Source organism: Amycolatopsis sp. NPDC026612, assembly GCF_040638285.1.
Taxonomy (GTDB): Bacteria; Actinomycetota; Actinomycetes; order Mycobacteriales; family Pseudonocardiaceae; genus Amycolatopsis.
Map to the genome: position 1 here is coordinate 56,138 of NZ_JBEZYB010000012.1, position 54,942 is coordinate 111,079.

Below are 54,942 nucleotides of genomic sequence, written 5' to 3' on the forward strand. Positions count from 1 at the left end.
GGCCGGTCAGCAGCGGCCCGATCGCCGCCCGCACCACGCGGACCTTCGCCACGACCAGGCCGAGCGGGGTGCCGATGAGCACGCCCGCGAAGAAGCCGAGCGCGGCGCGGTGCACCGACGTCCAGACGAAGCCGAACACCTGGCCGTCGGCGACGATGCTCCAGAACTCGCCCCACACCGCGGCCGGTGACGGCAGCTGCGCCTCCGGCCAGAAGGCGGCGGCCCAGAGGATCTGCCAGACGACGACCAGCACGGCGAGCGCGCCCAGCGGCGGCAGGAAGCCCCAGGCGAAGCGTTTCCAGAACCCCGGGCGGCGGTCGCCCACGGGAGCGTCGAGCGAATCCAGTCCCGCGCCGACCGCGTCCAAATCGGCACTGGCCTGGGGGGTCCCCAGGGGGGCGGAGCCCCCTTGGGCGGGGGGCTGGGGGTTCGACCCCCAGGCAGCCGAATCAAGCTGCGGCATGGGTGCTGATCACCTCACGCAGGTGCCCGGTGATTTCCTCGGTCAGTTCCGCGGCGTCGGCCAGCGGCACGTCCGTCCACTCGCGCACGACCCGGCCGGGCCGCGACGACAGCAGCACCACGCGCTGTCCGAGCCGGACCGCCTCGCGCACGTCGTGGGTCACGAACAGCACCGACGTGCCCGTGCTGCGGTAGACGCGCAGCAGTTCGCCCTGCAGGACGTCGCGGGTGATGGCGTCGAGCGCGGCGAACGGCTCGTCCATCAGCAGGAGCGACTGTTCCGGGTCGCCGCCGACGCGCAGCGTCGCGGCCAGGGCGCGGGCCAGCGCGACGCGCTGCCGCATCCCGCCGGACAGCTCGTGCGGCCGCTTGCCGCCCGCGCCGTTCAGCCGGACGAGCTCCAGCAGCTCGGCGGCCTTCGCACGGCGCTCGGCCCGGCCGAACCCGGCCAGCCGCAGCGGCAGCTCGACGTTGCGGGCCGCGGTCAGCCACGGCATCAGCGCGGCTTCCTGGAACATCACCGCCGGCCGGGAGGTGTTCAGCGTGATCTCGCCCGCGGACGGCGCGTCCAGCCCGGCGACCAGGTTCAGCAGCGTGCTCTTGCCGCAGCCGGACGCGCCGAGCAGGCAGACGAACTCGCCGGGCGCAACCGTCAGGTCCACTCCGTCGAGCGCGACGACGGCACGGCCGGCGGTGCCGAACGTCTTGCGCACGCCGTCGAGACGCACCGCGGTCGCGCCGGTGACACTGCCGCGGCCGGTCGGGAGGGTGGTGGTCATCGCTGGTCGCCTCTCCGGATCACTCTCTTGTGCGGGGGTTCCCGGTGGCGGAGCCCCGGGTTCACTTGGTCAGTTCGGGGGCTTCGACGGCGGGCAGGTTCTGTGCCTTCAGCACCTCGTTCAGCGGGCCGAAGTCGGCGAAGCCCTTCAGCGCCACCGCCGACTTCACCACACCAGCCGTCACCGAGTCCTGCGCGAGCTGCGGGAATTCGGCGGCGATGGGGTCGGTGGTCAACTCGATGCCGGAGAACGCGCGATCCAGGACCGCTGCGCTCAGGGTACTGCCGGCCAGCTCCTTGAGCGCGCCGTTGACCACGGTCTTCGCGTCCGCCGGGTTGGCCTTCGCCCAGTCGATCGCGGCCAGCTCGCCCTTGAGGATCGCGCGGACGGTGTCCGGGTGCTGCTGCAGGAACTCGCTGCGCACGATGACGACGGTGGTCGGGAAGCGGCCGCCCGGCCACAGCGTCTTCTCGTCGACCAGCACCTTCGCGCCGGCGTCGAGGACCAGCCGGGACGCCCACGGCTCGGGCAGCCAGCCGCCGTCGACCTCGCCCTTCTTGAACGCGTCGAGCGTCTTCGGGTTGTCGAGGTTGGTGATCTTGACCTGGCCGGTCAGCTGCTTGCCCGCCAGGAACTTCTTCAGTGCAACGTCCTGGGTGTTGGCCAGCTGCGGCGTCGCGATGTTCTTGCCCTTGAGCTGCTCGACGCTCGTGATGTCGGGCTTGACGACCAGCTGGGCGCCGCCCGAGACGGCGCCGGAGATCAGCTGGATGGCGCCCTTGGACTTGGTGAAGGCGTTGATCGCCGGGCCGGAGCCGAGGAACGCGACGTCGAGGGAGCCGCCGAGCAGGGCGTTGACCTCTTCGGGGCCCGCGTTGAAAGTCTGGGTGGTGAGCTTGGTCGAGCCGAGCTCGTTCTTGAAGAAGTCCTTCTTCACGCCGATCAGCGCGGGCGCGTGCGTGACGTTCGGGAAGTACCCGACCCGGACCTCGCCGGCGGCTCCCTGGTTGGCGGCCGGGGCGGCGGCGCTGTCCGCACGCGAACAGCCCGCGAGCACGCCCACGACCGTCAGGGCGGCCAGCGCCGAGGCCAGGGTTCTCCGTTGGGTGCGCACGTCAGCATCGCCTTTCGTCGGTGTCGGGGCGAGGTTCGCACGGTCACCCACTCAGGCGCATAGCCATCCGCATCCCGGGAATTCTGGTGAGATTTCTTGACATCGACGGCCTGCTGCGCTTAGGCCGCCGGAGAAAGTCGCCAAATCGGGCAACCACTCGCGTCACCCGGACGTGGTACAGGGTGGACCACGGATTTCGGGAGGAAGTCATGACGAGCAGGAGCCAGGGAGCCGTCGGCGTCCGCGTGGCGCTGGTCGTGTTGTTCATCGGGCTGGGCCAGGCGTCGTTCGAGTGGCTCCGGTCACTGGGGATGGATGCGGTGACCAGCATGGTGGTGTGGGCGATCCCGGTCGTCACGGCGGCGGCGGTGACGCTGGTGCTGTGGGTGGCCTCGGACCGCGCGTTCACGCTGCGCAACTGGCTGCCGGTGGCGCTGTCCATCCCGGTGTACCTCGGCGGGGCGTTCGGCCTGGCGACGGGCACGGCGAGCTTGGTGGCGTCGATCGTCAGCGGGGTCGGGCTGGGGGTCGCGGCGGTGGCGCTCTTCGGGGTGCTCCGGTCGCGCCGGCGGGCCGAAGCCCCGCAGTAGGGTCGAGTTGTCCACAGGGTGAGTGCGCTGTGGACAACCCCACCCGTCAGTGGCGCAGCAGCAGCGACACGTCGCCGAACTCGTGCCACAAGTACCGCTCCGCCACCGCCGCCTCATACGCCCGCTGCACGACCTCCGCCCCGGCCACCGCCTCGAGCAGCAGCAGGTGCGATGCCTCCGGGGCGTGCAGGCCCGTGACGATGCCGTCCACCACCCGGGCCGGGCGGTCCGGGCCCAGCACCAAGTCCGTCCAGCCCTCGGCCGCGCGGAGGTCGCCTTCGGAGGCCGCCGACTCCAGCGCCCGGGCCGCTGTCGTGCCCACCGCTATCACCCGGCCGCCGCGCGAACGGACCCACGACGCCAAGGCCGCCGTCGTCCCGGGCACCCGGAAGCGCTCCGCCTGGGGTGGCTCGGCCGCTTCCGGCGACGACACTCCCGTGTGGAGCAGCAGCGGGGCGACCAGCACCCCGTCCGTCACCAGCCGGGTCACCAGCTCCGCCGTGAACGGCCGGGCCGCCGAGGGCATCTCCGCGCTGCCCGGTTCGCGGGCGAACGCCGTCTGGTAGTCCGCCAGCGGCCACGCCCGCGGGACGTACCCGTAGCGGATCGGCCTGCCGGTCGCCGCGAGGAGCTCCGGCACCTCGACCGAGACCGCCGCCCGCCACAGGCGGGCCGCGCCCGGGACCATCGGGGCCAGCAACGTCAGCGACGCGTCCCCGGCCAGGGAAAGGCGCTCCCCCGGCCGGCCGTCGAGCAACGGGCCGCCCGGGGCGCGCAGCTCCACGACCCATGATCCGTCGTCGAGCGGTGTTGCGAAGTGGACGACGATCGGGCGGTCCGCCCGGCGCGCGTCGACCGCTGCCGGGAGCGTCCCCGACGTGTTCACCACCAGCAGGTCTCCCGGCCGGAGGTGCTCGCCCAAGGACGTGAACGCCGTGTGGTGGACGCCCGCCGGCGAAGCGACCAGCAGGCGGACCTGGTCGCGCGTCAGGCCGCGCGCCTCCGGCGGGGCCGACGCCGACAGTTCCGCGGGCAGGTCGAACCGGACGTTCATGCCGTCACCAGCAGGTCGGCGGCGCGGTACCGGCCGCTCGGCGGGCGTTCATCCAGCAGGCGCAGGAACGCCGGGACGGCCGTCTCCGGCAGCGGCCGGTCCGAGATGTCCTCGCCGGGGAACGCGCGCTGGTGCATCGCGGTGCGCAGGTCGCCCGGGTCGACCGCGTACACGGACAGGTCCGGGTGTTCCACGCCGAGGACGGCGGTCAGCTGATCGAGCGCGGCCTTCGCGGAACCGTAACCGCCCCAGCCCTCGTAGGCTTTGACAGCGGCGTCGGAACTGACATCGATCACGACGCCCCGGGCCGCGGTCAGCGCGGGCAGCAGCAGCTGGGTGAGCGCCAGGGGCGCGAAGACGTTGACGCGGTAGACGTCTTCCAGGTCCGCCAGGGGATAGCGCGCGAGCGGTGGCAGCGGGCTGACGCCGAGCGAACTCGCGTTGTTGACCAGCAGTTCGAGCGCAGGACAGGCTTCGGCGAGCGCGCCACGGTGGGCGGGATCGGTGACGTCGCCGGGAATGGCCGTGAAGCCGGCTTCCCGGGCGGCGGCCGCAAGCGCGGCCGCGTCGCGGCCGGTGCCGATGACCGTCCACTGGCGACTGACGAGAGCGGCCGCGAGCGCGCGGCCCAGGCCGGCGGAAGCCCCGGTGACGAGTGCGGTGGGCATGGTTCCTCCTTCGAGGGGTACCGCACCATCGTCAAACCTCGATATTACTCGAGGTCAACCGCGGATCGGCCGCGGAGCAGGAAATACGCTGCCAGCGAAACGACGAGCCCGACGTAGTACGCGAGGTCCGCCCCGTGCAGCGCCGCCGCGACCGGTCCGGTGTAGAGGGTCGTGTTCATGAACGGCACCGCGGCGCCGAATCCCACGAGGAAGGCCACCACCGCCGCCCACGGGCGGACGGAAACGGAAGCCAGGACGTCCACGCGCCGGCCGCCGCGGGTGCGCGCGAGCCAGTCCGGGACGACCACGCCGAGGAACGGCGGGATCCAGTAGCTCACGAACAGCAGCACGTTCTGGAACTTCGCCGACAGGTCGCCGCTGTGCATCCAGAGGATCAGCGCGAACGCGAGCACGGTGACGACCACCGCCGACACCGGGCGCCGCAGCCGGACGCCGACCGTCTGCAGGGCCAGCGAGCCGCTGTAGTCGTTCATCGCGTTAGACGAGACCGCCGCCAGCGCGATCACCGCCAGCGCCAGCGCGCCCAGGAACCCGCCGCCGAGCAGGTGGGCGACGCCCGCCGCCGTCTGGTCGCCGAGCGAGGACCCCAAGGCGAGCCCGAGACCTTCGCCGATCGCGTACGACACGACGAGCCCGAGCAGCGTCGCCCCGAAGACCGCCCGCGAAGACGTCTCCGCCGGCAGGTAGCGGCTGAAGTCCGACGCGTAGGGCGCCCAGGAGATCGCCAGCGACAACGTGATCGTCGTGAAGAGGACGACGCCGCCCGCGAGGTCGGCGCCCGAAGCCGTGTCGGCGGTGGCGATCGGGTGGCCGGAAAGGACCTTCACGGTGAGCGCGGCGAACGCGAGCACCAGCAGCACGCTCATCACCGCCTGCACGCGGTGGATCAGCGCGTAGCCGAACACGCCGAGCGCGCACTGCAGCACCAGCACGATCAGCACGGCCGCCCAGAACGGCAGCCCGGTCAGCTCGGCCAGTGCCTCGCCGCCGAACAGGCCGACCAGCGCGTCCCAGGCGATCGAGCCGAGCCACTGCACCAGACCGGGCAGCACGACACCGCCGCCGAACGGCAACCGCGCGAGCGGGAGCTGGCCGGTGCCGGTGCGCGGGCCCCAGGTGGACAGGTACGCCACCGGCAGCGAGCCGAGCACCGTCCCGGCGAGCATCGCGGCCAGGCCCGTCCAGAACCCGAGGCCGAGCGACGCCGCGAGGGTGCCGGTGAACACCGCCGTCATCGTCAGGTTCGGCGCGAACCACACGCTGAACAGCCGCCACGGGCGCCCGAACCGGTTGCCCGGGGGCACCGGCGCGATGCCGTGGGTTTCGATCGCCAGGTCCCGCCCGCCGGTGGGCATCCGCCCGCCGAAGACCTCGGCGTCCAGACCGCGTCCGCTCATGTCCCGCCTTCCGTCACGATCACCCTAAGTGGTCACCGTCGGAAGTCCTCCGGGGGTCTCGACGGCCCAGCTTCCCGCTGGACGCACGGCCGCAAGGTCCGAGTACAACCCGGTACGAGGACCTCGCGGTCGCACGCCCAGCGGAAACCTGGATCCGCCGAATGCCCCCGAAGGACTTCCGACGGCAACCACTAAGGCGCGGCCGCGTGGCGGACGCGACGGCCCGGACGCCGAAAGCCGTGAAGGCCCCCTCACCGGAGCGAGGAGGCCTTCACGGACTTCTGGACTAGACGAGCAGCAGGAACAGCAGCCCGTTGGGCACACCGAGACCGGTCACGTCGTCGTAGCCGGGGGTGGTGTGGATGGTCAGGCCCTGGTAGTCGAGCGTCCGCACCGAGTGGAGCAGACCGGCAGAGGCGTCGACCGAGTTCGCGTAGTCCACGCGAGCCACCGCGGCGTCCACGTGCTTCACGTCGGTGATGGCCGGCGTGCGGGACGTCAGCTTGTAGATCACCGGGTTGATGAAGCCGTGGTGGAAGTGGTCGAAGCTGTCGGCCACCGCCATGATGCCGGCGAACACCGGCGACGCGAGGCTCGTGCCGCCGATCCGGTACTGGTCGTAGTAGGCGCCGTCCGGGAAGGTCTGCGTCTGGCCGACCAGGAAGCCGGTGTTCGGGTCGCCGACCGCGGAGATGTCCGGCACGACGCGGCCCTTGTGGCCGGCCGTCTGGTTCTTCGTGGAGAGCGCGTCCGGCACGACACCCTTCTGGTAGAAGGGCTGCGGGAACAGCCGGCTCGTGCCGCCACCGGAACCGCTGGTGTAGTTGGCCGGGCCGTAGACGCCGTTGGTCAGCAGCGACTTGCTGGTTTCCCAGCCGGTCTCGAAGATCTTCTTGCCGTCCTTGCCGATGGCGATGGACGTGCCGCCGACCGCGGTGATCCACGGCGCGGAGGCGGAGAAGTCCGGCGACGGCGTGCCGAGGCGCGCAACCTCGTCACCGTTGTCGCCCGAGGAGAAGTAGACGCCGATGCCCTCGAGGACCGCCTGCAGCGAGATCTGGTTGAACACCTTGACCTCGTCGGCCGGGATGTCCTCGCCGGTGTCGCCGTAGGAGTTCGACACGATGTCGGCCTTGTGGCCGGCGATCACGTAGTTCAGCGCCACGTCGAGGGCGTTGTCCTCGCAGGACTCCCCGCCGACGTACAGGATGTCCGCACCCGGCGCGAGACCGTGGGCGGCTTCGACGTCGAGGGTCTCCTCGCCGTACCAGCCCGCCGCGTCGCACTGGTCCGCCGGCTCGAGGACCGGGTTCGCCGGGAAGACGTGCTGCTTGAACTGGCTCTGCTTCAGCGGGTGCTGCGGGTCGTTCTTCTTCGCGTAGGTGCTCGCGTCCGAGTAGATGGTCGGCGAGGCGAACGCGTCCACGATCGCGATCGTGGTGCCCTTGCCGTCGGCGCCGACCTTGTCGACGCCGTAGGCCGACCGCAGCTGCGCCGGGGTGTAGCCGCACGGGGCGTACGGCAGCTGCTTGCCGTTGTAGGCGGGATCGGTGGTGTCGATCTTCTCGCCGTAGTAGGCGCTGCACGGCCGGGCGTTGCGGAAGCCGGGGCCGGGCGCGACGTCCGACGGCGTGCCGGAACCGGTCTCGTGGTCCGGCTTGAACAGGTTGGTGGCCTGGTCGACACCGACGACGCCGAGCACGTCACCGGCCAGGTTGGCCGGCACCGACAGGTTCTTGTCGGCGGCGCGCAGCGTCTGGCCCTTGACCCGGTACTTGCCGAGGTCGACGGCGAACGCCTTCTCCGTCTGGTCGGCCGTGCCGGTGGCTTCGACGTAGGCGCGGTTCGACGGCACCTCGCCGATGCTGAAGCCGCTGCCGGTCAGCCACGCCTTGACGGCGTTCACCGTCGCGTCATTGGCGGCGAAGCGGTCGCGCACCTGGTCGGGGCTCAGGAACTGGCGGTAGGTCTTGCTGTCCGGGTCGGACACGGCCTGAGCCAGCGCCTCGGCGCCGGCGTTGTCGCGCTGGTTCAGGTAAACGCGGAAGCTCAGCTTCGCCGCGGGCGCCGTGTCGGCCACCTTGGCCTGCGCGTTCGCCCACAACGGGTGCGACTGCGGGATGTCCTGACGCCCCTGCGCGGACGCCGTCGCCGGCAGGGCGCCGGTCAGGCCACCCACCACCGCGAGCGAAAGGAGCAGGGTGGAGCTTCTTCGCACAGAAATCTCCCTCTTGGAAAGCGGCCCCCAGAAACGGGCCTGGAACAACGGAGTGAGACTAAGCCGGTGTTCCGCTCGCGGGGAAGTGCTTTCGGAACCGTTATCTCGCCGGGAATTGACGGCCTGTGGACCGTGGTACGGAAATCCGATTTGTCGGCCGCAATACGCGAGGAACATGCCCGGATGCACGTTAAGTCCGGTTCGGTCCGGGACCGTGGACCACGGGCGAAAGGCTCGCGCCACCTACTAAAGTCGGTCGCTCCGTCCACTCGGGACAGTCCCGGCGTGTCGGCACTTCGGCCGTCACCCGTGCGCGGCCAGCCGCCTGTCCACTTCCGCGGGGGCGAAGACGGCGTCGACGACCATTGCCACCGCGCCGCCGAGCGCGAGCCCTTCCCCACGGCCGCCGATTTCGACGCGCAGGTTCTGCGTCGCCCGCGGCAGCGCCCGCCGGTAGAGCACCTCCCGGACACCGGCGGCGAAGTGCGGCTCGGCGAGGTCGCCGGCGATCACCACCACCTCGGGGTTGACCACGCAGACCAGTGTCGCGAGCACCTCCCCCACCTGGCGGCCGGCGATCTCGGCGAGCCGGACGGCGGCCGGCTCCCCGGCCACGATCCGGTCGCGCACGCCGGAGCCCGACGCCGTCGGCAAGCCCAGCTCCGTCAGCCGGGCGGCCAGCGCGCCACCGCCGGCGACGGCCGCGAGGCAGCCGAGCGAACCGCACAGGCAGCGCGCCTCCGGGTGCCCGGGCAGCCGGATGTGCCCGATGTCGCCGGCCCCGCCGTCGACGCCCCGGTACACCTCGCCGCCGAGCACCAGCCCGGCACCGATCCCGGTGGACACCTTCACCACGACCAGCGCGGCCGAATCCGGGTACCGGGCGCGGTGCTCGCCCAGCGCCATCAGGTTCGCGTCGTTGTCGACCAGCACCGGGGCGCCGAAGCGCGCGCCGAGGTGAGTGTCGATCGGGTAGCCGTCCCAGCCGGGCATGATCGGCGGCTGCGTGACCCGGGCGCGGCCGGGCTCCACCGGGCCGGGGACGGAAACACCCACGCCGCACACCGGCCGCGCCACCTCGGCCAGCATCGCCTCGAACCACTCCGCGACCCGGCCGAGCACGGGCTCCGGGCCATCGGCGACCCGCAGCGCGCCGGCGCGGCGCGCCAGGACCCGCCCCGCCAGGTCGGTGACCGCGGTCTCGGCGTGCATCGTGTCGATGCTCGCGGCCAGGACGACGGCGTGCCGGTCGTCGAACCGCAGCTGCCGGGCCGGGCGGCCGCCGGTGGAGTCCTCCTGGTCGCCCTCGGCGAGCAGGCCCGCCGTCTGGAGCTGCTCCAGGCGCGCGGTGAGCGTCGAGCGCGACAGCCCGCTGCGTTCCAGGAGGGCCTTCCGCGTGCTGGCCTGGCCCGTCCGGACCAGCCGCAACAGCTCTCCGGCGCTGGTCGGCGCGGTCATCCCGGAGACCCCCTTCGGACTTTTGTCCATTGACAAGACACAAGTCGGAGATAGATTGGACATATGAACGTAACACGGGAGCGTGCTTCGACTGTCCTGGCGGGCAACTGGCTCGGTGCGTCGACCGTGCCTTCGCGTTCGCTCTACCCGCACCAGTGGAGCTGGGACTCCGCCTTCATCGCCTTCGGCCTGCGGCACCTGTCCCCCGAGCGCGCGCGGCGCGAGCTGCTGACGCTGTTCTCCGCCCAGTGGGCCGACGGCCGCGTGCCGCACATCGTGTTCGACCCGGACACCCCCGCCGAGGCGTACTTCCCCGGGCCGTCCTTCTGGCACGCCGGGCGGACGTCGGGCCTGGTCCAGCCACCGGTGCACGCCCGCGCCGCGTTGGCGGTGCACGAGGCCGAGCCCGACCACGCGTTCCTCGCCGCGCTCTACCCCCAGCTCGTCGCCTGGCACGACCACCTGCGGACCCACCGCGACGCGGGCGGGCGCGGACTGGTGGCGATCGTGCACCCGTGGGAGTCGGGGATGGACAACAGCCCGGTCTGGGACCGCTCGCTCGAGCGCGTCCCGCCCGCCACCGGGTTCGTCCGCCGCGACCTGGAGCACGGCGCCCCCGGCGACCGGCCGAGCGACGACGACTACGGCCGGTACGTCCGGCTCGCCGCCGAGTACCGGGACAGCGGCTACCGGGACATCGGGCGCTTCGCCGTCGAAGACCCCGGCTTCAACGCCTTGCTGGCCGACGCCGAACTGGCGCTGGCCGAGATCGCGGAGGAGCTCGGCCTGCCGTCGGCGGGCCACCGCGAGGCCGCGGCGCGCGTCGAGAAGGCGCTGCAGGAGACGCTGTGGGACGACGCCGCCGGCTTCTTCTTCGCCCGGGACGTCCACACCGGCTCGCTGACCCGCGAATACACCTGCGCGGGCCTGCTGCCGCTGGTGCTGCCGGGTCTGGCGGTCGCGCCTGCCCTGCTGGCGACCGCGACCGGCCCGCGCTTCCGGCTCGGCCGGGTGCACGGCGTCCCCAGCTACGACCTGACGGCGCCGGGCTTCGACCCGGGCCGCTACTGGCGCGGCCCGTCGTGGTTCAACGTCGGCTGGCTGGTCCGGCAAGGCCTGCTGCGCCACGGAGAGCACGTCCTCGCCGCGCGGTTGCGGGACGACCTCGTCGAAACCGCTTCCCGGACCGGCTTCGCCGAGTACGTCGACCCGCTGACCGGGGCGGGCCACGGCACCCGCTCGTTCAGCTGGACGGCAGCCTTGACCGTCGACCTGCTGTCCGAGCGGACCTGACGGGCGGGCCGGCCAGCCGCGATCGGGGGCGGCTGGGCGGCCCGCCCGTCGCCCCCTCAGTCCGCCGCGGTCGCGTAGGCCGAGCCCAGCCAGGTCTCGTCGATCCGCAGCCGCTTGTACCGCGAAGTGTCGCTCGACGCCGCGTACGTGCTCGTCACCTGCAGCCGCACGTACCGGGTCGTCACCGCGGAGAGGTCGACGAACTGGACGCCGCGGTGGCTCGGCAGCGTCCCGGACTTCACCGCGCTGCCCCAGTTCTTGCCGTCACTGGAGACGAACACCTGGTACGCCTTGATCCGCGCCGACTGCTCGGTGTCCGACCGGGCGTAGCTGACGGAGTCCTCCCGCTGGTTGATCCCGACGTACTGCACCTTCTTCGCCGCGCCGAGGTCGTAGTCCAGGTTGACCGGGAGCGTCTTGTTGTTGTCGAAGTACGTGAGGTAGCTGCTGTCGCTCGCGGACTGTCCACTGTGGCCGCTCGCCGACGCGCTCGCCTTGAGCGTCACGGTCTTCGGGTCGTAGGTGCCGGTGCGGCCCGCTGTCTCGACCTTGAACACCGTGTCGTAGGCGTCCCAGCCGGACAGGCCGCTCAGCGTCAGGCTGCCGCCGCCCTGGCTGAAGGAGATCGCCGCGCCGGTGCGGAGGTTCGTGACGCGGCCGACGCGGTAGCCGTTGTCGCGGATCTTCAGGGTCGACGTCGACGGCTTGGTCAGGACGTGCACGTACTGGTTGTCGCCCTTGATGGTGATGACGCCGTGGGCACCGTCGTTCCAGAAGCCGGGCTGCATACCGCCGTACATGTACCCCGCGCCCTCGGTGCCGTCGAGGGACTCCCGGATCGCGTCCAGGTACGTCTTCGCGAAGTTGTTGAACGCCTCCTGGTTCGACGGGAACTTCCCGTTCACCATCGCCGTTTCGGCCATCAGCGACTTGATCGACGAGCCGGAGTTCGTGATGAGCCTGCCGAGGTTGAGCATCTTGTTCACCGGCGGGTTCGACCCGCCGTACCACCACGGGCCGGTATCGGGGAGCTTGAAGCACGCCTCGGTGAGCCGGGGCATCGCCGTGTACGTCGCCTGCGGGTAGTCGTACGACGGCGTCATGCCGGTCTTCTGCTCGTTGCTGATCGTGTCCATGATCGGCGTGTCTTCGTTGTTGTTGCTGAGCAGGTAGTCCGGGCGCTGCTGGTAGATCTGCTGGTAGAGGTCGTGGGATTCCCAGTAGGCGTTGTCGTTGTCGATCCAGAAGCCGCCGAGGTCCGGGTAGTTCTTCATGACCTCGAAGAAGTTGTCGTAGCTGAACTGGCCGAAGCCGTCCTGGCTGTCGAGGTCCACGGTCTTGCCCTTGTACTTCGAGTAGCCGGCCGAGTCGAGCCACTCGTGGCCGCCTTCGTCGTGCCACTGGGCGTCGTTGGTCATGTAGAGGATGACCTTGAGCCCGCGGGCTTTCGCCGCGGCGACCAGCTCGCCGAGGAAGTCCCGCTTGGTGGTACAGCTGCCCGGGATCTTCGACGGCCAGGCCCGCGAGTAGCCGAGGCGGCTGTGGAAGGACGCGAGCACGAGGTACGACGCGTGCAGCTTCTCGGCTTCGGTGACCCAGTAGCCGGGACTCCACCCGCCGTCGGTGATCGTCTTCTCCCAGGCGCTGCAACTGGTGTAGCCGGGTGACGTGCGCATGCCCCAGTGCAGGAACAGCCCCGCCTGGCTGTCGCGCAGCCACTGCTGCGAGGGCTTCTGCAGATCGGCGGACGCCGGGGCGGTGACGAGCCCGGACACCGCCAGCATCGCCACGCACGCGACGAGCGCCCGGCGGAGGAACTTGGCTGCCATGAACGACCTCCAGTGGTCTGGTCCACCCGGTGGTGTACTCCTGGCGGCGCGGGCCGGTCAAGGTTTAGATCCGACCTTTCCGCGGAGTTTCGCTGGCCGGTACATACTTGTTGCGGCCGTTCGGGTTAAATATCTGATATATGACGCGAGAGATCCGATCTCTCTTGACTCGGCGTCCGAGAGGCGAGTAGATGTTTCCCTCGGAAGCGCTTTCGCTTCGACCATCGCTCCGGCGACACGGGCAGCACGCCGCGCCCCCCAGAGCTGGTCGGGATGCCGACGGACGGCGGATCGGCATCCCGGCCACCCTTCCCCGCGTCGCGGGGCCAGGTGAGGCTTGTTCAGCCGTCGGCCGCCGCATGACTTCGCGGCCCAGCTGCGGCGAGTGGGCGGGGCACGGCGGCCCAACCAGAACAAGCCTCAGCGCACGAAAGGGACGACGATGTCCGAACACCCCCTTCGCCCGACCCGGCGCGCGGTCCTGGCCGGCACGCTGGGCGCCCTGGGCACGCTCGCCGCGGCGGGTCCCCTCGCGCGCGCGGCGGACCGGCTCCCCCCGATCGGCGGCGCGGCGCCGCCGTCGGACTGGTCCCGCGCGGTGATCGACTCGACGATGCAGCGCTACACGCCCGACAAGATCGGCGGCTGGGGCTACACCCTGGGCCTGTACCTCTACGGGCAGTACCTGTTCTACAAGCGCACCGGCGAGAAGAAGTACCTCGACTACATCATCGCGTGGTACGACCGCTTCATCACCGACAGCGGCATCTCGAACAGCTTCACCAACCTCGACTCGATGCGCTCGTGCCAGATGCTGCCGCTGCTGTACGCGGAAACGGGCCGCAAGAAGTACAAGACGGCGGCCGACCAGCTGCGCAAGCGGTTCCCGGCCTACCCCCGGACGTCCGACGGCGGCATGTTCCACGCCACCAGCAAGGTCGGCCAGCTGTGGGGCGACGGCGTCTACATGGCCCAGCCGTTCCTCGCGCTGTACGGCGCGGCATTCGGCGACGGTGACTACTGCTTCGAAGAAGCGGCGAAGAACATCGTCGTGTACTTCAGCCACCTGCGCGAACCGGCGAAGGGCCTGCTGTACCACGCCTACGACGAGGACGGTTCCGAGTCGTGGGCGTCCGGGTCCGGGCACCACTCGAAGTACCACTGGGCGCGCGCGATCGGCTGGTTCGGCATGGCCACCATCGACATCCTCGAGGTGCTCCCGGCGAACCACCCGCGGCGGCCGGCGCTGATCGACGTCGTCAAGTTCCTGGCCGCCGGTTACCAGCGTTACCAGGACGCGGCGACCGGCCGCTGGTACCAGGTGGTCGACCGCGGCGGCGACCCGAAGAACTGGCTGGAGACGTCGGCGTCGTCGATGTACACGTTCACGATGGCCCGCGGCGTCCAGCGCGGCTACCTGCCGGCGTCCTACCAGGCGGTGGCGGATCGCGGCTACGCCGGCGTGCTCGGCAAGGTGTCACTCGGTTCGGACGGCCTGACGAACGTCACCGACATCTGCGAAGGCACCAACGTCGGCGACCTGTCCTACTACTACGGCCGGGCCCGCAAGACCAACGACTTCCACGGCCTCGGCGCGTTCCTCATCATGAACGAGCAGTACCAGCACTGACCCCTGTCCCGCCGCAGAAGGGGCCCCGGCCCCCCCCCCCGGCGCCCCCGCCGGGCCGGCCGCGCCGTCCCGGCAGCAGAGTGCCCGCCGCGCGGGTGGCCGCCAAGACGTCCCCGCCGGTGAGCAGGGCGTACGCGGTCGACGGTATCCCGCTCACCACCGCGGCGACGGCCCCGGCGCGGACCGGTTTCATCCGGCCAGGTACGCCGCCACCCGGATCCGCAGGCCGCGGACGTGGGGCAGCGCGATGGTGAACGCTCGGGCCGGCCGGTAGCCGGGCCACGGATCACGGTGGGTACAGGGCCCGGCGAAGTACACGAAGCCGTCTTCGTCGTCGTAGCGGCCGGGCGACCAGACCCGCGCGTCACCCGCGTAGCGGTCTTCGCAGGCGGCTCGCGCGAGCCAGTAGGCGTCGTTCCTCATGACGCGGCGCAGCTGCGCGGCGAACCCCGCCAGTTCCGCCTCCGGCAGGCCGAGACCGCGCCCGCTCCAGACCCGTGGAGTGCGTTCCGACGTGCGGGCGGGGCAGCCGAAGGTGACCGCGTGGCCGGCGTAGTACCGGGTCCAGCGAGGGGTTTTCGGGGCCGGCGCGGCGAAATCGGGTCCGCCGGTGAGTTCCAGCGTCATGGGAAAACGATAGTGGATCAAGCGTGAGCGGGTACCGCCGCGCGGGTGTTCACTGCTGCTCACATAGTGTATACAGTATCCAGTAGGCCGTGATTCCGTGAGCAGAGGAGGCCGCCATGGTGGACGAAATCCCGACCGCGGCCGACGAGGAGGCCGCGCCGCGGTCGACCGGGTGCACCCGCGGGTACGCGGCCTGGCGGCCCCGGCCGGTCGCCGACCTCGCCGCGATCGCGCTGCGCGCGGCGGAGCTGTTCGCCGAACGCGCCGACGAGCTCGCCGCGATCATGACGCTGGAAATGGGGAAGCGGATCAACGAAGGCCGCGGCGAAGCCGGCGTCGTCGCCACCATCTTCCGGTACTACGGCGAGCGGGGGCCGGAGCTGCTGGCGGACGAACCCTGGCGATCCGCGGCGGCGAGGCGGTGCTGTCGAAGGAGCCGATCGGGGCGCTGCTGGGCGTGATGCCGTGGAACTTCCCGTGCTACCAGGTCGCCCGGTTCGTGGCACCGGACCTGTTGCTGGGCAACACGATCCTGCTCAAGCACGCGTCGATCTGCCCGCGCTCGGCGGTGGCGATCGAGCGCCTGGGCGTGTCGCTCACCGGCAGCGAGCAGGCGGGCAGTTCCGTCGCGGCCGAAGCCGGGCGGAACCTCAAGAAGTGCGTCCTGGAGCTCGGCGGTTCCGACCCGCTGATCGTGCTGGACACCGACGACCTGGACGAAACGGTCAGGGTCACGGCAACGGCCCGGATGCGACCCGGCGAACCCGGCGACGACGTTGCCCCCCACTGGCCTCGACGGCGGCGGCGGACGAGGTGGCGGCCCAGATCGAGACGGCGATCCGCGAAGGGGCAGAACTACGCGCGGGCGGCCACCGCATCCCCGGCCCGGGCGCCTACCTGGAGGCAACGGTCCTCACCGACGTGACCCCGCAAACGGCGGCGTACCACGAGGAGATTTTCGGCCCGGTGGCCCTGCTGTTCCGCGCGGAGACGGAGGCCGAGGCACTGGCGCTGGCCAACGACACCCCCTTCGGCCTGGGCGCAAGCGTGTTCGCCACCGACCGCACCCGCGCGGCCCGCCTCGCTCGCGGCATCGAGCGGGCATGGTGTACGTCAACAAGTCGGGCGGTTCGGAGGCGGACCTGCCCTTCGGGGGAATCAAGCGGTCGGGGATGCCGCCGATTCCGGGATGCGGTTGGCCCACGCGCCCCGCTCGTACGCGCCGTCTCCGAGGACCATCGGGACCTGCGTCTTCGAGGTCAGTCGCATCGCGATCCGCCGAGGCAGCAGCTCCCGCACCGGCACCGTGTCCTTGGTCGGCTCCTGCACGTAGCCCCGCACGGTGAAGCCGAGGGCCCGGCCTTGGGTGGTCAGGATCGCGACCTTCTCCACGATGGCGTCGCGGGTCTTGCGGTCGGTGTACTTGGTCAGCGCGCCGATCTCGTCGAACTCCAGCAGCTCCACCGGGTAGTCGGTCGAGATCGGAACCTGCCGGGTGTGCCCGGCGAACTCGCGCTTGCGCTTCTCCAGCTCATCCAGGAGCGCGTCAAGGACCTGCACCGCTTCCTGCCCGCTCTGGCCGTAGCGGGCGAAGATGCCACGCCCGTAGGACAGCTCCATCGCCTTCGGATCGATCCCGGACACCCGCACCAGACCGGCCCGGATCGCCGAGGCCGCCGCAACCAGCGGGCACCACATGACCGAGTTCTTGCCCGACCCGGTGGCCCCGGCGACCAGGGTGTGAGCGCCGGTACCGACGAGCGGGAGCCGCCAGGGCTTGCCGTACTCGGTCGACCCGGCGAACACCGCCCGCAAGTCCACCCCGGTCCCGTCCACAGAGACCATCTCCGGCACCGGCAGACACGCGACAGGCGACGCGAGGAGGTCACGGCGCATGAAGTCGATCGAAACGACGTCGGGCTCGAGCTCCCGGATCTGGCAGCGGGTGACCTTCCGGGCGACCGCCAGCGCGCGGGCCCCGTCGTCGAAGTCCTCCGACTTCTGCCCCGGCACCAGCCGCACCCGGACCTCATCCCACGAGGCCCCAGAACGGACCGACAGCAGCGTGGGCACCGCGACCCCGGCGGAGCGGTCCTGACTGCGGGCAACCGTGTTCCGGCCCCGTCGACGTCCGACCAGCGACACCGTGACGTCGACCGGCACCGACGCGTCCCGGACCACCAGGCCGCAGGCGGTCAGCCAGCCGGCCAGCTTCCGGCCGTAGAGCGTCCAGCGCAGCCACCAGCCCCCGCAGCCACCGCCCGCACCACTGGTCATAGCCGACCGCGTCCAGCCGCCACCACACGAGCTGGACCAGGCCGAGCACCACGAGCGTCACCAGGAGGGAGAGCCCGCCCAGCCACCGGCACCAGGCCCACGCCGCCACGAGGGCGAGGCAGGTCCGCCAGTGCGTCACGAGTTGCCGAACAACCCAACCGACCGCCCGCGCCAGCCCCCAGAGCACCATCCCGACGACCGCGAGCGCGGCCAGCATTTCCGCCAGACCGGCCAGCGCACGGCCGATCTTCGCCAGCACCCACAGCACAACGGCCAGGCCGCCGCCGACCGCCATCAGCGTCATCACGCCGTGCGCGTCCATCAGCGACCACCCCGCACAGCGGCCGTGCGGAGCACCAGCGGCAGCATCCCCAGGCACGGGGCACACTTGGTCTCCCCGGGCAGCAGGCGCGCGAACTTCTTGCATTCCGCGCAGCGCATCCGGGTGACCCCGGTTGACTGACGTTGGTTGTCATCATTTATCGTTCGCATTGTTCACTTCTCCAGTGGACAGACGCAGAACCGGCGAAAAGGTTGGTAGCCAGGGACCCGGTTCTGCGTTCTTTAGGGTCGTTATGAAGCACGTGGGGACGCGTTTATCCGCCACGCGTCCCCACGTGCGGAATTGTCGATATTCAGTTTCTGGCGTTGCTACTGCCCAGGAATGCTCGCGTGTCCCCGCAAGGCCAGCAGGGCAAGCACTACACGGTCCTCGCCGAGCGCATCAGCGAGTGCTGCGATCACGTGCAGCGAACCCGCGCCACGCGATCCCGTCTCGATCGCCTGCAAGGTTGATTTCCGATCTTTGCGTGCGCCGCGACGGCCGTGAGGCTCAACGACTTCTGTTCCCGTACCGCCCGCAGGTATGCACCAAATTCGACATCCGGTAGCGGCGGAAGCTGTTCCTCATTGGGGCGTGCCGCCGGAGAAATTTGCACACCTGCGGGCTCTACTCCCTCCCGTCCGTAGTCCGATTTCCACTCGGGTTTCCTGGTCAGGGTCTCCACCTCGCGCCGCTCCCGGTCAGCCCAGTAGAGCGCTTCGTGATGGTGTCCACGGTCAAGGTCGGCCACGGCCTGATACATCCGTGCGTTCGCCCGCCGAAACGCCACCCATGCCGACACTGGCGCGTCGCGTTCCGGCATCCGCGCATACGAGCTTTCGTGCGCCTCCTGCAATGTCCGAGGCGCGCCAGCCTCAGCCTTCACCGTGCCCATCACGCCTGCCCGGGGCCGCCACGCGAGCCGCCAGCAGTGCTGCCAGGTCGTCCACTCCGTCGCGGAGCCGGAGAAGGAACGCCACGCAGGCCGGCCACTGCTCCAGGTCCTCCGGCACCGCGAGAGAAACCACGGTCGCGCCGGTCACGACCAGCATCGGCGGACTGGCCGGATGCGGGCCGGTCTCCTCCACCGTCACCGACTCCTGCGGTTCCACTGTCCACGTCACGCCGAACCCGTCGACCCGAAGCACCATCACCGTCTGCCTTACTCGCCCAATCCCGTGCCAACTCGGCGAACCCTTCGGCCGCCGACTCCAAAGCCGCGACACACCAACACGGCAGACCACGCGACCGCGCCAGCTCATGCCACGCCCGCGACACCCGCCGCGCCGCATTCGACGTGTTGAGCGACGACGTCGGCGAGAAGACCCGCGAGCCGTGCTCCCACGCCGCCATGTACTCGCGGTACGCCGATTCCCACGCCCGGACCAGCTCGCTGAACGCCGCAGCATCGCGAACCGGACCGGACGCGTTCATCCCGCTCACGCCGCCTTGGTCGCAGCTTCGCCAGCCGTGGCGGAGCGCGCCGACTTCGAACCACTCCCGGCCGCCTTGAAGCCCGTCGCGCGGAAGGCATAGGACTGGTACTTGAACTCGCCCTGGCCCGCCACCTTCGGCTCGGCCGTCAGCCCGTCCAGCTCGATCGGGCGCATACCCGGCAGTGCTTCCGAGGTAGCCGGGACCGGCTGGACGTCCGCCAGCAACGTGATCTCGAACGAAGCCCGCTTCGCCTTCGTCTCGTCCGGGTCGGTCACCGTCGCCTTCCACTGCCGCTTGCCGGTCACTTCGTCCACCCGCTGCCGAGTCGGGCGGCCTGCCGTCCAGTCCTCGCGAGACTGGTACTCCGTGTCCGCCGTAATCTCTCCCACCATGACGAGTCCCTGAGGAAACGCCTGGTCAAACGCGATTTCGAACCTGAAACCCTTGGTGATAGCCATTTCATTAGCCCCTAGATGTCGTTCTCAGTCAGTAACTTCTGGCGTCTCGTCGCCACTGTCGACTTGTGCCGCTGTTGAGTTCAGGACCGCTCGAACCTCTTCGAGTTCTCTGCTCAGCACTGCGATGGCGTCCGAATCCACGAGCAGGACTACCGGGAACGCCTTGCCGAACCGGATTTCCGCTCGGTTCGCGTAGGCGAGGGCGCGCACCCGGATGGGAAGGTCTGCCGTGACGTGGATCTGGACCGTGTCGCGCATGTCGGTCGCGCCTACGCCGCAAGTCGGCAGAGCGCCCGTGTTCCCACATCGCGTGACCGGCTGTCGCGCACGGACCCCGCGCTTCGAGTCGTCATGCCTGCCTTCCTTTCGGCTCTGTCGCCGGGCGGATCCCGGCAATCTGCCTTCCAATCTCCGGCAAAAGGCGGGACATGATCACCACGTGGCGGGACATCTCGGGACGTCCCTGGTACGGTCGAAGACGTCCCTAAAAGTCCCAGGGGGTGCTGATGCCGAACGAACGCCTGCGTGACGCGCTACTGCGCAACGGTCTGACCTTGGAACAGGTCGCCAACGCCGTCGGCGTCGACCACAAGACAGTTGAACGCTGGATCACCAAGGGGCGCCTGCCGTACCCGAAGCACCGGCACAAGATCGCCGCGATGGCGCGCGAGTCAGAGACCTACCTATGGCCGGACTCGGTCGCACCGGAGCGCAAGGCCGAGACGGCGGCCGCCGAAGTCGTGCGGGTTTTCCCGCACCGCAACGCCATCCCGGTCGAGCTATGGGACCGGCTGATCAAGGAGGCGTCGGAGACCGTTGAGGTCCTGGTGCACGCCGCGCTCTTCCTGGTCGAGCGCCCACGGTTCATCAAGGATCTGACAGCCAAGGCAGCGGCCGGCGCGAAGATCAGACTTGCCTTCGGGGACCCGGAAGGTGACAGCGTGGCGCTACGCGGCGAGGAGGAGCAACTTGGGGACGGGACGCTTGCGGCGCGTATCCGCAACGCCCTTGCGTCTTATCGGCCGCTGGTCGGCGTCGATGGGGTCGAGATGCGATTCCACAACACGACGCTCTACAACTCGATCTTCCGGTTTGACGACGAGATGATCATCAACACGCACGTGTACGGGTTCCAGGGAGCCCACGCCCCGTCGCTCCATCTTCGGCGGCTCTCTGCAGGGGACCTCTTCGAGACGTACTCAGAGAGCTTCGAGTCAGTCTGGAATCTCGCCAAGATGGCCAGCTTCTGAGGAAGCGATGGTGACCAGGCAGGCCGACGTCGATCGAACACCCGCAAGTTTTCCCTATGATCGCACTGGCCCTGAGGCCCCAAATAGCTAGGAGGCCACAGCGTGACGCGCGTCGACTACTACAACAACCCGGGCGCCCCCAAAGCGAACAGTATCGCCGTTGCGGTGTCTGCGTACATCCAAGACGACGAAGGTCGGATTTTGATGATCCGGAGAACGGACAACGACCTGTACTCGATCCCCGGCGGTCAACTCGAGGTCGGCGAGACGCTGGCGCAGGCAGCGGTACGTGAGGTCCGCGAAGAGACCGGTGTCGAGTGCGAGATAACCGGTGTCATAGGCCTCTATTCCAACCCCGGTCACGTCATTGCCTACGACGACGGCGAGGTCCGTCAAGAGTTCTCGATCTGCTTCCGTGCCAACGCAACGGCAGGCGACTTGCGCACCAGCAGCGAGAGCAAGGAGGTCTTCTGGGTCGCGCCTTCAGGGCTGGCCAACCTGAATATTCACCAATCGATCCGGTTGCGACTTCAACACGCTATGGATAACCGATCAGCTGTCTACTTCACATAGCCCGTCTATGTCCCAACTGGTCGGGTGCATTTTCGCTCGTGCTCGACTCTGCGTCGGGCAGGCTCGTCAAATCGCCGCTTACCACGACGCCCAGCCCGTCTCGTCGCAAGTTCGGCAGACGGATGAGCGCGAAGGGTGGCGGCCACAATGTGGCCTGATTGAGATGCCGCCAGGCGACGGGGTGACCATCAAGTGGGTTGCTACTGTAACCCCTCTTGATTATCGGGGTAGATCCTATTCACTTCTTCAAGCCAGCCCTTGTAGTGACTCCGCGATTCGTAAAACATCAACAGTCCCGCATTCATGCGACTCAAAACTTTATCGAGGTCCTTCGAGAATCCCTTCCCGCCTTCAATCGATGTCATCATGGACTCTGTGGTGTCTGTAGCCTCAAGCGACTGCATTGCCATTTCGCGAACAGTTTTGAGAAAATCTAGAACATCTCGATTTTCAGGGTTGGCGGCTTCGCCGCTGGCACCAATCATGCGAATTATGGAGATAATTCCTGGTCCAACTCCCTGAATTACTTCACGTAGCTCTTCGCTAATCCTGAACGAATCGTCAACAACTGGTTCAAGCTTCTTGGCTAGGCTTCTGGCTACGGCAAGTCGTTGGCCAAACGACGTCGCACTTGCAAAGGATGCAGTTGCATTCGAAATAAGCTCGTTAAACTGATTGATCTTCTCGCCGTAGGTCCTCACCAGGGTGCCCACGTGGGGCAGGTCTTCCTCCGCTCTGGCTATCTCCTCAAGGGTGCCTTCCCTTAATTCTGGATCTTCAGTATTGAAACCCGTGTCGGTGTCAATGAGTGTGCTTGAACTATCGATAGTTGACTGTTCGTCAAGCGCTTCTTCGATTCGCTGGGAGATCTGTCCGACAATCAACATCCATGACGAAGAACCGACTTCCTCGCTGCGGAGATCAGACGCGTCTTTCCATTGCAGCTGTTTAATGTCAGACCATTGTTCATCATTGGGAAAGAGGCGGTCAATCCGATCTTGAGGAAATAAGAGGATTGGGATTACAAGCTTGCGGCCCTCGCGACTAGGCAAGAACGCAAAGAAGCTTGCCAGTTCCTCTCGGCATGCAGGACTTCGAAGGTATGATGGTGATATAAAGGCAAGTAGCACGGTGGCGTTATTTAGGCCAGCACGAATCCTGTCGCGCCAGTTCTCGCCAAGGCGAATCGATTCTGTGTCAAAAAATATTCCGACTTCCAGGCCGGTCAGGCTTGCGTAGGTGTCCGCTATCCCTTCGGCAAGCTTCTTCACTCGGCCGTACGAAGAATCATCATCCTTATGTGCATATGAGACGAACACTGAAACATCGTTACCGGCAACTACGTGCCGAGTCGGCGGGGTATCCTTGTTCTCATCGGTACTCAATGACAGTCATCCTCATCTCTGCCGAATTTGGCTCTATGGGATCAAGGCGCGCCACCTACGGCGGCGCGCACGTCACCACCCGCGCGGCGGGCTCGCCCTCGTGCGACACGGACGGCCTGCCGCTCCGCTCCGGCCGCCGGGCGGCCCGCCGGAGGGCCGACCGCGTACGCGCGCCGCCGCGAGTTGGTTGATCCACTCGTCCTCATACGGCCAGAGACGTCGTCGAGTCGATCAGTGTTACGCCGTTCGGCGCCACGATCAGGTGAACCGCTCCCTCGTCAGCGATCGTTTAACACCGGCCGACCGCCATCAAGGGCGCCTACGGCGTCGCTGCGCGATGGACGCAAGCGCCCACCCTTGACACCGGCCCTCCGGCGCTAACAGCGGCGGGGACGCGGAAGACGGGGCAGGGCTGCCACCAGGCCAGACGAGCACACGGGCAGCGAGGAGCCAGGCCGTCTACAGGCCGTCAGACGTCCAGACGGGCTCGGACGCAACCGGACCCAACAGGCGCAAAAGAGCAGGTCAGAGACGGTGCGCCCAAGAATGCCCCCAGGCCCGCTGACCGCCCGGATAGTTCATGAACAAGAAGCCCATCCGCCTCTGAACTGACGTTATGGACGTCCGGGCAAGGCTTGCCGCCGGGACAGTGTGAGCCTCCGTCGTTCTCGGTCGATGCTGGTGATGACGACCGCCACGCTGCCGCCGACCTGGATGACCTCCGACGGCGTTTCCACCGGCGTCCAAGCGAGTTCCCGCAGCGGGATCAGCCCATCGATTCTGAGGGCGACCTCGACGAAAGCGCCGATCGGGACCAAGGCGGTGACCAGTCCCCGCAGTTCGTGACCCACGGCGGCGACTTCGGCGAATGTCTGGAAGGGATCCGGCTGTGTCGCTCGCAACGACAACCGGGCCTCCAGGTTCCAGATGTCGAACTGGAGGAACTCGCACGTGACGCGCTGTCCGGCTTGGACCACGTCGGTGGGGGCTTCGAACCGGCGCCAGGACAGCTCGGGGCCGGTGATGAACCCGACGCCGGTGTAGAACGGGTGATCGGGGCCCTCGTCCAGCACCACGAACACGCCGAACCGTTGACGGTGCCGGGAAGCACGTCGCCGGGTGCAGTGATGACAAGAACGCCCACAGTTCCGGGTGCTCGGACTGCCCGCCGATCGTGCTCCGAGTCTTCCGCGGGAGGCGGGCAACCGGGCCGGGGCCGGTGGAGTTGTCAGACATCTGATAATCGTGGCCCGGCCAGCGGTACTGCCCCGGGGCCAGGTCAGTGGTATCGCCGAGCGGCGCCGTCCCGACCTGCAGTTTACCGTCCGTTAGCCTGTTCGGCCGATTGCGGTGGAGTCGATCACGGTGTCGAATAATCGCCGACAAGGATTAATCGCCGTGAGGAGCTGGCTGTGTACTGGGGGACCGCTCTCGACGATGGAGGGGCGACGGGGCTCGTTCGTCCGTACTTCCGCACCCATGGCCGGACCCGGCCGACGCGAGATCTTCCCGTCGAGACGCTCGTCTCGACCACCGCGCGCGGGCGGGCCATGACGCGGGGGAGCTCGGCGGAAGAGTCCGAGATCTGCGTGCTGTGCCGCACTTCGCAGTCGGTCGCCGAGGTGGCCGCGCGGCGGCGGATTCCGCTCGGGGTGGCGCGGGTCCTGCTCTCCGACCTCGCCGATCGCGGGCTCGTCGCCGTGCACACCGCGAAGCGGGGCTCGGGCAGCCGGCCGAGCATGGACCTGATGAAGCGGATCCTGCACGGTCTCAGCCGGCTGTGAACTCCCGGACCAGCCGGGCGAACTCCGCCGGCTGGTCCAGCGGCAGCAGCGTGTAGCTGTCGGCCACCTCGACGAGCTTTCCCTTGGGCAGCAAGGTGGCCAGCCGCCGGCCGTGCTCGCGTGGCATCACGCGGTCCTCGGCGGCCCAGACCACCAGCACCGGCCGGTCGAAGCCCGGCAGTCGCTCCGCCGTCTCCAGCAGGATTTCCGGCGCGGCGGCGGCCGCCCGCAGGACGCGGACCGTGTCGCGGCGGATCCCCGGCTGGCTCAGCAGCGGGCGCAGCCAGCGGACCGTGGCCGCGTCGCCGCGCTTCGTGAGCCACCCGAACGCGATCGGGAGGCGGCGCACCGCGCGCAGCCGCATCTGCTGCATGAACGCCCCGAACAGGCGCGGCGAGAGTTTCCCGATCAGGAACAGCGTTTTGCCGGTGAGGCCGGGCGGGAAGTTGTCGAACGCGTCGCACGACGCGAGCACCACCCGGCTGACCCGCGGGGCGCCCTCGGCCATGAGCAGCTGCACCAGCGCGCCGCCCGTGTCGACGCCGGCGAGCGTGACGTCCCGGAGGTCGAGCCGCTCCAGGAATTCCGTGAGCAGCCGGGCGATGCCGGGCAGTGACAGATCGGCGTCGTCCCGCATCGGGTGCCGGTGGGCGCCCAGCGGCAGCGTCGGGACCACGCACCGGAGGCCGGCGAGGTCCGCCACCGGGCCGTCCCACAGGGAGCCGTCCATCAGCAGGCCGTGGACGAAGACGACGACCGGGCCCGGCCCGCCCGTGTCGGCGTACTCGATGGTGCCCGCGGACAGTTCGACCCGCATCCCAGCCTCCCGGTGAAGTCACTGGGCTGAAGTGAACCATGTGGTTCGCAAACTGTCGAGGCTCAGGGAGCCGCTTCCTCCCGTTCGACCGCCCGCAGCAACGCCGCGAAGCCGGCCGCCGTACCTTCGCTGTCCGGGCTGGTCAGCAGATCCACGAGGAAGCCGCGCAGCGTCGCGAGGACCATTTCGGCGACCTCGAGCTTGCGCCGCTCCGGCCAGTGTGCCGGGCAGAACGACACCAGCGTCGGCAGGTACTGCTGGGACGCGCCCCGCCCGAGCGCCGCGTACCGGCCCGGGTCGTACATCGCCAGGCCCATCGCCTGGTCGAGGACGCGCCGCAGCTGCGTCTCCTCGTCGCGGAGGCTGGTCCAGGCCGCCCGGACGCGGCCGGTGAGCGTCGGCGACTCCGTGGCGACGGCCGTCAGCGCGTTGCCGATCCGCCGTTCGCGCAGCGCGAAGACCACCTGGCGGAGCAGGTCTTCGGTGCCTTCGAAGTGGTAGAGCAGCACCTTGTGCGTCGTCCCGGCCGCCCGGGCGGCGCGTCGCAGCGAGAAGTCGACGAGCCCGTTCTCGGCGACGTCGTCGGTGATCTTCGCCAGCAGTTCGCGGCGCCGGGCCTCGCCGCGCGGCGAGCCGGCCGATCGCCGGTACCCGGCCCGGGCCGGTTCGTCGGTAGCGTTGTCCACGGGGCACAGCTTGGCACGCGCGGCGGCGGCCGGCGAAACCGGAAGCGCCGCGCCCTATGCGTCCACAGTGGACGTCCGATCAGGACGGTGCGGCGGCTCGGGCCGCCCGTTCGACCTCCGCGCGCCGCGCGGCCCAGAACGCCGCGTCGCGGTGGCTGTCGGTGGCGAGCGAGCCGTCGAGCTGCTCACGCAGGATGTCGGCGTGCCCGGCGTGGCGGCTGGTCTCGGTGAGCACGTGGACCAGGACGTTGAACAGCAGCACGTCCGGGCGCGGCCACCAAGGCACGTGCCCCGGCGCATCGACGGCGAGCTCGGTGATCGTCGCGTCGGAGTGGGCCCACACCCGCCGGTAGCGCTCGACGATCTCCGTACGCGACTCGTGCTCGGTCGCCCACATGTCCGTGCCGCGCGCCTCGAGGTCGTCCCATCGGGGCATCGGCTCGGCGAACGGGCGCCCGAAGATGTCGCCGAAGTACCTTGCTTCGGTCAGGGTCAGGTGCTTGACGAAACCGAGCAGGTTGGTGCCGGTGGCGGTCAGGGGACGGCGGATGTCGTACTCGCCGAGGCCGTCGAGCTTGCCGACCATCTCTTCGCGGATCTCGCGCAGGTCGCCGTGCAGGTAGGTCTTCGCGAATTCGTCGATCATGGCGACCAGCTTGTCAGCCCACGGGCACCCCGCGCACCGAAACCGGACCGGGGGTCGGGTCCAGCTCGGCCTTCTGGTCCACCCCGGACGGCGTCAGCACGTCCAGCGCCTTCGGCGCGGTCGCCGGGTCGACGGCGCAGATCGGCACCGTCCCGCCGGCCGCGCAGAGGCCGAAGGTGTACTGGCCCGCCGTCGGCGTGAACGGCCGGGCCTGGTCGGGGGAGTTGCCGTCCTGCCCGGTGAGCACCACGGCGAACGTCCAGCCCGGCTCCGGCGTCCCGAAGGCCGCCTTCGCCACACTGACCGTGATGTACCGCGTCGCCTGCGAAGCCTGCACGGACGGCGTGGCCAGCGAAGCGCCCGAAGCGTCGACGAGCGCCGGCTCGGCGAAGCCCTGGACCTCGATGCGCCTGCTCCACGCGTCCTGCGGCGCGATCGTGTACGCCCGGCTCGGGAACGGCGCCGCGGTCGATGTCGCCGTCGCGGCCGGGTCGTGCCCGTAGATCGTCAGCAGCTGGGCGCCCAGCGGGGAGCCGAACGTCGGCGACAGGTCGCGGATCTGCGCCCGGAAGACCAGATTGGTGCCGGAATCGATGACCTGGAACCGCTGCAGGTCGAACGCGCCCGCGTGGAAGTCGCCCGCCGTCGGGTACGTGTACGTGCCGGGGCCGTTGTCGTCGCCGTCCGGGTCCGTGGTGTCGAGCAGCACGGTGCCGGTGACGAAGTCCGAGCTGATCGTCTTCTGCGCATACCCGGTCCCCGCGCCGGTCGCGGCCGCCGTGACGACGTTCGCGCCGAGCGGCGTCGGCACGGTCGCGCTGAACGTCCCCGCCGCGGACGCCCGCACGGACAGCACCGAAGTCGTGCCCGCGTCGGTGGCCGAGACGGCGAGGTCGACGCGGCTGCCGGCGGGCGCGGTGCCGGTGACCTGGGCGGTCGCGGTGGACACCGACGCGGGTGCGTCGAGCGTCACCGCCAGTGCCGCGGGCGGCGCGTGCGAGACGTACCGGGCGCGGACGTCGGCGGGCTGCTCGGGCAGCCGTCCGTCGTCGAGGGCCCTGGCCAGCCGGACCGACTGCGACTGCGCCCAGCTCAGCGGGGCCACCGAGCCGACGGACTGACCCGGGGTGAAGCCGATCGACGCCGTCTTCGGGTCCGCGCCGTACGGCGACGCAGGCAGCGCCGGGTTTTCCCAGATCTGCTCGGGGATCAGCCCGGTGCCGCCGGTCTGGGCCCGCATCGCGCGCAGCAACGCGGCCGCACCGGCCCGGTCGCCGGTCTGCACGGCCTGCTCGCCGCGTTCGCCGGCGAGCACCGGCCACAGGTGCCCGGACCCGGTGTTCGTCGACGGCCAGGGAGCGCCGGTCGGGGCGCAGTTCGTCGGGTCCGGTTCGTAGCAGTCGCCGTAGCCGTCCTCGCTGCCCGGTGTCGACGTCCCGTAGCGGTACCAGCCCGGCCCGGCGGGGGTGTCCCGCTTGATCACGCGGTCCACGACCCCGAGCGAGGCGGCGACTTCCGGGTCGTTCGCGGGCAGCACGCCGAGGCGGGTCAGCTCGAGGAAGCCGGCGTCGACGATCGCGCGCTGGTCGGCGTCGACCGAGCCGTTGCCCAGGTTGTAGTTCCACTCCGAATTCGGGTCGCCGTTCTTGGTCAGGCGCAGGAAGTACCGGCCGCCGTACGGCCCGTTCGACGTCACCGTCCAGCGCTTGATGCTGCGCTGGAAGTGGTCGGCGGTGGCGCGGTAGACGTTCGCGCGCGCACTGTCGCCGTTGCGCTCGGCGATCACGCCGGCGGCGACCAGCCCCGCGATCTCCGCGGCGATCGTCGAGGGGGAGTAGCCGCCCTGCTCCTCCCAGCGTTCCGAACCGAACGCGGGCCCGTGCGCGACGACGAAGTCGGCGGCCACGCGGATGTGAGCGGTGTACAGCGTGCGGTCGCGGTCGAGCCCGGCCTGCAACGCCATCAGGATCGGGTACGCGCTTTCGTCGAGCTGGTCGCCGCCGGAGTCGGGCGCCTTCTTGCCGTTGAGCAGCGAGTTGCGCGGGAACCGGCCGTCCGGCTGCTGCTGGCGGTCGAAGAGCCAGCGCACGCTCGCCCGCGCCGTTTCGCGATCACCCGCGGCGAGCAGGCCCGAGAAGCTCTCGTAGAGGTCACGGGCGAAGATCTCGCGGTAGGACCCGAAGTAGACGGGCTTGCCGCCGGGTGCGTCGCCCGCCGAGACCGCCTGTCCCCACGGGCTGCCCAGTGAAGCGACGACCGCGCCGGGGAACGTCTTGTCCTCACTGGCCTTGAGCACGTTGACGGACTGGTAGTACGAGTCGGAATCCTTGCCGCGCACCGGGATCAGCCCGTTGTCGTAGTCACGCCATTCGCGCGCGTACTGGTGGTAGCTCTGGTCGAACGGCGTGCGCAGGCTCGCGCCGGCCGTCGCGACGGCGGCCCGTGCGTCGGTGCCGAACCCGAGCGCCAGCACCGCCGGGCGGCGCGGCCGGAGGTCCAGCCGCGCGGTCTGGACGACGTTGCCGTTCACCGCCGACGGCGTGGTGTCCGTGAGCCGGTGGTCGCGGTCGAGCTGCGCCAGCCCGTCGCCCGCGGTGCCGGCGAACCCGCTCGCGGTGGTCAGGAACGGGCGGTCGGCGCGCAGCGCGGCGGCCAGCGGGGTGCCGTAGTCGCGGGCCGGCGCGCTGGAAACGGTGTTCGCGTCGGCGCTGACCAGCGCGGACGTGGCCGCGTCGACCGTGGCGGTGTCGCCGCCGCCGTTGGCCGGGCCGCCCCCGCCGTTGCCGTTGACGCTCGCGTCGAACCGCACGTAGACCTGCAGGTCCCGCCCGGAGTCCCGCAGCGGTTCCAGCCGGGTGCGGATCAGCACCCCGGTCCGCGCCGGGTCGGCCAGGTACTCGGTGACCAGCCGGTACCGCCCGCTGCGCGCGGTCGACGTCACCTCACACGCCATCCCGCCCGCGCTCGTGCGGACCGTGTAGGTCATGTCGCGGGCCTGCAGATCGGTGAAGCTGCGCCCATCGGTCACGGCGAACTGCAGCGTCTCGACGTTCGTGTTGTCGATCACCGGCGCGTAGACGTCGGACAGCACGCCGCCGGCCACCGTGAACCACGCCTTGCTCGCCGTGTTCCGCGCGGTGCCGAGGCAGTCCTTGCGGGCCAGGCCGAAGTGCGAGACGGCGCCCGGCCCGGGCGCCGCGGTGGCCGCCTCGGCTGTGGTGGATACAGCGGGCAGGAGGGTCGCGGCCAGCACCGCGCACAGCACCACGGACGACGTCGACCGAATCATCCGCCCATCCGACCACGCCCACCCGGGGGCGCACCAGGTCCGAACGCAGGAGGGCAGGTCATCACGGGTGATTGAGAATCGGAACCGGTGGGTAGCAAACCGGATATCCCCCAAGGAGGTGAACGCGTGGAAGACCTGGGATCGGACGGATGGCGGTACCGCGGCACGATTTCGCCACGGACGTTGCCGAGCCTGCGCCGGCACCTGGTGTCCTGGTTGCGGCGGCGGGCCGGCCGGGAGGTCGGGCGGCAGGCCGACGACGTCGTGCTGGCGTGCTGGGAAGCGATGGCCAACGTGCTCGGCCACGCGTACCACGGCCGCCCGGGCCTGATCGACGTCCGCGCCCGGATCGATCAGGACGTGCTGATCGTCACCGTCGCCGACCAGGGCCGGTGGGAGACGCCGGCGGAGCGCACGGACGGCGGCCGCGGCCTGCGCCTGATCCAGGCCCTCGTCGACGGGCTCGACCTCCGCACGACCGACGGTGGCACCGTCATCACGCTCACCTGGCCGTTCCCGGCTCGCCACAGCGCCTGACCACTCAGCCGGGGGAGCCGGCCGAGGACAGTTCTTCGACGAACCGGGTCGCGACGTCCCGGAGCTTCACGTTGGTGTGCTGGGATTCCGCGACGAGCCGCTTCATGGCGTCGTCGGCGCTGATCCGGTGCACGGCCATCAGGATGCCTTTGGCCTGCTCGATCACCGCCCGCGACTGCATCGCCGCTTCGAGCCCGGCGGCCCGCTGCCGGGCCCTGTGGTAGCGCCGCGTCGTGCGCAGCCCGAACGAGACGACCGTGGTGAACAGGTGCAGCAGCTGCGAATCGGTCTCCGCGAAGCCGTGGTCGCCGTAGCCGAAGAGGTTCAGCGCCCCGGAAAGGTGTTCGTCGACGCGCAGCGGCGCCGCGAGGTAGCTGCCCACCCCGAGTTCGTGGGCGCGTGCGGTGAACTCCGGCCACCTCGTCCCCGCCGTGGCGAGCGGCACCCGGACGATTTCGCCGCTCTCCGCGGCTTCCAGGCATGGACCCGCGCCGGCCGCGTACTGGGCCCGGTCGATCTCGACGGCGCGCTCGTCGGTGAAGGCCGCGGTCGTCGGCTCGTCGTCCCCGATCGAGGTGATGCTGGCCATGTCGGCGCCGGGGATGGCGCGAACGGCCTCGGCGCAGACGGCCTCGAGGATCTCGGCTTCGGCGGGTTCGGTCTCCAGCGCACCGGTGAGGTCCGCCATGGCGGCGGTCAGCTCGTCGAGGTGCTCGGACAGGATCGGCTCACCGGTCACTCAGGTCATCTCCGTCCCGGACGCTGCGGCAGACGTACCGCTGCTGCTTCAACGGAACGGCAAAACCTTACCCGCGGTCGGTGCGTTCTCCGCAACACCGGGAAGAGGGGGCGGTGGCTCCGGCCCGGCGCTCGCTGCTGAACGTCGTGGGTTGGGCGCCGGGGCCACCTCGCGACGGGCGCAGCACAACCCACCCCACGGCCGTCGCTGCCGCCCGCTTACCCCGTGGACCGGCGGTCAACCGTCAGCGGATCATGACCTTCACAACCTGCGTGAGCCCCGACACCCGCAACACGCGGTCGAGCAGCCGCGGCGCCGCCAGCCGCACGTCGTGCTCGCCGGCCCGGTCGAACAGGACCGCGACGCCGGCGCTGTCGAGGTAGGTCACCCCGGTGAGGTCCACGGTGACGGCGGTTCCCCGCGCCAGCTCGCGGTCCAGCGCGGCCCCGAACTCCGCGGCGTTGCTCATGTCGATCTCACCCGTGACGGTCAGGACCCGGTCGCCGTCGTCGCCCAGGCCGCTGACCAGCGTGAGTGCCGTCGTCACGAACCGATCCTCCATTCCAGCGTGACGGTGGTCCCGGTGGCGTCGTGCCGGAAGGTGACCGCGTCGGCCAGCGCTTCCATCATCGGCACGCCGCGGCCGCGCAGCACGTGGTTGTCCGGCGGCGGCTGCTTCCAGCGGCCCCGGTCGGTCACCGTGACGACCAGGTGCGCGCCGGTGAGCCGGGCCGCCAGGTGCGCGGTCGTCCCGGCGCCGCCGAGGTAGGCGTGCTCGACGGCGTTGGCGCAGGCCTCGCCCGCCGCGACGAGCACGTCCTGGGCGAGGTCCGGGTCGAGCTCCGCGTTGGCCAGCCACGCGCGCAGCCAGTGGCGGGTCGAGGCGAGGTGGTCCGGATCGGCCGCGAAGTCCAGGTCCAGCGCGGGCACTGACCGGCGGTAGAGCAGCAGCGCGACGTCGTCCTCGTAGCCGTCCACCGGGCGGAGCCGGTCCATCAGGGTGGCCGCCAAGGCGCCCAGTTCGTCGTCCGCCGTGTCGTGGGCGGCCGTGGTCGCCCGGTCCATGCCCTCGTCGAGCGACTCGTGGCGGCGTTCCACGAGGCCGTCGGTGTAGAGCATCAGCAGCGAGCCGATCGGCACGACCGCCGTGGCTTCCGGACGGGCCGCCGGTACGCGGACGGCGAGCGGCACGCTGCCGCCCTCGTCCAGGAACTGCGCCGTGCCGTCGCGGTGCACGAGGGTGGCGGGCGGGTGCCCGGCACTGCTGTAGGTGAGCGTGCCGGTCACGGGGTCGAGGACGCCGCAGAAGACGGTGGTGCACAGGGCGCCCGGCAGCCGCCCGGCGAAGCGGTCGAGCGCGGTGAGCGTGTGCGCCGGGCTGCTGGCCTCCAGCAGCAGCGCACGGCAGGCGCTGCGCAGCTGGCCCATCACCGCGGCCGCCGCGAGGCCCCGGCCGACGCAGTCGCCGACGACGATGCCGATCCGGTCGTCGGCCAGTGCGATGACGTCGTACCAGTCGCCGCCGACCTCCAGGGGCGGGTTCGCGGGCTCGTAGCGCACCGCGAAGCCGTCGGGGAGCCGGGCGGGGCCGAGGATCGAGCGCTGGAGGGCGAGGGCGACCTCCCGCTGCCGGTCGTCGCGGTGGGCGCGGCGCAGGGCGTGCGCGAGCGTCCCGGCCAGCAACGCCAGCAGCGTCCGGTCTTCGGTGCCGAGGGGGAGGCCCGGCGCGGGCTCGACCCAGAGCGTCAGCCGGCCGCCGGGGTGGTCGACGGTGGTGCCCGCGCCGCCCTCCGCCGGGGTCGCGTGCAACGCCGGGAGCGAACCGATGCGGACGAGGGTCTCGCGCAGCGACGCGGCGAGGTCCGCCCAGCGCCGGTCGCGGGGATCGGTGGAGGCGAGTTCCGGTTCGCCGTCCCGCGGCCAGGTCACCGCGAGGACGCGCTGGGCGTCCCACAGGTCGCACAGCAGGTCCAGCCCGGCGCGGAGCACCTCCGCGACCCCGCTGATCCCGGCGAGGCGCTGGTTCATCGAAGCGAGCGCGGTTTCGCGCTGCACGGCGTAACGCTCGGTCGTGACGTCGCGGACCGTGCCGACCACTCGGCGGCGGCCCTCGTCGTCGTGCAGCTCGTTGTAGGCGATCGCGGCCCACACCCGGTGCCCGTCGCGGTGCCGCAGCGGCAGCACGAAGCTGCCGGCGGGCTCGTCCCACGCGCGGGCGAAGGCCTCGGAGACCTGGCGGTGCGCGCCGGGTTCGGTGGCCTCGTCCGGCCACCACGGGAACGGCGGGTCGTAGGGCAGGCCGCCGGTGCCGAAGCCCAGCAGCTCGGTGAACGCCGCGTTCATCTCCACGACCCGCCCGTCGGCGTCGCAGACGAAGAAGCCCTCCTGCAGCGACTCGATCATCGCCGCCCGCCACCGGGCGTGCTGCGTCCGCAGTCTCGCCAGCTGCACGGTCGTGCGGACCCGGGCCAGCAGTTCCCGCGCCGAGAACGGCTTCACGAGGTAGTCGTCGGCCCCGGCGGCCAGCCCGTCGACGGCGGCCTCCTGGCCGGCCCTCGCGGACAGCAGCAGCACGGGTACGGCTGCGGTCCGCGGGTCGGCGCGCAGCTCGGCGAGCAGGCCCAGGCCGTCCAGCCGCGGCATCATGACGTCGCTGATGATCAGCTCGGGCGGCTCGGCGCACGCGGCGGCGAACGCCTCGACGCCGTCGAGCACCGCGGTCACCGCGTAGTCGTCGCGCAACAGCCGGACGAGGTAGTCGCGCATGTCGGCGTTGTCGTCGGCGACCAGCACGCGGGCGCCCGCGGCCCCGGCGGGCGCCGTCCGGCCGTCCGGGTCGCCGTCCGGCAGCCAGCGCAGGGCTTCCTGCACGTACGGTTCCGCGGATTCCGCGGCGAACCCCCCGGTCGAGGCTTCCTCGACGACGTGTTCGGCGGGCAGGTGCCGCGTGCCCAGCGGCACCCGGACCCGGAACGTCGTCCCGGCACCCGGGGTGCTCTCCACGGCGACGCTGCCGCCGTGCATGCCGATGAGCTCGCGCACCAGCGCCAGGCCGATCCCGCTGCCTTCGTTCGACCGCGCCCGCGCCGACGGGATCCGGTGGAACCGCTCGAACAGGCGCGGCAGCTCGGCGGCGTCGATCCCGATCCCGGTGTCGGACACGGCGACCACGGCGTGCCCGTCGGCGAGCGTGCTCGTCACCCGGATCGCGCCGTCGAAGGTGTACTTGACCGCGTTGGACAGCAGGTTGAAGACGACCTTCTCCCACATCCCGCGATCGACGTGCACCGCTTCGCCCGCCGGGCGGCAGTCGACTTCGAAGGCCAGCCCGGCCCGCTCGACGGCGGCGCGGAAGACGCTCGCCAGTTCCGCCGTGAACGCGCCCAGGTCCACCGGTTCGAAGCGTGCCTGCATCCGGCCGGCCTCGATCCGGGAGAAGTCGAGCAGGTTGTTCACCAGCCGTCCCAGCCGCAGCGCGTTGCGGTGGATGACTTCGACCTCTTCCCGCACCCGCTCGCCGGCGTCGGCGAGCGCTTCCCGCAGCTCCGCGGCGGGCCCCAGGATCAGGGTGAGCGGGGTGCGGAACTCGTGGCTGATGTTGGCGAAGAACGTGGTCTTCGCCGCGTCCAGCGCGGCCAGCTCCTCGGCGCGCTGCTGCTGGGCCTGGTACGCGATCGCGCCGTTGACCAGCGCCGTCGTCTGCTGGGCGACCAGCCCGAGGAACGTCCGGTAGGACTCGTCGAGCGCGCGCCCCGCGCTCGCCGCCAGCACGATGACGCCGATGGCCGCGTCCCCGGCGTCGCCCGGCAGCGGCAGGACCAGCACCTCGGTGGGCGGCGTCGACCAGCCGCCCCGGGGCAGCTCGCCGAACGCCTCGCCGGACACCGTCCGCGCGGCTCCGTCGGCGAGCACCTCCTGCAACGGCCAGGCGGCCGCGTCGCCCACGCCTTCGCCGCCGGGGGTGACGGCCGCGAGCGCCAGTTCGCCGTCGCCGTCACGAACGTGGATGGCGGCGTAGGGGACGTCGGCGCCCGCCCGCCCCAGCACGTCGGCGACCAGTTCGCAGGCCTCGGCCACGGTCCGGGCGACGTCGGCCCGGGCGCCGAGCTCGCGCAGCGTCGCCAGCCGGCGTTCGCCGATCACGCGCTCGGTCGTGTCGGTGACCGCGGTGAACACCGCCCGCACGACGCCCTCGTCGTCGTGCACCGGGCTGTAGGAGTACGTCCAGTACGTCTCTTCCCAGTACCCGTGCCGGTTCATCGGCAGCAGCAGGTCCTCCGACCAGGTCGCCTCGCCGGTGGCCATCACGCCGTCGAGCATCGGGCCGATGATGTGCCAGATCTCGCCCCAGACCTCGGCACCCGGTTTGTCCAGCGCGGGGTGCTTGGTGCCCAGCAGCGGCAGGTACGCGTCGTTGTAGAGGAACCGCAGCTGCGGTCCCCACCAGACGATCATGGGGAAGCGGGAGGTCAGGCAGATCCGGATCGCCGTCGTCAGGCTCGGCGGCCAGTCCCGTGGTTCGCCGAGCGAGGACGACGCCCAGTCGAAGTCCCGCATCCGGGCGGCCATCCGGCTGGTCCCGGGAAACACGGCGCGGTGGCCGGCCTCTTCCCCGACGCTCATCACACTCCAGGTTCACGCGGCCCGGCCCGAGCGTACTAGGCCGTGGAGCGGTCTGCCGGACGTACGGACTTCACGCGCGCGGGTGAGCGGACCACCGGGTCGTCGGTCTGCCGTCGGAGTCAGTCCAGCGCGGCTTCGCCGGTCAGCCACGTCATGGTGACCGTCGTGCCGTCGTCGCGGTGCACCTGGGCGCTGTGGTCGGCGATGCTGTCGATGAGCAGCAGGCCGCGGCCCCGCAGCCCGTTCGTCGCCGACGGCGGCCGCCAGGTGCCGTAGTCGGTGACCGTCACGGTCAGCCGCCCGGACAGCGCTTCGGCCCGGACGTCGACCGGGCCCGGTTCTCCCGCGGGATAGGCGTGCTCGGCGGCGTTGGCCATCGCTTCGTAGCCGGCGAGGACGATGTCTTCACGCCGTTCTGAGCTCAGGGGGAGCGTGGCCAGCCACCGGCCCAGTGCCGCACGCAGCCGCGGCAGCCGGTCGGCCACCGCGGCCGTGCGCTGGTGGAACGTCACGGGGGTGGCGGGCGCGCCCGGGGGGAGGGGGTCCGTCATGAAGCGTCCTCTCCGCGGTGGTGCACGTGGATGACGGCGATGTCGTCGTCGTGCCGGCCGCGCGTCAGGTCGTCGACGAGCTTGTCCCACGCCTTGCCGAGATCGGCCGCGGTCAGCACACCCGGGATACCCGCCAGCAGCCATTCGATGCCCAGAGTCAGGTCTCGAGTGCGGCTTTCGACCAAACCGTCGGTGTAGAGGATCAGATCGGCGCCGGGCGGGAATCCGGCGGTGCGCTGCGGGAACTTCGAGCCGACGCCCAGCGGCTGCGCCAGTGCCTCGCCGATCTGCTCGGGCGCCTCGCCCGGGCGGACCAGGATCGCCGGCAGGTGGCCGGCGTTCGCGTAGACCAGCGTGCCGTCGGCCGGCCGGTGAACCGCGTAGAAGCACGTCACGAAGCTTTCGCCGAACAGCCCGACCGTCAGTTCGGAGACGTTGCGCAGGACCTCCGACGGGGGCAGCTCCAGCAGGGCGTAACTGCGGATGGCCGTCCGGACCTGGCCCATCACCGTCGCGGCGGTGACTCCGTGGCCGGCGACGTCGCCGATGACGAACGCGGTGGCGTCCGAGGGCAGCCGGATCACGTCGAACCAGTCGCCGCCGACCTTGCTCCCGGTGGCCGCGGGCAGGTAGCGGGTGAACACGTCGAGGCCCGGGGTGGGCGGGGCGACCGGCAGCATGCTGCGGGACAGTTCCGTGGCGAGGCTGCGCTCGCGGTCGTAGAGCCGGGCGTTGTCCAGCGCGATGGCCGTGTAGCCGGCGATGCCCTCGGCGAGGTAGGCGTGGCGCGGGGTGAACCGGTCCGGCTCGGGGTGGCCGAAGAAGAACCCGCCGAGCACCTCCCCGGAGGTCGGGCTGAGCACCGAGACGGCCAGGTAGCTGCACACCGGCAGGTGCCCCTCGGGCATCCCGTGGTGGGGCGCGTTCTTCCCGAAGCGCGGGTCCTTCGTGATGTCGGGGCTGCGGACGGTCCCGGCGCCGTCGAAGGTCGGCGCGAACACTTCGGTGTTGCGCGGCATCGGGAACCGGGCGAACGCCTCTCTCGGCACGCCCGAAATCGTGTACAGCGTGTACGACTCGCCGAACTCGTCGATCAGGTTGTAGAAGAACGCGCCGAAGCCGGCTCCGGTCGCTTTCGTGGCCGCGTCGGTCGCGTCCTGCACGATCCGGTCGATGTCGAGCTGCGCGGTCAGTTCGCGGCCGATGGCGTGCAGCGCGTCGAGGAGCGCGGCTTCGCCCTGCAACTGCCGGACGGTGCGGGCCAGGTTCGCGGTGGCGGCCTCGATGGCGCCGGCGATGGCCGAGGGCAGCTCGCCGGTCTCCCGGGTCGTGTAGACCAATGCGCCGTGTTCGCCGCCGGCGATGGCGATCGCGCGGGTGATGTCCTGGCCCGGCACCAGGTCCGCGAGGACCGTGCGGTCGGTCACGGCGATCGCGACGTGGTCGCCGAGGACCGCCCGCGCTTCCGCCGGCTCAAGCGGGCGGACCGCGGTGGCCGCCGGGGCGCTGTCGCCGTCGACGAAGGTCCGGCGGACGGCGTCGAGCACCGCGTCGAACTCCGGCCCGGACGGCATCAGGGGACCAGCGCGTCGGACAGCGACGGGTAGATGGCCAGTTCGTCGGCCAGCCGGGTCAGTTCCAGCGGGCGCAGGGTGATCCGGCCGCTGGCCACCACCCGCAGCGGCGCGGAAGCGGTGGGCCCGCGGTGGGCCCGGATGAGTTCGGCCATGCCCGCCGAGGCCAGGAAGGTGACGCCGGTGAGGTCGATGACGAGCATCGTGGGCTGCAACTGCGCCGCACGCTCGGCCAACCGGCGCAGTTTCGGGGCGAGCGCGAGATCGAGGGCGCCGTCGACGCGCAACACCGCCGTGCCGTCCCGGTTCTCCAGCGCCACCGAGCCCGCGGACCCGGCGGCCTCGCCGCGGGATGAGTCCCAGGTCACGTCCCTTTCGTGCATGAGGTCCATCCTGCCTGCTCGCAGGCGCCGCCGAAAGCAGAGGGCGTGCTGACACGGCGGCGAGCCGCCCGGGCAGGCATGATTGACAGCGGTTGAGCAGACAGCCTTCGTGATCACGCGTGCCCGCCGGACGTTCCGGCGGTGCTTGCCGAAGGCGGGAGAATCGCCATGACCGAGCACACCCGAACCGACAGCTCGACCACAGCTCTGCCGTTCGGGGAATTCCGGATCGGCCGGGTCCAGCAGGAGGAGGCGGTCGTCGTCGAAGTCGCCGGAGACGTGGACACGACCACCGCACCGGCTCTGGTGCGCGCCGCGGACGAAGCGCTGGCGGAGCAGCCGCCGGTGCTGGTGGTCGACCTGAGCCGCGTCGAGTTCCTCGCCTCACCGGGCCTGACCGCGTTGCTGACGATCCACCGCAACGCCGGAGCCGGCACCGCCGTGCGGATCGTCGCGGCCGGCCGGGCCACCCTGCGCCCGATCCAGCTGACCGGGCTCGAGGAGAGCCTTTCGCTGTTCCCGACCCGGGATGCGGCGCTGGCCGCTTCCTGACCCGTGCCGTCCCGGCCGCCTCAGCCGCCGGCCGGGACGCTCCGGCGCTGGATGGCCAGCAGGGCGACGTCGTCCTGGGCCGCCCGGCTGCCGATCATCGCGGCCATGGTCTGCGCGCACACGCGCTCGGGCTCCCCGGCGCGCACCGTCGCCGCCAGCAGGTCCATGCCGACGTCCACCGGCTGGTCCCGCCGCTCGACCAGGCCGTCGGTGTAGAACACGAGCACCCCCTCCGGCGGCAGGCCGACCACGGTGGTGCGTCGTTCGGGCACGCCGATGGTCAGCCCGATCGGGGGATCCGGGGGCGCGTCCACCAGCCGGCCCGCCTCGCCGGGCAGGGCGAGCACCGGGGGCAGGTGCCCCGCGAGGGACAGCGTCAGCGCCTCGCGGCTCGGGCCGATGATCCCGTAGGCCACCGTCGCCATCGCGCCGTGCTCGAAGTGGTTGGCCTTGCGGTCGAGCTTGGCGAGCACCTCGGCGGGGCTTTCGCAGTCGAGGGCGTAGGCGCGCAGGGCACTGCGCAGCCGTCCCATGATCACGGCCGCGTCGAGGCCGTGGCCGGAGACATCGCCCATCACCACGCCGAGCCGGTCGCCCGGCAGGGCGAACAGGTCGTACCAGTCGCCACCGAGCCCGGTCTCCGCACCGGGCACGTACCGGGCGCCGAAGGCCAGGCCGGGCACCTCGGGGAGGCTGCTGGGCAGCAGGCTGCGCTGCAGCGCCATCGTGGCGGTGCGGTTCTCCTCCAGCGCCTCCACCTGGACCGCCATGGCCAGGCGGTCGGCGAGCAGCTGCATCGTGGCCACTTCGGGCTCGCCGAACTGCCTGGTCGTCACGGAGCCGATGTGCAGCACGCCGACGAGCTCGTTCCCGGCGATCATGGGCACGCCCAGCATGGAGCGCAGCCCGCGTTCCCACAGCAGGGAATTCACGACGGTGGATTCGTCGACGTGGTCGAGGATGACGGGGGCTCGTTCGAGCGCGACCCGGCCGGCGAACCCGCTGCCCATCGGGACCTGCACGCCCTGGTGGACTTCCTCTTCGATGCCGGCCGCCGCGAAGGCCACGAGCTGACGGCCGTTGGCCTGGTACCGCAGCACGGTCGCGGTGTCGACTCCCATGGCCTCGCGCAGGCGCCGCAACGTCTCGGTGAGCAGCTCGGTCAGGCCGAGGTGTTCGGCCGGGGTACCGATGATCTTTTCCAGCTGCTGCAGCCGGTCGTGGGCGTCGAGGCTTCGCGACATGGATCGACCCTAGCCCGCAACTCCTTTGCCTGCCTAACCATCCCGGGTTTCGACGGCGGGTGTCGCGGGGTAACCCCGCAGTCGTGAACGTCGACTTGGAGTGGGTGGGCGTGCTGCGGCACGGCCAGAGCACCGGCAACGTGGCCCGGGAAGAGGCGGAGTCGGCAGGCGCCGACGTGATCGACATCGCCGAGCGCGACGCCGACGTGCCGCTGACGGACCTGGGGCGCGAACAGGCGGAGGCCGCGGGGAAGTTCCTGGCGGACCGCCCGCCGGACGTCGTGATCACCTCCACCTACCGCCGGGCCTGGGACACCGCCCGGCTCGCCGCGCCGGAAGGCGTGCCGATCGTGCCCGACGAACGGCTGCGCGACCGCGAACTCGGCGTGCTGGACCTGCTGACCTCGCACGGCGTGAACGAACGGTGGCCCGACGAGCTGCGGCGCAAGCGGCGGCTCGGCAAGTTCTACTACCGGCCGCCGGGCGGGGAGTCCTGGGCGGACGTCGTGCTGCGCCTGCGATCCCTGCTGACCGAGCTGAGCGTGGAACACGCCGGAAAGCGCGTTCTGCTGGCCGCGCACGAGATGACCGTCTTCGCCCTGCGCTACCTGCTCGAAGGGCTGCCCGAACCCGACCTGCTGCGTGCCGCCGACGCCACCGAGGTCCCGAACGGCTCGGTGACCAGCTGGGAGCGCGACTCCGACGGCGGCTTCACGATGGTGCTGGCCCAGGAAGTCGGCCACCTGCGAGCCACCGACACCCCACCGACGGCGGACGACGATGCAGCGCACCAGCTCTCCTGAGCCGGCCCCGATCAGCCCGGCCCTGTTGCGGGACTGGCGGATCGGCGCCGAAGACCGCGGCACCGTGCTCGTCGTCGGCGGCGCCCGGACGGTGCCGGGGGCCCCGGCGCTGTCCGGGACCGCCGCCCTGCGCGCCGGAGCCGGCACGCTGCAGGTGGCGGTCGCCGAACGGCACGCGACGGCCCTCGGCGTCTCGGTGCCCGAGTCGTCGGTCGTCGGGCTGCCGGAGACCCCGGCCGGGGCGATCGCCGCCGACGCCGTCGACCGGCTGGCCGAGGTGCTGCCCGGCGCCGGCACCGTCGTGGTCGGCCCCGGCCTCACCGGCGCCGAGGAGACCGAGGAGCTGCTGCGGCGCCTGGTGCCCGCCATCGCCCCGGACGCGCGGGTGGTGCTCGACGCCTTCGCGCTCGGCGCGCTGAGCCGGGACCCGGCGCTCGCCGAACCCTTGGCGGACCGGCTCCTGCTCACCCCGAACCGGGTCGAAGCCGCGTACCTCGACGGCTGCGAAGAAAAGGACGTCGACGACCTGGAGACGGCGGTGCGGATCGCCGCGCGCTACCGCGGTGTGGTGCTGCTCATGGGCGTGGTCGCCGAGCCGGGTGGCCGCACCTGGCGCGACGGCAGCGGGCACGTCGGGCTGGCCACGTCCGGCAGCGGTGACGTGCTGGCCGGGCTCACCGGCGGATTCCTCGCCCGCGGCGCGGGCGTCGACCAGGCGGCCTGCTGGGCGACGCACGTCCACGCCGTCGCCGGCCAGCGGCTGATCCCCGACACCGGGAGCACCGGCCTGCTGGCGCGCGAACTGGTGGCGCAGATCCCGCGCGTCATCGCCGAGCTGGAGCGCTGAGCGTCACCGCTGGGCCTCACCGCTGGGTGGTGGGCCGCACGACGATCTCGTTGACGTCCACGCCTTCCGGCTGCCCGATCGCGTAGGAGACAGCGCCGGCGATCGCGTCCGCCGGGAGGGTCACCGCGCGGTAGGCGCGCATCGCCTCCTGCGCGCCGGGGTCGGTGATGGTGTCGGCCAGCTCGGACTCGGTGACGCCGGGACAAATCGTCGTGACGCGGATGCGGGGATCGGCTTCCAGGCGCAGGCCTTCGGTGATCGCCCGGGCCGCGTACTTGGTGCCGCAGTAGACCGCGGCCGTCGGCACCACCTCGTGCGCGCCGGTGGAGGCAATCGTCACGAAGTGCCCGCCGCCGTGGCGCCGGAAGTGCGGCAGGACGGCTGCGATCCCGTGCAGCAGGCCGCGGACGTTGACGTCGATCATCCGGTCCCACTCGTCGATGTGCAGCGAGTCCAAACGCGACAACGGCATCACACCCGCGTTGCTGACGAAGACGTCGATCCGGCCGTGCGCCTCGACGGCGGCGTCGGCGAACGCGGTGACGTCCGCGCGGTCGGTGACGTCGAGGCGGCGCACGTCGGCGGTGCCGCCGGCGTCGTGGATCTCCTTCGCCAGCGCGGTCAGCCGGTCTTCGCGCCGAGCGCCCAGCACGACGTGGTGGCCTTCGCGGGCCAGGCGCAGCGCCGTGGCGCGCCCGATGCCGCTGCCGGCTCCGGTGACGAGGACGATTTTCACGGGGTTCCTTCCGGGAAGTCGGCGGCGAGGGTGGTCTCGTGCCAGGTGTCGAAGGTGGCGCGGAGGGTCTCGAGCCGGGCCGTGGCGATGTCGTAGGCGGCCCGGCCGAGGAGCAGGCGCAGCGGGGGTTCGGCGCTGCCGACCGCGGTGAGGATCGCTTCGGCCGCGCGCGCCGGATCGCCCGGCTGCCTGCCGTAGGTCGCGAGCGTCGCCTCCCGGCGGGCGCCCGCGGTCTCGGCGTAGTCGTCGATGTGGATCGCCGACTGCCGCATCGAGGGACCGGACCAGTTGGTGCGGAACGCGGCGGGCTCCACGATGGTCACCTTGATGCCCAGCGGTGCCACTTCCGCGGCCAGGGACTCGGACAGCCCTTCCACGGCGAACTTCGTCGCGTGGTAGTAGCCGGTGGCGCCGAAGGCGGCCAGGCCGCCGAGCGACGACACGGTGACGATGTGGCCGCTGCGGCGCGCCCGCATGCCGGGCAGGACCGCGCGGGTGACGTCGGCGAGGCCGAACACGTTGGTGTCGAACAGCTTCCGGATCTCTTCGTCCTCGCCTTCTTCGACCGCGGCGAGGTAGCCGTAGCCCGCGTTGCCGACCAGGACGTCGATCCGGCCGAACTCCGCTTCGGCCCGCTTCACGGCGTCGACGACCTGGGCGTGCTCGGTGACGTCGAGCGGCAGGGCCAGCGCGCGGTCGCCGTGGCGATCGACGAGGTCGGCGACCCGTGCCGGATCGCGGGCGGTGACGACCGCGCGCAGCCCGCGGTCGAGCACGGATTCGGCCAGTGCGCGGCCGAGGCCGGTGGAGCAGCCGGTGAGGAACCAGACCGCGGTTTCGGGTGTGACAGGGTTTTCGGGCACGGCGAAGTACTCCGTCCATTGTGGATGGTTCAGAAGGGTTTCAGGAAGCGGCGAGACTGCCCAGCAGGGCCAGTGCCGCTTCGGACGGGCTGCCCGGCTCGGCTTGGTAGACGATCAGCTGCTGGCCAGGGGCGCTGTTGACGGTCAGCGCCTCGTAGCTCAGTTCCAGCTCGCCGACCAGCCGGTGGTGGAACCGCTTGGTTTCGTGGGTCTTCTGCCGGATGTCGTGGCGCGCCCACAACCGGCGGAAGTCCGCGCTCTTGACCGACAGCTCGCCGACGGTGTCGATGAGCTGCGGGTCGTCGGGATCGATCCCGGCGGCTGCCCGCAGGCCGCCGACCGTGTTGACCGCGACGCGCTCCCAGTCCGGGTAGAACTCGCGGGCGTCCGGGTCCAGGAACACCAGCCGGACCAGGTCGCCGCTGTGGGCATGGCCGTCGAACAACGCCTGGCCCAGCGCGTTGTGCGCGAGCACGTCGAGACAGCGGCCGAGCACGAGCGCGGGCGTGTCCGGCCAGCCGTCCATCAGGCGCAGCAGGTTCGGGCTGACCCGCTCGCGCCGCCGGGCGCGCCGGCGGCCGCCCGGTACCGGACGGGCCAGCCGGTGCAGGTGGGCAGCGGCGTCGTCGTCGAGCGCGAGCCCGCGGGCGAGCGCGTCGACCACCTGCGCCGACGGATTCCGCTCCCGGCCCTGCTCGAGCCGGATGTAGTAGTCGGTGCTGACCCCGGCCAGCACCGCCACCTCTTCGCGGCGCAGGCCCGCGACCCGGCGCGCCCCACCCGGCGGAAGGCCGAGTTCCTCCGGCCCCACCTGGGCACGGCGGGCCCGGAGGAACTCCCCGAGAGTGTTGTCCGCGGCCATGATCCGAGGCTAACCCGGATCCGCGCCGGGTGGGTGGCCGCGCCGCACCCACCCTCAGGCCAGCCGGACCGGCTCCTCGTCGGCGTCCGGCCGCAGCAGCGTCGCCGTGGCCGTGCGCCCGTCGACGTCCAGCGTCATCACCGCGTTCCCGAAGTGGGGCCCGGACACGCAGTGCCACGACAGCGGCGCGGGCGGGACCCCGGCGCGGCGGGCCAGCCCCTCGCTCACCCGGGTGAGGCGCCGCGACCAGCCGGCCCGGAACAGCCGGTTCATGTACCACGGCACGGTGTTGTGCACCGGTGAGCAGGTCAGCTGGTGGACCGGCGCCGCGGTGCCGCCGGGGAACGACGCCTTCGCCACGTAGGCGTGGTGCACGTCCCCCGAGAGCACGCTGACCGACGCGGCGCCTTCGTCGGCGACGCGGGCGATGAGCTTCCCCAGCCGCTCGAACGACGCGCGGAACGCCGGCCAGTGCTCCAGGTCCACCAGCTGCCGGAGGAACTCGCTGACCTGCCCGACGACCCCGGGCCGGGCGCAGAGGCGCTCGTTGACCGACTGCGCGGCCGACAGCGCGGTGGGCAGCAGCCACGGCAGCGACGTGCCGATCAGCAGGTGGTCGAACTCGCCGGACGCCTGTTCCTCGATCCAGCGGAACTCCTCCTCGCCCACCATCGCGCGGGTGCCGCCGGCGAGGATCCGCCCGGCCCGGGAGTCGATCACCAGCAGCCGGACCGGGCCGAAGTCGCGCCGGTAGGACCACCGGGTGCCCTTGGCGCCGTCGGCTTCCCGGTCGGCCCGGTCGGCGAACGCGCGCAGCAGCCCGGCGTTGTCCTCGCCCGAGGTGACCACGCGCTGGTAGAGGTCGTCTTCGGCCAGCTCGTGGGGCCCCAGGTTGCCGAGGTGCTGGTAGACCCAGTACGAGACCAGCGCGCCGCGGATCCGCTCCGGCCACCACGAAGTCCGGGCCATCTTCGCGCGCCAGGCCTGCGAAGTGTTCCAGTCGTCGCGGACGTCGTGGTCGTCGAAGATCATCGACGTCGGCACGGTGGACAGCAGCCAGCGGACCGCCGGCTCGCACCAGGCCTCGAAGTACAGGTGGCAGTACTCCTCGAAGTCGGCGACCTCGTTGCCCGGTGGCTTCGCGGTGTCCCGCCGGGTGGCGAGCCATTCCTGCGTCGCGTCGGTGGTCTCGTCGGCGTAGACCTGATCGCCCAGCAGCAACAGCGATTCCGGCCACTCGGCCTCGTCGAGAGCGGCCATCCGGTGGGCGTAGGCGGCGAGCGCGTCCGGGCCCAGCGCGTCCTGCTCCCGCGGTTTGCGGCAGGACCCGAACACCAGGCGGAACCGCGGGTCGCCGGGCTCCAGCGTCCGGATGCGGCTCGGCGGCAGGTCACCGCCGGGTTCGGGCCAGACGACGTCGCCGTCGAGCCGCACCTCGTACGGCGTGCTCCGCCCGGGTTCGAGCCCGGTGAGCACGACCAGCGCGTAGTGGTGGCCGGCGACCTCGAACGTCCGGGCGGCGGCGGCACCGACGCCCACTTCGCACGGGCCGTCGGTCTCGACCCAGATCGTCGCCGAAGTGGCGTCGACGTGCCGCAGCAGCGGGCCCAGCAGCAGCTCGGTCATCCGCGAATCCTGTCAGAAGCCCGCCGTCGCGGCCGATCGGTGCGGCGGTTCGAAAATTCCCGAAACGTTTCGATAATCGTTGACCGCCTGGGCCTGGCGACGAACCATCGGCGGAGCTCCTCTCCTGCCCCCGGAAAGGAATTCCTCGAGTGCGAAGACTTCTCACTGCCCTTTCGGCCGCCGTGCTGGCGATCGCCGCCGCGATCGTGTTGGTCGTGGCGGCGCAGCCGGCGTCCGCGGCCACGTTGACCCGGGTCACCGACTTCGGCAGCAACCCCAGCAACCTCAACATGTACACCTACGTCCCCGACCGGGTCGCCGCGCGCCCGGCGCTCCTGGTGGCCGTCCACTACTGCACCGGCTCGGCGTCGGCGGTCTTCAACGGCTACGCCCACGACTACGTCACCGCGGCCGACCAGTACGGGTACGTCATCGTGTTCCCGGAAGCCACGCGCAGCGGGCAGTGCTTCGACGTCTCCTCGCCGCAGGCCCTCACCCGCGGCGGCGGCAGCGACCCCGTCGGCATCCTGTCGATGGTCAACTGGGCCAAGCAGCGCTACAACGTCGACCCGGCCCGGGTGTTCGTCACCGGGTTCTCCTCGGGCGCGATGATGACGAACGTGCTCGCCGCGGAGTACCCGGACGTGTTCGCCGCCGGCTCGGCGTTCATGGGCGTGCCCGCCGGCTGCTTCGGCACCACCGACGGGTCCAGCTGGAACAGCCAGTGCGCCAACGGCCAGATCTCCAAGACCCCGCAGCAGTGGGGCGACCAGGCTCGCCAGATGAGCGGCGGCCGCAGCGGCCCGTACCCGCGGATGCAGCTGTGGCACGGCACCGCCGACGACACGCTGCGCTACCCGAACTTCGGCGAAGAGATCAAGCAGTGGACGAACCTGCAGGGGCTGAGCCAGACCCCGTCGTCGACCGATTCGCCCCAGTCCGGCTGGACGCGCACCCGGTACGGCGCCACCGGCACGCAGGCGCCGGTGGAGGGTATCAGCGTCCAAGGAGCCGGGCACGCCCTGCCGCAGAGCGGGATGGTGCCGTACGCGATCGCGTTCCTCGGCCTGAACAGCGGCGGTTCGACCACGACGACGCCGGCCACCACGACGACGTCCTCCACCCCGCCCGCCGGCAGCACCTTGGGTGGCGCGGCGGCCCGGATCGGGCGCTACTTCGGCACGGCGGTTTCGGCGAGCAAGCTGTCGGACAGCGTCTACACCGGCATCCTGAGCCGCGAGTTCTCCATGATCACCCCGGAGAACGAGATGAAGATCGACGCGACCGAGCCGAACCAGAACCAGTTCAGCTACGGCAACGCCGACCGGATAGTCAGCCAGGCGACCAGCCAGGGCGCCCGGATGCGCGGGCACACGCTGGCCTGGTACTCGCAGCAACCCGGCTGGATGCAGAGCATGGAGGGTTCGGCGCTGCGCCAGGCGATGCTGAACCACATCACCCAGGTCGCGACCCACTACCGCGGCAAGATCTACGCCTGGGACGTGGTGAACGAAGCCTTCGCCGACGGCGGTTCCGGCGCCCGGCGCGACTCGAACCTGCAGCGCACGGGCAACGACTGGATCGAGGCGGCGTTCACCGCGGCGCGGGCCGCCGATCCGGGCGCGAAGCTGTGTTACAACGACTACAACACCGACGACTGGAGCCAGGCGAAGACCCAGGCCGTGTACCGCATGGTCCAGGACTTCAAGTCCCGCGGCGTGCCGATCGACTGCGTCGGCTTCCAGTCGCACTTCAACAGCAACAGCCCGGTGCCGTCGAACTACCAGACCACGCTGCAGAACTTCGCGAACCTCGGCGTGGACGTGCAGATCACCGAGCTGGACGTCGAAGGGTCGGGGACCGCGCAGGCGAACAACTTCCGCACGGTCACGCAGGCCTGCCTCGCGGTTTCGCGGTGCACCGGGATGACGGTGTGGGGGATCCGGGACACGGACTCCTGGCGGGCATCCGCCACACCGCTGCTGTTCGACGGCAACGGCTCGAAGAAGGCGGCTTACACGGCGGTGCTCGACGCGCTGAACAACGGCGCACCCCCGGACGGCGGCACGACCACCACCACGCCACCGACGACGACGCCACCGACCACGACCACCCCGCCATCCGGTGGCTGCACCGCGGCGTACGCCAGGACGGCGGAGTGGAACGTCGGCTTCAACGGGCAGATCACGGTGTCCGGGACCGACAACTGGGTGCTCACGGTGACGTTCCACGCACCTCAGAAGGTGATCGGCAGCTGGAACTACACGGGAACGTGGGACAGCACCGGCTACGTGCTGACGGCCAGGTCCAACGGCAGCGGCAACGTCATCGGCTTCACCGTCCAGCACGGCGGAAACCTGACGGACCCGACGGTGACCTGCGCGGCGGGGTGACGGTCGTCCACAGTGGAAGTGGCCACGGTCACAACGACCGCGGCGCACGCCCGAGGCAGTGCGAAAACTGTCGGTGGTGACGGATAGCCTCAACGCATGAACACGGACGACGCGACAGTCCCGGCGCACCAGCTCACCAAGGGCCAGTGGTTCTGGCACGAGCCCGCGCCGGGGCTGCCCGCGTGGCAGCTGCAGGTGAATTCGGCGGAGTTGCTGGAGGATTCCGTCGAAATCTTCACCACGGACGAGGAGCGAGAGCTGGTGTCGTACCCGAGGAATCGGTTGGTCCGCTTGGCCGGGGCGGCTTAAGCGCCGACCCGCGGGCGGCGGTGCTGCGGTGGGCGATCGCGGTATTGCCGGGGGTGCTGCCGGGGGAGAGGGGTTGCTGGTCGGGGACGCTCAGGTGATGGGGCGCGGCCGGCCGCGGTGGCATCGGACTGTGCGGACACGGGCCGTTCGAACGGTTCGGCGGCGGCTTGGCTTTCCGCCTGGTGCGTGGCTGGCCGGCCGCGCCGGCAGGGGATTGCGGCGAGCCGGCGCGCGGTGGGGTGAGTCCGAGAACGATGGGCTGGTTCGCAGGCCTGAGCCGGTGGGTGAGATTCGGCAGGCAGCCGCTGCTTTGGTCGGCTCAAGCCGGGCTTGTGGCCGGGAGGGGCGCCGGGTGCCAGGTCATGCGGACCGTTGTTCCCTCGGGGCCCGTCTCGATCTCGGACTGGTCCGTCACCTGGTCGATCAGCAGCAGGCCTCGGCCGCCGGTGGTGCGGAGGGCCGCTGGGCGGGGGCGGGTGTGGGGGATTCCGCAGCCGGTGTCCGTCACCGTTACCGTCACCGCCTCGGGCGTTCGGTGGGCCTCGAGCTGGGCCCAGCCGTGGCCGTCCGGGTACGCGTGCGCCGCTACGTTCGCCAGTGCTTCGTAGGTGGCCAGGGTGATGTCGTGGGTGTTGTCCGGGGTGAACGGGAACTGGCCCAGCCAGTGGATCAGCTTGCGGCGCAGGCCCGCCATCTCGTTGGGCAGCGCCGGCGCCAGCTCTTCGAACGTCGAGGCGACCACGGCTCCGGCGGCGGTGTGTGCCGGTGCCGTGGTCCCGGCTTGATCGTCTTCGGTCTTGCCGCCCGTGTCCCGGGTGTGGCGATACACGATCCGCTCCCATCCGCCAGCCGTTTCAGCGAGCATCCCTAGGGGGCTACCCGCCGCCACGAAGTCTTACCCGTTGTGCTTTGTCCAATGTCTCGCTACAGTGGAAGCGCTCCTCACGGATGTCGGCCTCTCGGCCGCCCGGAGGCAGTTCCCGGATCCAGGTCTTCGACCTCTGTCCGTCATTTTACAGCCCATTCCAGGCTCATCACCGGCCTCGCCGTTCGTGCGCAGGCCCATCATCACACCAGGAGACCCCCATGTCTTTTCACGGAATGCTCGACCTGTCCGGCAAAACCGCCTTCGTCCGGCCCGGCTACCGGCCGGCGCCCGACGATGTCGCCGTCCCGCTTTCGCTGGTCCGCAAGCACAACCTGCGGCCCGGCGACGAAATCACCGGTACCACCGAACAAATCACCAGCGTCAACGGCGCCGATCCGGACGAACCACGTCCCCGGTTCGACGACCTCGTGCCGGTGCACCCGGACCGGCGGCTGCTGCTCGAAACCACGCCGACGCGGCTGCTGCCCCGCGTGATCGACCTCGTCACCCCGCTCGGCAAGGGGCAGCGCGCCCTGGTCGTTTCGCCGCCGAAAGCCGGGAAAACCACCGTTTTGCAGGAGATCGCCCACGGGCTGTCGGTCAACCACCCGGACTGCCGGCTGCTCGTCCTGCTCGCCGACGAACGTCCCGAAGAAGTCACCGAGCTGAGCCGGACCGTGCGCGGGGAGGTGATCGCGTCCACTTTCGACCGTCCGCCCGCCGAACACGTGGCGGTGGCGGAACTCGCCGTCGAGCGCGCGAAACGCTTGGTGGAGCGCGGGGAAGACGTCGTGCTGCTGCTCGATTCGCTCACCCGCCTCGGCCGTGCGTACAACCTGACGGCACGCCCGTCCGGCCGTACGCTCTCCGGCGGTGTCGACGCGGCCGCGTTGCAGCCGATGAAGCGCATCCTCGGCGCCGCGCGCAACCTCGAGGGCGGTGGATCGCTCACGATCGTCGCGACGGCGCTGGTGGAAACCGGTTCGCTGGCCGACACGGTGTTCTTCGAGGAGCTGAAGAGCACCGGCAACGCCGAACTCAAGCTCGACCGCAAAACCGCCGAGCGACGCGTCTTCCCGGCAGTCGACGTGGCGGCATCCGGCACCCGGCGCGAAGAACTGCTGGTCACCGTGGGTGAACTCGCCGCGATGCGCGAAGTCCGGCGGGCATTGCCGGGCCCCCACGCGATCGAGCAGTTGCTGGAGCAGCTCCGCAGAACCGGCTCCAACGCCGAGTTCCTCTTCCGCGTCACCGGTGCCGCGCTGCCGGAAGCCGCCTGACGCTCAGCTTTCGCGCCGCTCCCGGAGCTCGCCGATCACCTTCTGCCCGACTCCATCGGTTTCCTCGGCGCTGTCCGGCGGTTCGCCCTCGCCGGGGCGGTAGAGGTTGTCCTCCGCGCGGCCGGGGTCCGGGGTGCCGGGCCGCGCGATCTCGGGTTGCTGTTCGTTCGGCTGGGACATTGCGGAGTGGTACCCGCTCCGCGCACCTTCACTCATCGAGGTGGCTGGTAGGGCGTGGTGCTCGGGTAGGACGGCCGTTCCGGACCGCGGTTCAAAGCGGCGACGAGAAAGCCGAACCCGACGACGCTGACGACCAGCGGCGCCGCGCCAGGTGCGCCCGCCCACCAACCGCAGCCGGCGGCGGCCACCAGCCAGGCCACGACGAGGGTGCGCTTCGCCGTGACCGGATACGGCTTCGGCAGTTCCCGGACGGCACTCGCGCCGAGCACGAGCAGCCCTGCCAGCGTCACGAGCAGCACGGTCAAATACACGGGATGTCCTCCTTCGGGGGAGTCGGCCATCTACCCCTCGGCTACCCGCGCCGGCGACCGGGCAAGCCGTGGTCTCGGGCACACCGGCGTACAACGCCGCGCCTCGGCGGCCCCGGCCGGTGCGGAGCGCCCCGAACCGGCGCACAGTGGCGCAGGGTTACCAGCCGCAGCCGACCGCGCTGCAGGCCGACGTCTTCACCGTGCTCCTGGGCGGCCTCGGTCCTGTGGCGGATCCCCGCCTCCCGGCCGCGGTGAACTCCTCAGGTGCCGCGCCCGGTCGTCTTCTGCAGGGCGTCGATCCGCTCGGACGCCTCCGCCTTCGTGAGGTTGTCCGGCACCTCCTCGCCGGCCTCCTGGGCCAGCGTCTGCAGGTACGACTTCTGCGGCCCGGTCATCGGCTCGTCACCGGTGGTCCAGTCGCTCGGGTCCTTCTCCGGGTTCGGTTCGACCTGATCCGTCATGACTCCTCCAATCGAGTTCGATCGAACGTCTGTTCGTCTGGTCCGACTGTAGCGCGCGGGTCCGACAATCGCCGCTCACGTGCCGGCCGGGGGCGTGCTCGGCCCGCCCGCCTCGTGGCCTGCTCGCCCGTGCGTCCGGCGGTCGTCCTTCATCTGCTGTTCGTGCAGGTGACGGCGGCCGCCGGTGAGCGAAGTGAGCAGGTCGCGCTCAAGATCGCGGCACGCTTTGTAGTAGCCGTCGTCGTACTCCTCGACGACCTGGAAAGTCCACCGATCGGGTAATACGTTGAGCCCGATGAGCTCCTCGGAGATCCGCCGCGCCCAGTCGCCGTGCCCGGCCTTCTCGAGCTGCTCCACGGCCTCGCCGAGGGCCAGGTCCGCGCTGCCGGTCAGCTGGTGGAAGGAGTAGAGGTGCCCGCGGGCGCGCTCGATCGTCTCGAGGGCCTCGGTCACCTTGCCGACGGCTTCGACGGTGACGGCGTCAGGGTACTCGTCCATGCGCGAAAAGTGCCCCGTTCCGCGATTTCTACACTTCGCGGAACGGGGCACCGGCCGGCCGTCAGGCCGTGGGGCGCGTGGCTCCCGCGTACTCGCTCATCAGCGGCGAGATCTTGACGACGTCGCCGCTCGTCGGCGCGTGCACCATCTTGCCGTCGCCGATGTACATCCCGATGTGGGACACGGGGGAGTAGTAGGCGACCAGGTCGCCGGGCTGCAGCTGGCTGCGCGACACGGGGGTGCCGAATCCGGCCTGTGCCGCGGAGTTCCGCGGCAGGGTGATCCCGGCCTGCTTGTACGCCCACTGCATGAGGCCGGAGCAGTCGAACGTGCCCGGCCCGGTGGCGCCCCAGACGTAGGCGCTCCCGAGCTTGCTCAGCGCCGCGTCGACCGCTTTCTGGGCCGCCGCGCTGGGCGCCTTGACGGTCGGCGCCGCACCGCCGGTGTCCTTCTGGGCGGCCTTGTCCGCGGTGCTGAGGGTCCGGCTCTGCGCCTCGATCTGGTCGATCTGACCCTGCAGGCCCTTCTTCTTGGCCTCGATGTCCGAGGCCAGTTTCGCCGCCGCGTCACGGGCGTCCTGCGCCCGCTTCGCCGCGTCGGCGGCCGACTTTTCGGCTGCCGTGGCCTTGCCGGCGGCGTCGCCGAGGTTGTCCATCGCGGCGTTCTTGTCGGTCGCGATGACCTCGAGCGCCGCCGAGCGGTCCAGGAAGTCCTGGGTGGACGTTCCGGCCAGCAGCGCCGACAGCTTGTTCATCTGGACGCCGCTGGTGAACGACGCGCCGGCGAACTTGTCCACTTCGGACTGGTACTTCCGCTTCGCCTCGATGGCCTGGGCGCCGGCGTTCTTGGCGGCCGTGACGTCGGCGTTGGCCTTGTCGAGCTGGCCCTGCTTCGCGGTCAGGTCGTCCTGGGCCCGGAGCAGGTCCTCGTTGAGCTTTTCCGCCTGTGCCGCGAGATCGCGGTACTTGGCGAGGGCGTCCGACCCGGTGGGCGGCGCCTGGAGGGCGGGGATGGGGGCGGCGGTGGCCATCGGCTGGGCCATGGTGACGACAGTGATCACCGAGGCTGCGGCGAGGGCACCTGACACCACGCGCTTGACGGGATGCGAACGCATTCTCGCGCGGGTCTCCTTTGCTGATCGGCCGCCGACGGGTACCGGGACGGCGAGTCGGGGGCCTCGCCCGTGCCCGGAGCGCGCTCGACCGCAACAGGAAGAGCGCGCGATGGGGTCCGGTACCCGGCAGGGGGGTATCGGCGGCGATCTCGCGTCGCCGTCTCGTGACGACCGGGGGCCGCGAGATCTCGAACAGGTTACGAAACGAGCACGAAGACGTCCAGGGCGAGCCGTTCAAAACTCTGCGTGACGCTGTCTTACACGGCTGGACCAGGAAGAACGCGCGAAGGATGTGTCAGGGATTACAGGCCGTCATCGGCCGCGCGAGGACGCTGCCGCGGGCCTGCCGAACCCGATGACGGCCGGTGCGGTGACGGCGGCCGGCTCGGTCCGCCGTCCGGTTTGTACGTCCCTTGTATCCGGCCGGGTGATCCTCATGGCCGTAGACATTCCGACTTGTGGAGGACCACGATGTTCACGAAGGCCGCCGTGCTCACGGCGCTCACCGCCGCTGCGTTCGCCGTGGCCGCACCGGCTCAGGCCGAGACTGCGGCCACCACAGTGCTGCCCGGCGCCAACATGGAGGCCGTGCTGAAGGCGGCCCAGATCGACCCGCGCCGCGCCGACGACACCCTGACCCCGGGTGCGCACGACAGCGTCCTGCTCGTCGAGCAGGCGCTGGAGGCGAAGGGCCTGCTGGCGAGCCAGTACGTCGACGGCTACTTCGGTACCACGACGATCACGGCGTACTCGCAGTACCAGAAGTCGTTGGGCTACACCGGTCTCGACGCGTCCGGCCTGCCGGGCAAGACGTCGCTGGAGAAGCTGGGCGAAGGCCGGTACACGGTCACGAACCCGGTTTCGGCCGGCAGCCAGGTGACCTACCACGGCAAGACCCTCAACACCCGCACCAAGGCGATGCTCGTTGCGGCGGAAGGAAAAGCGGGCTTCCAGGTCGCCCTGACGCAGGGTTCGTACAACCCCGGCGGCGTCGACGCATCGGCCGGGACGCACGACGGTGGTGGCGCGATGGACATCTCGGTGTCCGGCATGTCGTCGACCAACCGGAACACCCTGCTGAAGGCGCTGCGCAACGTCGGGTTCGCGGCCTGGTACCGCACGCCGGCGGAGGGCTTCGACTACCACATCCACGCGGAGGCGATCTCCGACCCGGACCTGTCTTCGGGTGCGCAGCACCAGACCGGCGACTACTACCTGGGCATGAACGGCCTCGCCGGTCGCGGCGCGGACGACGGCCCGCAGGTCGCGAAGGTGACCTGGGAGGAGTACCAGCGCGGCTGATGCCGGGCGCGCGCCCGGCCGTGGTGGCACGGCCGGGCGCACCGGTGGTTTGATCGAAGGACCAACGATTTGGGGGTGCTTCGATGCCGCACAAGGCATTTCGGTTCGGTGTGGTCGCGGGAGCGGCCGAAGGCGGCGCGAAGTGGCTCGCGACCGCCCGCCGCGCCGAAGAACTCGGCTATTCGACGCTGTTGTGCTCGGACGACCTGAACCGGCCGACGC

The 54,942-nt window shown here is 70.7% G+C and carries 54 protein-coding genes and 2 pseudogenes (2 of these 56 only partly in view); 18 read left to right on the forward strand and 38 right to left on the reverse strand.

The features are described from left to right. The 3 genes from AB0F15_RS14800 to AB0F15_RS14810 form a co-directional block, all read right to left on the reverse strand. Positions 1-463: the 5' portion of an ABC transporter permease gene (locus tag AB0F15_RS14800; protein ID WP_360270102.1), read on the reverse strand. Its footprint begins 485 nt before the window's first position; 463 of the gene's 948 nt are visible here — the first part of the coding sequence; it begins with the start codon at positions 461-463; the stop codon falls past the left edge of the window. Then, positions 450-1,241: an ABC transporter ATP-binding protein gene (locus AB0F15_RS14805; protein ID WP_360270103.1), complete on the reverse strand. Its 792-nt coding sequence runs from the start codon at positions 1,239-1,241 to the stop codon at positions 450-452. The genes AB0F15_RS14800 and AB0F15_RS14805 overlap by 14 nt, the downstream gene beginning before the upstream one ends. A 61-nt stretch (positions 1,242-1,302) precedes the next feature. After that, the gene (locus AB0F15_RS14810) at positions 1,303-2,355 is read right to left on the reverse strand and encodes an ABC transporter substrate-binding protein (protein ID WP_360270105.1); all 1,053 of its coding nucleotides are present in this window, start codon (positions 2,353-2,355) and stop codon (positions 1,303-1,305) included. Between the two features lie 209 nt (positions 2,356-2,564). Between AB0F15_RS14810 and AB0F15_RS14815 the strand changes: the two genes are divergently transcribed. After that, a complete protein-coding gene (locus tag AB0F15_RS14815) occupies positions 2,565-2,945 on the forward strand; it encodes a hypothetical protein (protein ID WP_360270107.1) in 381 nt (126 codons plus the stop codon). Between the two features lie 46 nt (positions 2,946-2,991). Here the strand turns inward: AB0F15_RS14815 and AB0F15_RS14820 are convergent, their stop codons facing one another. The 5 genes from AB0F15_RS14820 to AB0F15_RS14840 form a co-directional block, all read right to left on the reverse strand. Beyond that, positions 2,992-3,999, reverse strand: a complete 1,008-nt coding sequence (locus AB0F15_RS14820) for an S-adenosylmethionine:tRNA ribosyltransferase-isomerase (RefSeq protein WP_360270109.1) — start codon at positions 3,997-3,999, stop codon at positions 2,992-2,994. Next, positions 3,996-4,667, reverse strand: coding sequence for an SDR family NAD(P)-dependent oxidoreductase (locus tag AB0F15_RS14825; RefSeq protein WP_360270111.1), 672 nt, complete (start codon positions 4,665-4,667; stop codon positions 3,996-3,998). The genes AB0F15_RS14820 and AB0F15_RS14825 overlap by 4 nt, the downstream gene beginning before the upstream one ends. A gap of 44 nt (positions 4,668-4,711) precedes the next feature. Beyond that, a complete protein-coding gene (locus tag AB0F15_RS14830) occupies positions 4,712-6,085 on the reverse strand; it encodes a cytosine permease (protein WP_360270113.1) in 1,374 nt (457 codons plus the stop codon). A gap of 286 nt (positions 6,086-6,371) precedes the next feature. Beyond that, complete coding sequence (locus AB0F15_RS14835) at positions 6,372-8,303, reverse strand: S53 family peptidase (protein ID WP_360270115.1); 1,932 nt, start codon at positions 8,301-8,303, stop codon at positions 6,372-6,374. A 303-nt stretch (positions 8,304-8,606) separates the two neighbouring features. Continuing rightward, the gene (locus AB0F15_RS14840) at positions 8,607-9,761 is read right to left on the reverse strand and encodes an ROK family protein (RefSeq protein ID WP_360270117.1); all 1,155 of its coding nucleotides are present in this window, start codon (positions 9,759-9,761) and stop codon (positions 8,607-8,609) included. Between the two features lie 63 nt (positions 9,762-9,824). Here AB0F15_RS14840 and AB0F15_RS14845 point away from each other — a divergent pair, with 63 nt between their 5' ends. Continuing rightward, positions 9,825-11,054: a trehalase family glycosidase gene (locus tag AB0F15_RS14845; protein WP_360270119.1), complete on the forward strand. Its 1,230-nt coding sequence runs from the start codon at positions 9,825-9,827 to the stop codon at positions 11,052-11,054. A 56-nt stretch (positions 11,055-11,110) separates the two neighbouring features. Here the strand turns inward: AB0F15_RS14845 and AB0F15_RS14850 are convergent, their stop codons facing one another. Then, the gene (locus tag AB0F15_RS14850) at positions 11,111-12,883 is read right to left on the reverse strand and encodes an alpha-L-fucosidase (RefSeq protein WP_360270121.1); all 1,773 of its coding nucleotides are present in this window, start codon (positions 12,881-12,883) and stop codon (positions 11,111-11,113) included. 442 nt (positions 12,884-13,325) lie between these two features. Between AB0F15_RS14850 and AB0F15_RS14855 the strand changes: the two genes are divergently transcribed. After that, positions 13,326-14,513 carry a glycoside hydrolase family 88 protein gene (locus tag AB0F15_RS14855; protein WP_360270123.1) on the forward strand — a complete coding sequence of 396 codons (1,188 nt, stop codon included), beginning with the start codon at positions 13,326-13,328 and terminating at the stop codon, positions 14,511-14,513. A 189-nt stretch (positions 14,514-14,702) separates the two neighbouring features. On the opposite strand, the gene AB0F15_RS14860 is transcribed toward AB0F15_RS14855, so the two are convergent. Further along, positions 14,703-15,140: a hypothetical protein gene (locus tag AB0F15_RS14860; protein ID WP_360270125.1), complete on the reverse strand. Its 438-nt coding sequence runs from the start codon at positions 15,138-15,140 to the stop codon at positions 14,703-14,705. A gap of 116 nt (positions 15,141-15,256) precedes the next feature. On the opposite strand from AB0F15_RS14860, the gene AB0F15_RS14865 reads away from it, so the two are divergent. The 3 genes and pseudogenes from AB0F15_RS14865 to AB0F15_RS14875 all read left to right on the forward strand — a co-directional run. Continuing rightward, on the forward strand, positions 15,257-15,601 hold the full coding sequence (locus tag AB0F15_RS14865; RefSeq protein ID WP_360270127.1) for an aldehyde dehydrogenase family protein: 345 nt from the start codon (positions 15,257-15,259) through the stop codon (positions 15,599-15,601). Beyond that, on the forward strand, positions 15,562-16,065 hold the full coding sequence (locus tag AB0F15_RS14870) for an aldehyde dehydrogenase family protein (RefSeq protein ID WP_360270129.1): 504 nt from the start codon (positions 15,562-15,564) through the stop codon (positions 16,063-16,065). Before AB0F15_RS14865 ends, AB0F15_RS14870 begins: the two co-directional genes overlap by 40 nt. Next, positions 15,954-16,181, forward strand: a pseudogene (locus AB0F15_RS14875) (aldehyde dehydrogenase family protein); the annotation flags it as partial. The gene AB0F15_RS14870 and the pseudogene AB0F15_RS14875, both read left to right, overlap by 112 nt. 132 nt (positions 16,182-16,313) lie before the next feature. Here the strand turns inward: AB0F15_RS14875 and AB0F15_RS14880 are convergent. From AB0F15_RS14880 to AB0F15_RS14900, 5 genes and pseudogenes are all read right to left on the reverse strand, one after another. Continuing rightward, positions 16,314-17,739 (reverse strand): annotated as a pseudogene (locus tag AB0F15_RS14880) (FtsK/SpoIIIE domain-containing protein); the annotation flags it as partial. A 418-nt stretch (positions 17,740-18,157) separates the two neighbouring features. Then, a complete protein-coding gene (locus AB0F15_RS14885) occupies positions 18,158-18,634 on the reverse strand; it encodes an AMED_5909 family protein (RefSeq protein WP_360270131.1) in 477 nt (158 codons plus the stop codon). After that, the gene (locus tag AB0F15_RS14890) at positions 18,615-18,890 is read right to left on the reverse strand and encodes a hypothetical protein (RefSeq protein ID WP_360270133.1); all 276 of its coding nucleotides are present in this window, start codon (positions 18,888-18,890) and stop codon (positions 18,615-18,617) included. Before AB0F15_RS14890 ends, AB0F15_RS14885 begins: the two co-directional genes overlap by 20 nt. Before the next feature lie 288 nt (positions 18,891-19,178). Continuing rightward, positions 19,179-19,634, reverse strand: coding sequence for a hypothetical protein (locus AB0F15_RS14895; RefSeq protein WP_360270135.1), 456 nt, complete (start codon positions 19,632-19,634; stop codon positions 19,179-19,181). A gap of 24 nt (positions 19,635-19,658) precedes the next feature. After that, positions 19,659-19,892: a hypothetical protein gene (locus AB0F15_RS14900; RefSeq protein ID WP_360270137.1), complete on the reverse strand. Its 234-nt coding sequence runs from the start codon at positions 19,890-19,892 to the stop codon at positions 19,659-19,661. A 248-nt stretch (positions 19,893-20,140) separates the two neighbouring features. Between AB0F15_RS14900 and AB0F15_RS14905 the strand changes: the two genes are divergently transcribed. Continuing rightward, entirely contained in the window at positions 20,141-20,884 is a 744-nt protein-coding gene (locus AB0F15_RS14905) for an XRE family transcriptional regulator (protein WP_360270139.1), read from the forward strand. 102 nt (positions 20,885-20,986) lie between these two features. Next, positions 20,987-21,457, forward strand: coding sequence for an NUDIX domain-containing protein (locus AB0F15_RS14910; RefSeq protein WP_360270141.1), 471 nt, complete (start codon positions 20,987-20,989; stop codon positions 21,455-21,457). Between the two features lie 200 nt (positions 21,458-21,657). On the opposite strand, the gene AB0F15_RS14915 is transcribed toward AB0F15_RS14910, so the two are convergent. Both AB0F15_RS14915 and AB0F15_RS14920 read right to left on the reverse strand, forming a co-directional pair. Then, on the reverse strand, positions 21,658-22,776 hold the full coding sequence (locus tag AB0F15_RS14915) for a toll/interleukin-1 receptor domain-containing protein (protein WP_360270266.1): 1,119 nt from the start codon (positions 22,774-22,776) through the stop codon (positions 21,658-21,660). Positions 22,777-23,456: 680 nt separating this feature from the next. Then, a complete protein-coding gene (locus tag AB0F15_RS14920; protein ID WP_360270143.1) occupies positions 23,457-23,924 on the reverse strand; it encodes a S1 RNA-binding domain-containing protein in 468 nt (155 codons plus the stop codon). A 330-nt stretch (positions 23,925-24,254) separates the two neighbouring features. Between AB0F15_RS14920 and AB0F15_RS14925 the strand changes: the two genes are divergently transcribed. Next, positions 24,255-24,626 (forward strand): DUF742 domain-containing protein, encoded by a 372-nt coding sequence (locus AB0F15_RS14925; RefSeq protein WP_360270145.1) that lies wholly within the window; start codon positions 24,255-24,257, stop codon positions 24,624-24,626. On the opposite strand, the gene AB0F15_RS14930 is transcribed toward AB0F15_RS14925, so the two are convergent. The 4 genes from AB0F15_RS14930 to AB0F15_RS14945 all read right to left on the reverse strand — a co-directional run bounded on the left by AB0F15_RS14930 (position 24,613) and on the right by AB0F15_RS14945 (position 30,064). Continuing rightward, complete coding sequence (locus AB0F15_RS14930) at positions 24,613-25,443, reverse strand: alpha/beta hydrolase (protein ID WP_360270146.1); 831 nt, start codon at positions 25,441-25,443, stop codon at positions 24,613-24,615. The two genes, AB0F15_RS14925 and AB0F15_RS14930, sit on opposite strands and share 14 nt — an antisense overlap. Before the next feature lie 62 nt (positions 25,444-25,505). Further along, positions 25,506-26,129 carry a TetR/AcrR family transcriptional regulator gene (locus AB0F15_RS14935; RefSeq protein WP_360270148.1) on the reverse strand — a complete coding sequence of 208 codons (624 nt, stop codon included), beginning with the start codon at positions 26,127-26,129 and terminating at the stop codon, positions 25,506-25,508. A gap of 79 nt (positions 26,130-26,208) precedes the next feature. Beyond that, positions 26,209-26,775 (reverse strand): DinB family protein, encoded by a 567-nt coding sequence (locus tag AB0F15_RS14940; RefSeq protein WP_360270150.1) that lies wholly within the window; start codon positions 26,773-26,775, stop codon positions 26,209-26,211. 13 nt (positions 26,776-26,788) lie between these two features. Beyond that, entirely contained in the window at positions 26,789-30,064 is a 3,276-nt protein-coding gene (locus AB0F15_RS14945; protein ID WP_360270152.1) for a glucodextranase DOMON-like domain-containing protein, read from the reverse strand. A gap of 126 nt (positions 30,065-30,190) precedes the next feature. Here AB0F15_RS14945 and AB0F15_RS14950 point away from each other — a divergent pair, with 126 nt between their 5' ends. Further along, positions 30,191-30,601, forward strand: coding sequence for an ATP-binding protein (locus tag AB0F15_RS14950; protein ID WP_360270154.1), 411 nt, complete (start codon positions 30,191-30,193; stop codon positions 30,599-30,601). A 4-nt stretch (positions 30,602-30,605) separates the two neighbouring features. Here AB0F15_RS14950 and AB0F15_RS14955 read toward each other — a convergent pair whose 3' ends face one another. From AB0F15_RS14955 to AB0F15_RS14980, 6 genes are all read right to left on the reverse strand, one after another. Beyond that, the gene (locus AB0F15_RS14955) at positions 30,606-31,340 is read right to left on the reverse strand and encodes a GAF and ANTAR domain-containing protein (protein ID WP_360270156.1); all 735 of its coding nucleotides are present in this window, start codon (positions 31,338-31,340) and stop codon (positions 30,606-30,608) included. A 244-nt stretch (positions 31,341-31,584) separates the two neighbouring features. After that, positions 31,585-31,887, reverse strand: a complete 303-nt coding sequence (locus AB0F15_RS14960) for an STAS domain-containing protein (protein ID WP_360270158.1) — start codon at positions 31,885-31,887, stop codon at positions 31,585-31,587. Beyond that, entirely contained in the window at positions 31,884-35,963 is a 4,080-nt protein-coding gene (locus tag AB0F15_RS14965) for a SpoIIE family protein phosphatase (protein WP_360270160.1), read from the reverse strand. Before AB0F15_RS14965 ends, AB0F15_RS14960 begins: the two co-directional genes overlap by 4 nt. Positions 35,964-36,082: 119 nt before the next feature. Continuing rightward, positions 36,083-36,514, reverse strand: coding sequence for an ATP-binding protein (locus tag AB0F15_RS14970; RefSeq protein ID WP_360270162.1), 432 nt, complete (start codon positions 36,512-36,514; stop codon positions 36,083-36,085). Continuing rightward, positions 36,511-38,088: a GAF domain-containing SpoIIE family protein phosphatase gene (locus tag AB0F15_RS14975; RefSeq protein WP_360270163.1), complete on the reverse strand. Its 1,578-nt coding sequence runs from the start codon at positions 38,086-38,088 to the stop codon at positions 36,511-36,513. Before AB0F15_RS14975 ends, AB0F15_RS14970 begins: the two co-directional genes overlap by 4 nt. After that, on the reverse strand, positions 38,088-38,471 hold the full coding sequence (locus AB0F15_RS14980) for an STAS domain-containing protein (protein WP_360270165.1): 384 nt from the start codon (positions 38,469-38,471) through the stop codon (positions 38,088-38,090). The genes AB0F15_RS14975 and AB0F15_RS14980 overlap by 1 nt, the downstream gene beginning before the upstream one ends. A gap of 168 nt (positions 38,472-38,639) precedes the next feature. Between AB0F15_RS14980 and AB0F15_RS14985 the strand changes: the two genes are divergently transcribed. After that, a complete protein-coding gene (locus AB0F15_RS14985; RefSeq protein ID WP_360270166.1) occupies positions 38,640-39,023 on the forward strand; it encodes an STAS domain-containing protein in 384 nt (127 codons plus the stop codon). Positions 39,024-39,043: 20 nt separating this feature from the next. Here AB0F15_RS14985 and AB0F15_RS14990 read toward each other — a convergent pair whose 3' ends face one another. Continuing rightward, positions 39,044-40,267, reverse strand: coding sequence for a GAF domain-containing SpoIIE family protein phosphatase (locus AB0F15_RS14990; protein ID WP_360270167.1), 1,224 nt, complete (start codon positions 40,265-40,267; stop codon positions 39,044-39,046). Positions 40,268-40,350: 83 nt separating this feature from the next. Between AB0F15_RS14990 and AB0F15_RS14995 the strand changes: the two genes are divergently transcribed. Further along, positions 40,351-41,070 (forward strand): histidine phosphatase family protein, encoded by a 720-nt coding sequence (locus AB0F15_RS14995; RefSeq protein WP_360270169.1) that lies wholly within the window; start codon positions 40,351-40,353, stop codon positions 41,068-41,070. Then, positions 41,048-41,917, forward strand: a complete 870-nt coding sequence (locus tag AB0F15_RS15000) for an NAD(P)H-hydrate dehydratase (protein WP_360270171.1) — start codon at positions 41,048-41,050, stop codon at positions 41,915-41,917. The genes AB0F15_RS14995 and AB0F15_RS15000 overlap by 23 nt, the downstream gene beginning before the upstream one ends. Positions 41,918-41,933: 16 nt before the next feature. On the opposite strand, the gene AB0F15_RS15005 is transcribed toward AB0F15_RS15000, so the two are convergent. Genes AB0F15_RS15005 through AB0F15_RS15020 form a run of 4 tightly spaced genes read right to left on the reverse strand, consistent with a single transcriptional unit; the run spans position 41,934 to position 46,004 of the window. After that, positions 41,934-42,653, reverse strand: coding sequence for an SDR family oxidoreductase (locus AB0F15_RS15005; RefSeq protein ID WP_360270173.1), 720 nt, complete (start codon positions 42,651-42,653; stop codon positions 41,934-41,936). Next, positions 42,650-43,516: an oxidoreductase gene (locus tag AB0F15_RS15010; RefSeq protein ID WP_360270175.1), complete on the reverse strand. Its 867-nt coding sequence runs from the start codon at positions 43,514-43,516 to the stop codon at positions 42,650-42,652. The genes AB0F15_RS15005 and AB0F15_RS15010 overlap by 4 nt, the downstream gene beginning before the upstream one ends. 40 nt (positions 43,517-43,556) lie before the next feature. Next, a complete protein-coding gene (locus AB0F15_RS15015) occupies positions 43,557-44,378 on the reverse strand; it encodes a helix-turn-helix transcriptional regulator (protein ID WP_360270177.1) in 822 nt (273 codons plus the stop codon). Between the two features lie 54 nt (positions 44,379-44,432). Continuing rightward, positions 44,433-46,004: an alkaline phosphatase D family protein gene (locus AB0F15_RS15020; RefSeq protein WP_360270178.1), complete on the reverse strand. Its 1,572-nt coding sequence runs from the start codon at positions 46,002-46,004 to the stop codon at positions 44,433-44,435. 149 nt (positions 46,005-46,153) lie between these two features. Between AB0F15_RS15020 and AB0F15_RS15025 the strand changes: the two genes are divergently transcribed. Together AB0F15_RS15025 and AB0F15_RS15030 are read left to right on the forward strand one after the other, a co-directional pair. Further along, on the forward strand, positions 46,154-48,397 hold the full coding sequence (locus AB0F15_RS15025) for a PHB depolymerase family esterase (protein WP_360270179.1): 2,244 nt from the start codon (positions 46,154-46,156) through the stop codon (positions 48,395-48,397). 96 nt (positions 48,398-48,493) lie between these two features. Continuing rightward, positions 48,494-48,706 carry a hypothetical protein gene (locus AB0F15_RS15030; protein WP_093953761.1) on the forward strand — a complete coding sequence of 71 codons (213 nt, stop codon included), beginning with the start codon at positions 48,494-48,496 and terminating at the stop codon, positions 48,704-48,706. A 319-nt stretch (positions 48,707-49,025) separates the two neighbouring features. Here AB0F15_RS15030 and AB0F15_RS15035 read toward each other — a convergent pair whose 3' ends face one another. After that, positions 49,026-49,535, reverse strand: a complete 510-nt coding sequence (locus AB0F15_RS15035; RefSeq protein ID WP_360270181.1) for an ATP-binding protein — start codon at positions 49,533-49,535, stop codon at positions 49,026-49,028. Positions 49,536-49,792: 257 nt separating this feature from the next. Here AB0F15_RS15035 and rho point away from each other — a divergent pair, with 257 nt between their 5' ends. Then, on the forward strand, positions 49,793-50,854 hold the full coding sequence (gene rho, locus AB0F15_RS15040; RefSeq protein WP_360270183.1) for a transcription termination factor Rho: 1,062 nt from the start codon (positions 49,793-49,795) through the stop codon (positions 50,852-50,854). A gap of 3 nt (positions 50,855-50,857) precedes the next feature. Here rho and AB0F15_RS15045 read toward each other — a convergent pair whose 3' ends face one another. The 5 genes from AB0F15_RS15045 to AB0F15_RS15065 form a co-directional block, all read right to left on the reverse strand. Further along, entirely contained in the window at positions 50,858-51,034 is a 177-nt protein-coding gene (locus tag AB0F15_RS15045; protein WP_360270185.1) for a hypothetical protein, read from the reverse strand. Positions 51,035-51,066: 32 nt separating this feature from the next. Further along, positions 51,067-51,345 (reverse strand): hypothetical protein, encoded by a 279-nt coding sequence (locus tag AB0F15_RS15050; RefSeq protein ID WP_360270187.1) that lies wholly within the window; start codon positions 51,343-51,345, stop codon positions 51,067-51,069. A 260-nt stretch (positions 51,346-51,605) separates the two neighbouring features. Further along, positions 51,606-51,806, reverse strand: a complete 201-nt coding sequence (locus AB0F15_RS15055; RefSeq protein WP_013227672.1) for a DUF3072 domain-containing protein — start codon at positions 51,804-51,806, stop codon at positions 51,606-51,608. Positions 51,807-51,881: 75 nt separating this feature from the next. After that, on the reverse strand, positions 51,882-52,304 hold the full coding sequence (locus AB0F15_RS15060; protein WP_360270188.1) for a hypothetical protein: 423 nt from the start codon (positions 52,302-52,304) through the stop codon (positions 51,882-51,884). A gap of 61 nt (positions 52,305-52,365) precedes the next feature. After that, positions 52,366-53,418: an NlpC/P60 family protein gene (locus AB0F15_RS15065; protein ID WP_360270190.1), complete on the reverse strand. Its 1,053-nt coding sequence runs from the start codon at positions 53,416-53,418 to the stop codon at positions 52,366-52,368. A gap of 471 nt (positions 53,419-53,889) precedes the next feature. Between AB0F15_RS15065 and AB0F15_RS15070 the strand changes: the two genes are divergently transcribed. Then, a complete protein-coding gene (locus AB0F15_RS15070) occupies positions 53,890-54,720 on the forward strand; it encodes a peptidoglycan-binding protein (RefSeq protein ID WP_360270192.1) in 831 nt (276 codons plus the stop codon). Between the two features lie 83 nt (positions 54,721-54,803). Beyond that, positions 54,804-54,942, forward strand: the 5' portion of a protein-coding gene (locus AB0F15_RS15075) for an LLM class flavin-dependent oxidoreductase (protein ID WP_360270194.1). Its footprint extends 680 nt past the window's final position; the window shows 139 of its 819 coding nt (coding positions 1-139); the start codon lies at positions 54,804-54,806; its stop codon lies beyond the right edge, outside the window.

What these genes read in the sequence shown, in the direction of transcription:
- AB0F15_RS15020 (WP_360270178.1), bottom strand. Translation starts at nt 46,004, where the DNA reads ATGACCGAGCTGCTGCTGGGCCCGCTGCTGCGGCACGTCGACGCCACT.
- AB0F15_RS14860 (WP_360270125.1), bottom strand. Translation starts at nt 15,140, where the DNA reads ATGACGCTGGAACTCACCGGCGGACCCGATTTCGCCGCGCCGGCCCCG.
- AB0F15_RS14940 (WP_360270150.1), bottom strand. Translation starts at nt 26,775, where the DNA reads ATGATCGACGAATTCGCGAAGACCTACCTGCACGGCGACCTGCGCGAG.
- AB0F15_RS15015 (WP_360270177.1), bottom strand. Translation starts at nt 44,378, where the DNA reads ATGGCCGCGGACAACACTCTCGGGGAGTTCCTCCGGGCCCGCCGTGCC.
- AB0F15_RS14840 (WP_360270117.1), bottom strand. Translation starts at nt 9,761, where the DNA reads ATGACCGCGCCGACCAGCGCCGGAGAGCTGTTGCGGCTGGTCCGGACG.
- AB0F15_RS14855 (WP_360270123.1), top strand. Translation starts at nt 13,326, where the DNA reads ATGTCCGAACACCCCCTTCGCCCGACCCGGCGCGCGGTCCTGGCCGGC.
- AB0F15_RS15045 (WP_360270185.1), bottom strand. Translation starts at nt 51,034, where the DNA reads ATGTCCCAGCCGAACGAACAGCAACCCGAGATCGCGCGGCCCGGCACC.
- AB0F15_RS14905 (WP_360270139.1), top strand. Translation starts at nt 20,141, where the DNA reads ATGCCGAACGAACGCCTGCGTGACGCGCTACTGCGCAACGGTCTGACC.
- AB0F15_RS15060 (WP_360270188.1), bottom strand. Translation starts at nt 52,304, where the DNA reads ATGGACGAGTACCCTGACGCCGTCACCGTCGAAGCCGTCGGCAAGGTG.
- AB0F15_RS14980 (WP_360270165.1), bottom strand. Translation starts at nt 38,471, where the DNA reads ATGCACGAAAGGGACGTGACCTGGGACTCATCCCGCGGCGAGGCCGCC.
- AB0F15_RS14825 (WP_360270111.1), bottom strand. Translation starts at nt 4,667, where the DNA reads ATGCCCACCGCACTCGTCACCGGGGCTTCCGCCGGCCTGGGCCGCGCG.
- AB0F15_RS15030 (WP_093953761.1), top strand. Translation starts at nt 48,494, where the DNA reads ATGAACACGGACGACGCGACAGTCCCGGCGCACCAGCTCACCAAGGGC.
- AB0F15_RS14900 (WP_360270137.1), bottom strand. Translation starts at nt 19,892, where the DNA reads ATGCGCGACACGGTCCAGATCCACGTCACGGCAGACCTTCCCATCCGG.
- AB0F15_RS14820 (WP_360270109.1), bottom strand. Translation starts at nt 3,999, where the DNA reads ATGAACGTCCGGTTCGACCTGCCCGCGGAACTGTCGGCGTCGGCCCCG.
- AB0F15_RS14930 (WP_360270146.1), bottom strand. Translation starts at nt 25,443, where the DNA reads ATGCGGGTCGAACTGTCCGCGGGCACCATCGAGTACGCCGACACGGGC.
- AB0F15_RS15065 (WP_360270190.1), bottom strand. Translation starts at nt 53,418, where the DNA reads ATGCGTTCGCATCCCGTCAAGCGCGTGGTGTCAGGTGCCCTCGCCGCA.
- AB0F15_RS15070 (WP_360270192.1), top strand. Translation starts at nt 53,890, where the DNA reads ATGTTCACGAAGGCCGCCGTGCTCACGGCGCTCACCGCCGCTGCGTTC.
- AB0F15_RS14965 (WP_360270160.1), bottom strand. Translation starts at nt 35,963, where the DNA reads ATGAGCGTCGGGGAAGAGGCCGGCCACCGCGCCGTGTTTCCCGGGACC.
- AB0F15_RS14850 (WP_360270121.1), bottom strand. Translation starts at nt 12,883, where the DNA reads ATGGCAGCCAAGTTCCTCCGCCGGGCGCTCGTCGCGTGCGTGGCGATG.
- rho (WP_360270183.1), top strand. Translation starts at nt 49,793, where the DNA reads ATGTCTTTTCACGGAATGCTCGACCTGTCCGGCAAAACCGCCTTCGTC.
- AB0F15_RS14970 (WP_360270162.1), bottom strand. Translation starts at nt 36,514, where the DNA reads ATGACGGACCCCCTCCCCCCGGGCGCGCCCGCCACCCCCGTGACGTTC.
- AB0F15_RS14815 (WP_360270107.1), top strand. Translation starts at nt 2,565, where the DNA reads ATGACGAGCAGGAGCCAGGGAGCCGTCGGCGTCCGCGTGGCGCTGGTC.
- AB0F15_RS15055 (WP_013227672.1), bottom strand. Translation starts at nt 51,806, where the DNA reads ATGACGGATCAGGTCGAACCGAACCCGGAGAAGGACCCGAGCGACTGG.
- AB0F15_RS14845 (WP_360270119.1), top strand. Translation starts at nt 9,825, where the DNA reads ATGAACGTAACACGGGAGCGTGCTTCGACTGTCCTGGCGGGCAACTGG.
- AB0F15_RS15000 (WP_360270171.1), top strand. Translation starts at nt 41,048, where the DNA reads ATGCAGCGCACCAGCTCTCCTGAGCCGGCCCCGATCAGCCCGGCCCTG.
- AB0F15_RS14990 (WP_360270167.1), bottom strand. Translation starts at nt 40,267, where the DNA reads ATGTCGCGAAGCCTCGACGCCCACGACCGGCTGCAGCAGCTGGAAAAG.
- AB0F15_RS14985 (WP_360270166.1), top strand. Translation starts at nt 38,640, where the DNA reads ATGACCGAGCACACCCGAACCGACAGCTCGACCACAGCTCTGCCGTTC.
- AB0F15_RS14805 (WP_360270103.1), bottom strand. Translation starts at nt 1,241, where the DNA reads ATGACCACCACCCTCCCGACCGGCCGCGGCAGTGTCACCGGCGCGACC.
- AB0F15_RS14975 (WP_360270163.1), bottom strand. Translation starts at nt 38,088, where the DNA reads ATGCCGTCCGGGCCGGAGTTCGACGCGGTGCTCGACGCCGTCCGCCGG.
- AB0F15_RS14865 (WP_360270127.1), top strand. Translation starts at nt 15,257, where the DNA reads ATGGTGGACGAAATCCCGACCGCGGCCGACGAGGAGGCCGCGCCGCGG.
- AB0F15_RS14885 (WP_360270131.1), bottom strand. Translation starts at nt 18,634, where the DNA reads ATGGGCACGGTGAAGGCTGAGGCTGGCGCGCCTCGGACATTGCAGGAG.
- AB0F15_RS14945 (WP_360270152.1), bottom strand. Translation starts at nt 30,064, where the DNA reads ATGATTCGGTCGACGTCGTCCGTGGTGCTGTGCGCGGTGCTGGCCGCG.
- AB0F15_RS14895 (WP_360270135.1), bottom strand. Translation starts at nt 19,634, where the DNA reads ATGGCTATCACCAAGGGTTTCAGGTTCGAAATCGCGTTTGACCAGGCG.
- AB0F15_RS14890 (WP_360270133.1), bottom strand. Translation starts at nt 18,890, where the DNA reads ATGGTGCTTCGGGTCGACGGGTTCGGCGTGACGTGGACAGTGGAACCG.
- AB0F15_RS14830 (WP_360270113.1), bottom strand. Translation starts at nt 6,085, where the DNA reads ATGAGCGGACGCGGTCTGGACGCCGAGGTCTTCGGCGGGCGGATGCCC.